Source organism: Rhodovibrio salinarum DSM 9154 (assembly GCF_000515255.1).
GTDB lineage: Bacteria > Pseudomonadota > Alphaproteobacteria > Kiloniellales > Rhodovibrionaceae > Rhodovibrio > Rhodovibrio salinarum.
The window spans coordinates 1,113,429-1,167,775 of sequence record NZ_KI911559.1; the positions used below are offsets into that span (position 1 = coordinate 1,113,429).

The window sequence follows — 54,347 nt, forward strand, 5'->3', positions numbered from 1 at the left end:
TCCGGTCGTCGGTCTCGGACACCGGGATCGGAAACTCGCCGCCCGCCAGGAAGGTCGCCGTTTCCCCGGACATCGCCGTCAGGTTCGGCTCGGCCAGCACGGTGATCAGGCCTTCCTGGCTCAGCACGTCGAGCGTGCCGGTCAGGCTGTCGTTGCCCGAGATGAAGTTGCCCATGGCGCTGTACGGATTGCCCGAGGCGAGGCCGCCCAGGCCGCCGCCCGCAAGACCGATCGCGCCATCGCCGCCGTTGAGCATCGCCTGCCAGTCGACGCCCAGTTCCTTGGTCAGTTCCCGGGCCACTTCGGCGACGCGGACCCGCAGGTTGATCTGCGTCGGGCCGGTCACCTGAAGGCGGTTGATCACGTTCTGCTCGCCCACAAACCGGGCGGCAAGGCGGCGTGCCTGCTCGGCCGCCGACGGGGAGGGCAGGCGGCCCGACAGCAGGATGGCATCGCCGATCGCGCGCACCTTAATCGGCTGGGCCGGTGCAAGGTCGGCAAGGGCCCGCTCCAGGGCGGCCAGGTTGTGCTGCACGACCAGGCGTTCGCTCATCACTACCTGGTCGTTGGCGTCGACGGCGAACATCGTCGTCTCGCCCGGATTCTTGCCGAACACGTACACCAGCCGGGGCGACTTGACCTGCACGTCGGCGATTTCCGGATCGGCGACGAAAACGCTGTTCACCGGCCGCTCCAGGCGCACCAGCACGCCCTGGTCCCGGTTCAATGCCACGCTGTTGTCGCCGGTATCGACGACTTCCGCGGCGCTGGCGGGGTGCGCCGCCGGCAGGGCCAGGGCAAGCGCGAAGCACGCCGCGCGCATCGGGCGGGAGAGGGGGAATACCATCGGCCGCTATTCCTCGATCTCGATGCCGGTCATCTCGCTGCCGCGCACGACTACGACGGTGGGGCCGCGCTTGCTGCGCGGAGCGGACATGACGCGGCTGATTTCGCTGTCGGTGGTGAAGGTCGGTTGGGCGGGCGCTTCCGGGTCGCCCTCCCGGGCGATCGGGCGCAGCGACAGCGACAGGTCACCCAGCTTCTGGGCCAGTGACAGCTTTTCCGCCTCCTTCGGGTCGACCTCCAGGGTGGCGGTCTTGGCGACCACCCGCTCGCCCTCGACGTCGTCGGTGCGCTGGTCGAGCGCGAGCACCCGGATATCGGACAGCACGGTCTCGCTCGCCTTGCGTTCGTTCCGGCTGTCACCGTTCTGCCGGATGCTGTGCGACAGGATCACGTCGACCCGGTCGCCTGGAAAAATCAGGCCGGAGATGCCGCTGGCGGCGTTTACCGGCACCGACAGAGCGCGGTGGCCCTCGCTCAGCATCGCCGCGAGGAAGCCCCGGTCGCCGGGGCGCACGACCCGGGCGTCGGTGACCGGCTCGCCGTTGACCATGCTGGCGCGCACCACCGCGCCCAGCAGGTCGTCGCGTCCGCTCAGCGCCTGATCCTCACTGCCCTGGCCGCGAACGACGTAGGCCTCGAGCAGTCCGTCCTCCGGCCAGGCCTGCCAGCGCAGATGCTCCGATTTCAGGATGGTGCCGGCCTTGAGCGCGCCGTTGGCGACCAGAATCCGGGTCTCCTCCGGGACGTCGACCGGCGCCGGCGCCACGGCAGCCTGGGTCGCCTGACCCTGCTGCTGTTGCAGCCAGTTGTTGGTCATGACCGCGGCTCCGCCGGCAATCGCCAGCGATAGGGCGGTCAGCACGATGACGCGTGGGCGCATGTTGCGGCCTCCTCGGAAAATCGGATCAGGCGGCCGTCAGGCCATAGATGATCCACAAGCCGCCGGCCGCGAGGGCGACGCCGTAGGGGACGCTTTCTCCCATCGCGTCGCGGCCGCCGGTTTGGGGACCGGCCAGGATCGGCCCGTTGAACCAGTGCGCGCGCGGGCTGGTGCGGGTAGCCAGGATCAGAAGGGACAGTCCGGCCCCGGCAACTGCGGTGATCACCACGAAGCCCGCGAGGTCGGCGCTGCCTGCCCACAGGCCCAAAGCCGCCGCCAACTTGACGTCGCCACCCCCAACCGCGCCGCGCGCGAAGCCGATCAGGCCGAGGGCGAACAGAGCGCTTGCGACCGCTGCGCCGGACCACCAGGGGCCGGGCAAGCAGCCGGCCGCCAGAGCGATCGGATAGAGCAAGCCGATCGCGACGACGGCGGTGTTTGGGATGCGCCGGCGCGAAACGTCTGCCCAGGCGCACCAGGACACCAGGGCGGCCAGCGACACCAATAACAACAAGAATATCGGATCGATCATTGGCCTGGACCTGTAAGCGACGAGAGAGAAGCGGGCTCAAGCGCCGGCAGCGCTTGAACCCGCTTGGCTGTCAGCACTACGGCGTGGCGCTGGTCAGCTCGCCGGAGACTGTCGTGAAAAGCCCGCTGATGTCGGTGCCGAGCGTGGTCGCAGCCGTGACAATACCGACGGCGATCAGGGCGGCGATCAGGGCGTATTCGATGGCAGTCGCGCCCGAGTCATTACGGGCAAATTTGGTGATGAACTTCAGCATTGCTGCATCCTCCTAGCTGTGGCTTCTGTCGAACGGCGTGGTGAACTTTGATGCTTGCCCGTAAAAATAAAATTAATGTACAGAATGAATATTTGTGTTGTATTCTAAAATATAATCTAATTGAATTTTATCAGCATCAGGATATTCTGCGCTTATATATACAACCTTATTGTGTACAAGGTGTTCCGTATGCATTTCATCCCAATCGTGCGCGCGCCCAAGGGCATCTCTAGCGACATGCAAAGTCCTGGTGATTGGGGAATACTTAGGTCGAATGCAGGATTTAACAGCCTGTTCACACCGTCGTTCGTAGCGTTGTCCGGCCTTGCGGGCGGCGGTCCCACCGCCGGCATTTCTCCCACGATGGCCGCAGCAGGAGCGTTCCGCAGCCATGACCAGCCAACTGGGCCGCGTCGTCGCGGTCGCTGGCGCCGGCGTTACCGTCAGCTTGACCCGTGACGAACACGGCGCTTCCGCCGCCCAGATCCAGGCGCTCGTGCGCGTGGAGGCGGCGCGGTCCGTCGTCTTCGCCACCGTGCGCGAACTGCGGGTCGACAGTCGCGCTGCCGGCGAGACGCAGATCGCCGAACTGGAGCTGATCGGGGAGCAGGCACGGATGCCGGACGGCGGCCTACACGCCTTCCAGCGTGGTGTGGTGCACTTCCCTGCTCTTGGCGATGCGGTCTGCGAGGCGGCGGCGGAGGATTGGCGGCGGGTTTACATGCCGGATACGGGCGCCAAGCAGATGCGTCTGGGCGATCTGGACCGCGACGGCAACCTGCCGGCGATCGTGTTGTCGGACGAGTTGTTGTCGAAGCATTTCGCCATCCTGGGCACCACCGGCAGCGGCAAATCCTGTTCGGTCGCGGTGCTGCTGCGCCAACTGCTCGATGGCCATCCGAACGGCCACGTCATTCTGCTCGATCCGCACAGCGAGTATCAGGCGGCCTTCGGCGACCGGTGCGTCCTGGTCGATCCGCAGTCGATCTCGTTGCCCTACTGGCTGCTCAATATGGAAGAGATGATCGAGCTTTACTGCAGCCCGGAAGCAGCGCAGCGGGAGCTCGAAGCCGATATCCTGAAGCGCGCGGTGATCGCCGCCAAGCAAGCCTTTCACGGGAGCGAGCAAACCCACATCACCGTCGACACGCCCGTTCCTTTCCGTTTGACGACGGTGCTGCAGCACATCGACCGGGAGATGGGGCAGATCAACAAGGGCAGCGACAGCCTGCCGTTCCTGCGGCTGAAGGCGCGGATCGAGACGCTGCGGTCGGATTCCCGCTTCGCCTTCATGTTCGGCCAGATCTCGGTCCAGGACACGATGGCCGACATCCTGTCCCGCGTGCTTCGGATCCCGGTGGCGGGTAAACCGATCACGATCGTCGATCTATCGGCCGTGCCGGTGGAGATCGTGGACGCGGTCGTGTCGTTGCTGACACGGATGGTCTTCGACTTTGCCGTCTGGGCCGGTCCGAACGCGGAGGTGCCGATCCTGCTGGTCTGCGAGGAAGCGCACCGCTACATCCCGAACGACCCCGACAGTGGCTTCCAACCAACCCTCAAAGCGCTCTCCCGGATCGCCAAGGAAGGTCGGAAGTACGGCATCTCCCTCGGTCTTGTAACCCAGCGGCCGAGCGAGCTGTCGGAGACCATCCTGTCGCAATGCGGCACCCTGTTTGCACTGCGCATGTCGAACGACCGCGACCAAGCGTTCGTGCAGCGCGCGCTGCCGGATGGCGCGCGCGGTCTGTTCGCCGCGCTGCCGGCGCTCAGCAACCGCGAGGCCGTCGTGGTCGGGGAGGCGGCGGCCGTGCCGATGCGCATGCGGTTTGCCGAATTGCCGGCAGAAGCCCGGCCGCGGGCGGGGCAGGCCAACTTCGCCGCCGCCTGGCAGAAGGACGATCCCGGTCGCGAGGTGCTGGATGGCGTGATCACCCGCTGGCGTCGGCAGGACCGCAGCGCTACGGGGCGGATGGCGGCGGAGTAGGGGAAGAGTCCCAGTGTTGTGCAGCCACGCCGCGAAACGTTGTCGTTCGGAACGAGGTCTCAGTCTCAGACTAGAATTAATATAATATATATTATTCATGACGACCCGCATATATACGCTGGGTGATTCTTGTCCATTTATTTGAAGTTTTTTTCATAGTGAGATTTTGTATATCCATCTTGGTAACGAGAGTTGACCGAGGATGGGTGTCAGATATATCGGCCAATTTCCTTCTATTTTTCAGGTAATGGCAGAATGCCCAATCTAGCACTTATTAAATGTCCCAGAGATGCTACCTCTTCAGGTTTAGGGATTTTTCTGGAGGGAGATGATACTTGTATAAATCATAGTGTTAGAAAATAGATATCTGTCGCCCTGGGCGGTGTTAGCTCGTTAGTTTTAACTATAGGCAGCGCAATGGTTGGCGATGCTTGAAGGCGACCTGAAAGCCCTCGTGGATCTGTGGCAGGAAATTCGTGACCCAGATCGAAAAATTCCGAGGCGTTCCGCCTTCGACCCAATGCGCCTGCGCAGCCGATTGGCACAAGTTCATTTGCTTGAGTTCGATGGGCCGGCGTGCCTGATCTACCGTCTATCGGGCACGGCCGAGGTCGCGCGCCTGGGCGAGGATCCGAAGGGTAAAGACTGCTTCACCTTGGTCGATGCCGCGGCGGGGGATTACCTGCGTTGCAACATGCACGCGCTGCTCTTTCATCCCACCGGGGTGCTGGTGACGACCGAGGAGATCTACGCCGACGGCACCCGAACGCCGACACGGTATGTCGCCTTACCATTGCGCGATGAAGCGCGCCAACGCGATCAAGTCATCTCAATCGTTGCCGCGACGGCGGGAAGGCAGCCCACTGGCGTCCTCTCACCGCAACCCTCCGAACGGCCTTGGTACGATTATGTGATGACGGTTGAGCCGGTTGATCTCGGTTGGGGCGTTCCAGCCATTCCGACCTACAGGAGATAGGCAGGCGCCAGTCTCGCGTAGGGCCGGTCTTGTGCGGGGCAGGCGCGTTACCGCAACAGGGCTTGCGTTAGACGAACAGCACCAGCAGCCCCGCCAGGCCGGCAACGCATGGCGCAGCGCGGTGGGTCCAGTGGGCAGGCGCGCCCTTCGCGCCCGTCTGTCGCCCGCCGGCCTGTCGCTGTTGGCTCATCGGTTCGCCGTCGATCGTCGTCCGCGGCGCCAGCGAGTCGATCAGGGAGGCGGCCTTGTGCAACGTGCCCTCGTCGAGTTGCTGGACGGCCAAGCGCGCGCGCAGGGCCAGGACATGCCGGCGCAACTGCTCGCCTTGCGGCTGCGACGCCAGGATCAGAGCGATCCGGGTGTCGAGGAGGCGCAGCAACTGATCCTGCTGACTGGCGGTGGCGGGGCGATCCATTGCAGTTGTCTCCGAACTTCGGCGGTCTCAGAGATGGGGTCAGGATTGTGGGGTAGTGCGTACCACCAGGCAGGCCTGGTCGCGTGCTTTCAGGGCTTGGCAGAGCTGTTTCGGCCGACTGGCATCTGCGAACGGGCCGCTGCGTAGGCGATAATAGGTGCCTTTGTCCGGCACCTCGGTTTTCTGAACGGAGGGGGACAGATCGGCCAACAGGGGGGCGTGCGCGTCCTGCAGGCGCTGCCACTCCTTCTTGGCTGCGGGGCGCGCGCGCAGGGACGCGATCTGCACCCAGTAGCGGGGGGCGTTGGCCGCAATCGCCTGATCGCGCGCAGGGTTGGGCGAGAAACTGGCGGGGACGATGCGGCCTTGCGCCGGCCCGGTCGAATTGGGATCGCTTACGTTTACGTGAGCATCCGTCGTAGGCTGCAGGGGCATTGGCATGGCTTCGGCGACCGGTGCGGCCGGCGTTGCCGTCTGGTCTCTTCCGGTGGTGTCCGTGCCCGAGTGAGCATCCGTGGCGGCCTCGGCCGTCTGGGTCGTGTCTGTTTCAGGTTCGGGCGTTTGCGGGGCGGTGGGCGCAGACGCCGCGACGTCCGTAATCGTCCGGGCGGCGCGCAGTGCACGGTAGTACGCCAAATTACGTTCCACGGCATTGGATCCGAGATCGGCGTCACTGGCCGCCGCGGCGTCATCCATCTCACCGGCCAAACCATAAACCAGAGCGAGGTTTTGGCGGGTCCGGGCGGTCGCTTTGGGATCACGCGCGGCATCCTCCAGCACGCGGATCGCCGGCTTGTGCTGACCGGACAGCGCAAGCGACAGGCCCAGGTTGGTGCGTAGCGCGACGTTCATGGGCGCGAGTTCGAGGCCCTTGCGGTAAACCGTCTGGGCATCAGGGTGCCGGCCCAGCATGTCCAACGCCACCCCTTTTGCGACATAGGGGCGTGTGTCGGCGGCTTCCTGCGTGATCAACCGGTCGAACTGCTCGATTGCCGCCTCTGGCCGGTCCGCCGCCAGCAGCGCTTTCCCCAGGCCGTAGCGCGCGTCAACCGACCCGGGCGCGTAGGTCAGCGCGCGGCGGTAATGCTGCGCGGCTTCCGCAGGGTCGCCGCTGCGGTAGTTGGTACGGCCCAGGCCCAGGTGTCCCGCGGGCGCTTCCGGAAAGCGGGCGGCGATCTTGGCGTAGATGTCGCGCGCGGCGGTGACGTTGCCGCTGGATTCCGTGCGCGCGGCGAGCCGGAGCATGGCTTGCAGCGAGGTTTCCGCTGCGACCTGATCGGCGGCTGTCGTCGCGGTGGACTGTTGCGGGGTGCTGGCGCAACCCGCCAATGCGAGGGATGCCAGCAGGGCCAGGGACGAAGAAAAGCGTGCGCGGCGATCTCTAACCCGGGAGCGTGGTGCTGGGACCATATCGAACTGCTTTCCACTTGTAATCGGAGCCAGGCTGGCGGATGGCGGCGGCGATTGGTACGCAGTCGTCGGACGCACCGGTTTCAGGTCGTGCAGTCTGGCGTGAAAGCGTTAATAAATAGTATTTACTGGTGCATTGCCATGAGATTGCCCAATTAACGATCCATTCAGATCCGTGTATCATTGTATCTCTGAGAATATATCAAATAAAATGTGTTTGCTAGAAATTGAATCTATATACCCAGAGAAAGCGTTTAGATTTCCACACGAATTCCGACTGCCTGCGACGACACGCAACGCCGAACGGCGAACGCGCATTTGCGCGTGGGACGCCAAATTCTAGGCAGGAGTAGACGTCATGCACGTGATCACCTTCGCCTCGCAGAAGGGCGGCTCCGGCAAAACCACGCTCGCTGGCCATATGGCCGTGCAGGCATCGCGTGCTGGTGCGGGCCGGGTTTGTCTGATCGACACGGACCCGCAAGGTAGCCTGTCCGACTGGTGGAATGCCCGCGCCGAGGAGACGCCGGAGTTCGTCCATACTGCGATAGCGAGCCTGGCCGACGACCTGGCTGGGCTGGAAGGCCTGGGTGTGAATCTGGTCGTGATCGACACACCGCCGGCGATCACCGAAACGATCGAGCAGGTGATCGCGCTCTCCGATCTGGTTGTGATCCCAACCCGGCCAAGCCCGCACGACCTGCGCGCCGCCGGCGCCACGGTCGCGCTTGTGGAGGCGGCTGGCAAGCCGCTGGTGTTCGTCGTCAATGCGGCTACCCAGCGGGCCCGGATTACCGGCGAGGCTGCGGTCGCGCTGTCGCAGCACGGCACGGTGGCCCCGACCACCGTGCACCAGCGTACCGATTTCGCCGCCAGCATGATCGACGGCCGCACGGTGATGGAGCTCGCCAAGGCGCAGAAGTCGGCACAGGAGATGAGCGATCTCTGGGGCTATCTCGCCAACCGGATTAGTGGTGACCGGCAGACTTTCCTGGGTGCCCACGCCGCTGCTCGCCCGGCCAAGTCGCCCATGGTGCCGACGCGTGCGGCGGGGGCGGTCGGCTGAACCGTCGGTTAATGACCCTTGAGTCCCTTGTTTGGAGAGCCGTGCCATGACCGTGGCTTCACTCAACGCCCGCCTGCTCGCGCGCAAGGGCGATGCCCGCCCGGCGCCGATCGACAGTGATGAAGACCGTGTACGGCCACCCGTCTGCCGCATGTCGGTGGGCGTAACCGAGTCCCTCTTACATAACGCCTCTCTACCTCACGAGCCCGGAACGGAAAATCCGCACGCGCGCGTCCGGGTCTCGCTGCGTTTGACGGGCGAGCGGCACCGCCGGTTGCGGCTGGCGTCTATCCATCTGAACGCTTCGTTGCAGCAGATCTTGACCCACGCGCTCGACCAGTATCTGGCGCAACTGACCCCTGCGTGCCCTTGTATGGGGGAGGCTGGGGCCGGCAGCGGGACCGACGACTGCCTGGCTGCGACGTCGCAAGCTGGGGCACGCGCGTGAGCCGGCGCGTGCGGCAGGCAGATACGGCACAGAGCCAGCCCGAGTTGCCCCCTGCGGCGTCGTTGCTGAGCGTGCCGATCTTCCGCGCAGCCGCCCGGCAGCAGGTCACCCCCACGAGGGTCGGGACCCCTGCGGAGGCGACAAGCACCGATGCGCCACTGTCTACCGGTGCCCGTGCCGAAACAAGCGCAAGCGACACCGTCGTTGGGGGCATGGAGACGTCCGCTGCGGGGCTTGAGCCGGAGCAGCCAGCATCTGGCTCGAAGCCGGTCGCGACAGGACCGGAATATCGGCGTCTGCTGGACTATTGGCGTGCACTTGCGCGCCAGGGACGGGTATCTGTCGAGAAGCTGGATGGGGACATGATCGCCGCGCGCTGGCCCTATGCGATGCTGTTACGCGTGCCGCCAGGTGGGATCGTTGATATCATCCAGGTGTTTGCACCGGCCTGCGACGCGAATGGAACGGGTGCCGAGACGGGGGTGTGCGCCCAGAACCCCTTCGCCCGGGATCAGGCCTCGCAGATCTCCAGTTGGGTGCTGCAGGTGGCTCAGGATGCCGTCGGCTGTCATCAGCCCAGCCGCCATCAGGAAACCTTTTACCAGGCGGGCCGCGCTCGGTGTTTGCTGGCCGAACTGTTGCCCTGCCACGTGGAAGGCGATCGTGCCGCGTATCTACTGCTGCACCTACAGGACGCGTGAAGACGGGCCGCGGTTTTCAGCGTGCAGCCGGGACGTGCGCGATCGGTCTGGAAAACTGCATTCGCAGCGATGTGGCTTGACGGCGCTTGGCCGGGTCTTTACACGCAAATCTGAATGTAAAAGTTTTAAGACACACGCGGGCACACGCCGATCCGATGAGCTACTCCCTCGAGCAGCGCCGCGTTTACCTCGACATGATCGACCAGGTGGGCCAGCGGTGGCTGCATCTGTTCCGCGGCGATCCTGAGATGTACTCGGCCGCTTACTGGGATCTGTTGACCAGTTTGTGGCGGGCGGGGCAGCCGATGCGCAAGACCGATGCGCTGGCGGCGATGCATGGCATCCGCAGTGCGCACACCGCTGGCAAATACGTCGACGCGGCGATCTCGCGCGGGCTGATCTTGGAAGAGGATAATCCGCGCGACGCCCGTTCCAAGGTCCTGCGGCTCGCGCCGCAGACGCAGGAGCGCCTCGACGCGTTCTTCGAGGAGGCCGTCGGGGATCTGGTGGACGCCGCGCGGCGTGTCGAGGCGCACCAGGATTAGCGCGCCTGCTGGGATTAGCCGAGGTACGGCAGCAGCCCGGTAACGCCGACGAAGATCAGGTAGGCCGCGACGACGTAGTTCAGCAGTCGCGGGCTGATCAGGATCAGGATGCCGGCGATGAGGGCGACCAGCGGTTGGATCGTGTTGAAATCGATATACATGGGCGCAAGACCTCCGGGTCGGATGTGTGCGTTGTCGGGCAGGTGTGGACGCGGCCCCGGGGTGGCACCTACCTGCAGCACCGGGCCCGTATGACTCCGGCTGTGCGCGTAGCAGAGCCGACCCGCCCCTGACTAGAGGCGGTATGCGGGCGTCCCATGATCGGACACACCAAAATCGCGAAGGAGCGCAGTTTGCAGATGGCCAAGGTGAGCGAGGCCGCGAGACTCTACATCAGCGCCGAGCGGGTCTGGGAGACGATCGGCCGCTTCGAGAGCATCGACAGCTGGCATCCGTCAGTGCTGGGCATCGAGATGTCGGGTAGCGAGCATCAGCCGGAACGCCGGCTCGAACTGGGCGACCCGGAAAAGCTGGTGGACCGGCTGGAGAGCCATGACGACGCGGCGATGAGCTATCGCTACAGCTATCGGGGTGGGCCATTGCCGCTGTCGGAGATGACGGCCGAACTGCGTGTCAAACCGGACGACGCGGCCAGTTGCACGATCGAATGGTCCGCTGATCTGTCGCCGGACGGCGACACCGAACAAGACCAGGCCGTTGCCGAGTTGCAGAACTTCTTCCGCCGCGGGCTGGAGCACCTGCGCTTTACGCTGGCGGGTTGAGCATAGCTTTGCCAAGCTGGCTGCATGACCGACAGTGATCCGCCGATCGCGCGCCCCGAAGCCGATCAGCCACGGCTGGCCGACCTGCTGACCTTCTGGTTCGATCCAGCGAGCCGGCCCTATTGGTTCGACAGCACACCGGCGTTCGATGCCCAACTGCGCGAGCGCTTCCTGGATTTGTACGCGGCGGCGGCGGACGGCGGTCTCAGGCAGTGGCGCACATCCGCGCACGGCTGCCTCGGGCTCGTGCTGCTGCTGGATCAGGTGCCACGCAACGTCTTTCGCGGCACGCCGCAGGCATTTGCGACCGACCCCGAGGCGCGCGCCATCACGCTGGAGGCGCTGGATAAGGCGTTCGATCGGGAATTGGACGAGGCGCAGCGGCTGTTCCTCTATCTGCCGTTGGAGCACAGCGAGGATCTGGCCGATCAAGACCGCTCCGTAGCCTTGATCGCCCAATTGACCAGCGAGCCGGCGTGGAAGGACTACGCCGACAAGCATCGCGCCGTGATCGCCCGCTTCGGCCGCTTCCCCCACCGCAACGCCCTCCTGGGGCGGGAGAGCACGGCGGAGGAGCGGGAATTCCTGGAACAGGGTGTCGGCTGGTAGGGCGTTCGGTGTGCGCGCTGACTCTGGCCGCAGGCCCTCGTGCTAGGCTGCCCCGGCGATTGCCCGCAGACCGCCCGGACCGCCAAGCGCGTCGCGGCCGTGCGGGGCGGTCAGGTCCAGAACCGGGCCCTTGGGCACGATCTGGGTCGGGTTCACCATCGTGTGGCTGACGTAGTAGTGCTTCTTGATGTGCTCGAAATTGGTCGTCTCGGCCACGCCCGGAAGCTGATAGATCTCCCGCGTCAGGCCCAGCAGGTTCGGATAGTCGGCGATCCGATACTTGTTGCACTTGAAGTGGCCGACATAGACGGGATCGAAGCGCACCAGCGTGGTGAATAGGCGGATATCCGCTTCCGTCAGCCGGTCGCCGGCGACGTAGCGCCGCTCGGCGAGCAGGCCCTCCAACCAGTCCAACGTCTCGAACAGGGCGTCGAACGCTTCCTCGTAGGCTTCCTGGGTGGTAGCGAAGCCGGCCTTGTACACCCCGTTGTTGACCTGATGGTAGACCCGTTCGTTCACTCGCTCGATTTCCGAGGCGAGATCGTCGGGGTAGAGGTCGAGATCGGGATTGCGGGCGAAGGCGTTGAAGTCCGCGTTGAGGATGCGCACCAGATCCGCCGACTCGTTGTTGGCGATCGTGCCCTGCTTCTTGTCCCATAGCGTCGGCACCGTGACCCGGCCGGTGTAGGTCGGGTCCGCCTTGACATACAGCTCCCGCAGATAGGCTGCGCCGTTCTCGTGGTCGGGACAGTCCTGGGTAAACTCCCAGCCGTTGTCGGCCATGTACCAGTGCACGACCGACACCGGCAGCGCATCCTCCAGGCCCTTCAGCGCGCGCATAATCAACGCGCGATGCGCCCAGGGGCAGGCGTAGGAGACGTAGAGGTGATAGCGGTCCGCTTCGGCCGGGAAGTTGCTGGAGCCGTTGGCGGTGACACGGTTGCGGAACTTCGTCTCCGGGCGGACGAAGCGGCCGCCGTGCTTATCGGTGTCGTACCACTGGGTGTGCCACTCACCATCGATCAGCAGGCCCATGACGGGATCCTTTCGCATGTCCTCATGAACAGGAAGCGGTGTCGGGCGGGGCGGCCGCGCGCCTAGGGCAGGTCGGCCAGCAGCAGCTCGCTCTCCGCCACGGCGGTGATCTCGATCTCGTCCTCTTCGGAGATAACCGCGCCGTCGCGCGCGTCCAGCGTGGTGCCGTTCACGGTCAGTTGCCCCGTCGAGGCCACCAGATACCCCTGTCGCTCGCGCCCGAGGGCGTGACGCACTGTCTGGCCCGCCCGGAGCGTCGCACCGAATAGCGCGGCGTCCTGATGGATCGGCAGGACTTCGTCGTGCCCCGGCCGGCCGGAGGCAAGCGGCACCAGCCGTCCGGCCCGTTCCTGGGAGGGAAAGGCACGCTGGTCCCAGCGGGGCGTCAAACGCTCCTGCGCCGGCTGGATCCAGATCTGGAAGAGTTGGGTGATCTCCGGCTCGCGGTTGTATTCTGCGTGAATCACGCCCTTGCCCGCGGTCATCACCTGCACGTCGCCGGCGGGGGTGCGCCCCTGGTTGCCCAGGTTGTCTTCGTGCGTGATCGCGCCGCGGCGGACGTAGGTGATGATTTCCATGTTGCGATGGCCGTGGGGATCGAAGCCCGTGCCCGGTTGCACCGTGTCGTCGTTCCAGACCCGCAGCGGTCCGACGCCCATGCGTGCTGGGTCGTGGTACTGCCCGAAGCTGAAGTGATAGCGCGCGGACAGCCAGTCCAGTTCGAACGCGCCCAGGCTCTGGAAAGGACGATGCTCGATCATCGCCGGAGTTCCTTTCGCAACAGGAGAGAAGGGTCGGAACGCGCCGCCAGGCCCCTTTTGCCGTGCGGCGAAAAGGGGCCTTTGCGATGGCGGTCGTACCGGCCGAGGTGCGTTGCCTCAGCCGTGCAGCTTCTTGGTGATCTCACTCACGTGGCGGCCTTGCGCGCGGGCGATGGCGAGCTCGTTCTCGCTCGGCTGACGGCTGCCGTCAGCGCCGGCAATCGTAGTGGCGCCGTAAGGCGTACCGCCGGTGATCTCGCTCAGATTGCTGAGTTCCTGCACGGAATAGGGGACGCCCACGATCACCATGCCGTGGTGCAGCAGCGTGGTCTGCATCGAGATCAGCGTCGTCTCCTGGCCACCGTGCTGGCTGCCGGTCGAGGTGAACACGCTGCCGACCTTGCCGATCAGCTTGCCCCCGGCCCACAGGCCGCCAGTCTGGTCCAGGAAGTTGCGCAGTTGACCGGTCATGTTCCCGAAGCGGGTCGGCGAGCCAAGAATGATCGCGTCGTAGTCGCCAAGCGCGTTGGGATCCTCCAGCACCGGCGCGGTCTGGTCGGTCTTGTACCCGGCCTGCTGCTGCACACTCTCCGGTACCAGCTCGGGCACGCGGTAGATGTCGACCTGCGTCCCCTCGACGTCGCGGGCGCCGTCGGCGATTGTCTGCGCCAACGTCTCCACGTGACCCCAGGTCGAATAGTAAAGTACCAGTACCTTCGCCATCGTCGTCGCTCCTTTGCGCGTGTGGTTGGTCGTTTCCCGGGAAGCGGGCCGCAGCGGCCGCAGGCAGGGCCCGAGGCGGCGGGTCCGAAAGCCCGATCTACAAGGTCAGATAGGCGTTTACGCTCGAACGGAAAACATGCGAATCATGCATCGCATTGTTTCCCAGAAGAAACGAGAGCCGCGCATGACCTATGAACACCTGAGCGCCATGGCCGTTTTCGCGCGGGTGGTGGAAGAGGGCAGTTTCTCGCATGCTGCGCGCGGGCTGGGACTGAGCAAGTCTGCGGTGTCCAAGCAGGTCGGCCGGCTTGAGGATCGGTTGGGCGTGCGGCTGTTGAACCGCACCACGCGCCAGCTCTCGCTAACCGAAGCCGGGACGGCCTTCTACGAGCACTGCCGCCAACTGGTCGCCGACGCCGAGGCCGCGGAAAGCGCCGTGACCCATCTGGCCGCCGCCCCGCGCGGCACGCTTCGGGTCAACGCGCCGATGTCGTTCGGGCAACTGCACGTCGCCCCGGCGCTGCCGGAGTTCCTGGCGGCTTATCCGGAGCTTTCGGTCGAGATGCAGCTATCCGACCGGACGGTGGACCTGATCGAAGAGGGGTTCGATCTTGCGATCCGGATCGGCCAACTGCGCGATTCCAGCCTGATCGCCCGGCGGTTGGCGCCGCTGCGCCAGGTTCTCTGCGCCGCGCCGTCCTACCTCGCCGCCCAGGGGCGTCCGGAGCACCCGCATGATCTGAAGGATCACGAATGCCTGATCTACTCCTACCTGTCTTGGGGGCGGGAATGGCGCTTTCAAGGCGTTGACGGGGAGTTGCGAGTTCCGATCCGGGGACGTCTCGAGATCAATAACGGCGATGCCCTGCTGGCTGCCGCGCGTCAGGGCTTCGGGATCGTCATGCTGCCGAGCTTCCTGGGCGCCGACGATCTCAAGGCCGGCCGGCTGGAGCCCCTGCTGCAAGACTGGTGCGAACCGGCGGCGGGCGGCATCCACGCTGTTTTCCCGGCAAGCCGCAATCTGTCCCCCAAGGTTCGCGTGTTCGTCGACTATCTCGCCCGACGCTTCGCCGGGCAGCCCTATTGGGAGGTGGAACAGGCGGAGACGGCGGTGTGAGAGCATGAAAGCGGCTGGCAATGGCCACTTTTCTCGCTGGGCGGGGAAGAAGGCGCGCCTTGGCGGCGTTCCGGGGCTGTGGTAAGCGGACAGTAGTCTGTAGTCCCACGCGTGGGCGAAAGAGGACGTTTCGATGACTGACGGTATGCTGCGCTTTCATATCGGGCCGGAGCGGCCCGACGACGCCGAACGGATCGAGCCGCTGCTCGACCGAACGTTCGGCGACGAGCGCCGTCAGAAAACCGTCTATCGCCTGCGCGCGGGCGTACGTCCGGTGCCCGAACTGTGCTTCGTCGCTACCGACGATTTTGGCAAGATGCTGGCGTCCTTGCGCTTCTGGCCGATCCAGGTGGCCGGACAGGGCGAACCGCCGGCGGACGGGCCGCAGGCGATCCTGTTGGGTCCGCTGTCGGTGGAGCCGAAGTACCAGGGCCGTGGCATCGGTCGCGCACTGGTGCGTCAGGGGCTGGACACCGCGCGGCGCATGCCGGTCGAGCTGTGCGTCGTGGTCGGCGAGCCTGGGTACTATCAGCCTTACGGTTTCATTCCGGCCACGCCGCAGGGATTGATCCTGCCCGGTCCGGTGGAGCCGCGTCGTTTCCAGGTGCTGGAGCTCAAGCCGGGCGCGCTGGAGGGTGTACGCGGTCGCATCCGCGCCGACCTCCGCTACGCCGAGCCGGGTGCGGCCGGGAGGCATCTTCGCCGGGCGTGAGCCGGACGAAGATGGCTGATCACGAGATCGGGAAAATTTAACTGGCGGCGGCGAAGCCCCCGATTGGCGGGGGCTGCCTAATAGTTCAGCCGCAGAATCTCGACGTTCAGGGCCGTGGCGAAGCAGACCCAGGCGAGGTAGGGCAGCATCAGCAGGCCGGCGGCGCGACTGACCTGCCAGAAGGCGGTGGTGGTGGCGAGGATCGCCAGGATCAGGGCAACCACGTCGACCAGCGCCAGGAAAATGTCGCCCGCGCCGAAGAACAGTGCCGACCAGGTGAAGTTGAGCGCCAGTTGAACCAGGAAGCAAGCGAGCGGCCAGCCGAAATCCTCCCGCTGGGCCGCGCGCCAGGCTTGCCAGCCGGCTAGCGCCATCAGGAAGAAGATCGCCGTCCAGACGATCGGGAAGGCGAGGTTGGGCGGTGTGAACGTCGGCTTGGTGAGGTCGGCGTACCAGCCGTCGATCGCGGGCTGCGTGACCGAGACGGTCGCTCCTTCGACCGCGAATACGAGGGCCAGGAAGGCGATCAAGACGAGCGCTTGCTGTGCGAACGAGCGGCGCTTGGGCGGGTCGCTATCGATGGGGGCGGCGGTCATCACGGCTATTTACCCTCCCGGAACCAGGCGGCGATCAGGGTGCCAAGCACCAGGATGAGCGCGAGCACGGCCGGCAGCAAGGGAACTTCCGTCACACCCGCCACGCGGTAGTCGCGGTTGGCGTCCAGTCCGATCCAGCCGCGTCCGGCGCTGTCGCGGTCGGGATCGACCTTGCGCAGGCGCGGAATGCCGTCGGCGATGCGTACGTGTGCTCCGCCGCTCGCCTCGACCAGCGGGTGCAGACGTGCGCGCGTCGACCGGACGTCGCGGTATTCCAGTGGGTTCGGTGGCCCAGCGGCGGCGACGGCGGTACGCGTGCCGTCGCTGAGTTCGTAGGTGCCCAGTTGGTCGACCGGCATCGTCGTACTGGCACGTCCGTCCGGGCCGGGCTCGAGCTGCAGCGTCTGGGTGCTGCCGTCGGGAAGGGTGACCTCGACCGGTGGCAGTTCGGTCTCCAGCGAGCGCCGCTCGACCACCAGGCGGTCGCCCTCGACCCGGGCGCGCAACGCTTCCTCCTCCAGCTCCGGCTCTTTCATCAGCCAGTGCGCGACCCGGCGCATCAACTCTGCCTGCGGGCCGCCGCCCTCGTAGCCGCGCGCCCACAGCCAGGCGTGGTCGCTCATCAGTTGGGCAACCCGTCCTTCGCCGACCCGGTCGAGGATCAGCAGCGGCCGATCGCGCACGCCTTCCATCACGATATCGCCGCTTTGGACGTCGACATTCAGATGCCGGAACCAGCGGCTCCAGTCGGCCTCTGCTTCGGGCCCGTTGGAGCCAGTCAGGCCGCGGGTCACCGGATGGCGGGTGCCAAGCTCGGTCACCTGCGGCTTGAAGCCCTGTTCGTAGATCTCGCCGGTTGGCGCGCCGGGCAGCACGCGGCCCAGCGGCGTGCGGTACAGCGACATCCGGCTGGCGAAGCTGGGGCCGCCGGCTTCCAAGAGCGCGCCGCCGTTGCGCACGTACTCGGCGACGTTGTGCAGATAGAGCGAGGGCAGCACGCCGCGGCGCTGGTAGCGGTCGAAGACGATCAGATCGAACTCGTCGATCTTGACCTCGAACAGTTCGCGGGTCGGGAAGGCGATCAGCGATAGTTCCCGGATCGGCGTGCCGTCCTGCTTTTCCGGCGGCCGCAGGATGGTGAAGTGCACCAGGTCCACTGACGGGTCGGATTTGAGCAGCGAGCGCCAGGCGCGTTCGCCCGCGTGCGGTTGGCCGGAGACGAGTAGGACGCGCAGGCGGTCGCGCACGCCGTTGATCACGATCGCCGCCCGGTTGTTGGCCAGCGTCAGTTCGCGCGGGCCTTCCGCGACCTCCAGCTCCAGCACGTTCTGCCCGCGGTGGGTCAGCTCGACCGTGATCTCGGTTTCCTCGCCGACCGGCACGGTGCGGGTGCGCGTCTCAGTGCCGTCGCGGGTCAGGCGCAATTCGGCGCTCGCCGGGCCGTTTTCGGGTGCGGACAGGTCCTCGACCTTGACGGTGAAACGGATCTCCCGGCCGACAATCCCGTAGCCCGGTACGTCGCCGACGCTCAGGCGGCGGTCGCCCTCGTCTTCCCGGCCGGTCATCAGGTGATGCACTGGCGCGTCGATATCCAGGGCGTCCAGGCTCTCCGGCACATCGTGGATCTGCCCGTCGGACAGTACGACCAACCCGGCGAGGCGCGCGCGCGGGATCTCCGCCAGCGCGCGGGCGACATCGTCGAACAACCGCGTGCCGCCTTCCTGGTTGGGTCCGTCCGCGTCGCCGACCCGGATCACGCGGACCCGCGTATTTTCGAGAGTCGCGAGGTCGTCATCAAGCGCGTCCATCGCGCGCGCGACCTGCGCTTGCCGATCTTCCAGGCGGTTGCTGGCGCTTTCGTCGACCGCGATCAGAACGATGTCGGGTAACTCCTCGCGCTGCTCCCGGATCAACGACGGGTTCGCCAGCACCGCCAGGATCGCCGTCAGCGCCAGCGCGCGCCAGGCCGCCCCGCGGGCCTGGCACCAGGCGGCGACGCCGATTGCCAGCGCGCTCAGAACCGCCAGCGCGATCACCACCGTCCAGGGGACCAGCGGCGCGAAAGCGAGCGTGGTGGCGTTCAGCATGACCGACCCCTTGGCGTGCGCGCCGTCATTGGCCTAGCCGCTCCAGGATCGCCGGGACGTGCACTTGATCGGCCTTGTAGTTGCCGGTCATGGCGTACATCACCAGGTTTACCCCGACCCGATAGGCGATCTCGCGTTGACGTTCCCCGCCGGGCGTGACGGCGAAGCGCGGTTGCCCCGCCTGGTCGATTGCCCAGGCGCCGGCGTAGTCGTTGTAGCCGACCAGGACGCTCGCGACCCCATCGCCGTCCCCGCCACCGGCGCGCGTGTCTTCGACCCATAGCTGGCCGCCGTCGTAGCGGCCCGGGAAGTCGTTCAGAAGGTAGAAGGTCTTGGTCAGCACGTGCTCTGGCGGCACGGGCTGCAGCGGCGGGATATCCAGGTTGCGGGTCAGTTGGCGCAGCGCCTGTGTCGCGCCCGACAGGCCGCCGCCCAGGTTCACGTTCGGCGTCGGATCGCGCAGGTCGAACAGGATCGTCCCGCCATTGGCAAGGTAGGCGTTGACCTTCCGCGTGGCCTTCGGACCGAGCGGGGCCTGCTCGGCCGTTACCGGCCAGTAGAGCAGCGGGAAGAAAGCGAGCGGATGCTCGTTCAAGCGCACCGGCAGCGGCGCTTCCGGCTCGATCGAGGTGCGCGCGCTCAGCGTGCGCGACAGGCCGCGCAGCCCCTGTTCGGCGATCTGGTCGACTCGCGCGTTCCCGGTCACGACGTAGCCCAGGCGCGTGTCCAGCGTGGCCTTCAGCGCGTAGCTCTCCGGGTCGTCGCTGCTGTCGACCTGCGCCTGTGCGCTACCGGGCGCCAGCGTGACGGCGAGCAGGATCGCCGCCGCACCGCCGGCCGCACGCCGTCCCATACCATCGCCCCCGGTCGGGCCGAACAGGCCGCGCAACAGCAGTGCGAGCACGAGATCGACCAGCAGCAGCGCCAGGGCGGCGACCAGCAGCCACGGTCCGATCGGACGTTCCGGTTCGGCCGAGAAGCCGCCGACCGAGATACCGTTTGGCAGGGCGGTGAGCGGCCGCGCGTCCACCACCGCGGGGCCCAGGTTATGCGCCCGGCGTTGACCTTCCAGACCGTACAGGCCCGGTGGATGGGCGGGATCGATCGTATTGGACTCCAGGGCCTCCGGCGACAGGGCCTGCACGCTTGCCGGCGCCGGGCCGAGCGCGCCAAACCCGTCGAGCACGCTGGACGGCGGTAGGGGGCTGCGCTCGGAGGATCGCGCGATCCCTTCGCCGACCGCCACGACACGCCGGAGCATTTGCACGAACAGACCGGACAGCGGCAGGTTCGACCATTGCGCGTTCGCGGTGGTATGCACCAGCACGACCCAGCCGTCGCCGCGCTGATCGGCAGTGACCAGCGGCGTGCCGTCGGCGAGCCGGGCCCAGGTCTTCTCACCCAGGTCCAGGGCGGGTTGGGCCAGTACCTGGCGGTCGATGGTCAGGTCGTCCGGCACCGACAGGCCGGCGAACGGGCTGTTGGCGTCGAACGGCGCCAGCTTGGGCGGGCTGCCCCAACTCATCGTGCCTGATAGTGCGCGCCCGCCGCGGCGCAGGCGTACCGGCAGCAGGGGGTCGCCGCTGCCGTCCCGCGCGTCCGGCCCCGTCAGCTCGCGTGCCAGCCGCGGTCCGGCGAAACGCAGCAAGACGCCGCCGCGCTCGACCCAGCTGCGCACCTGGGTGCGCAGGTCGGTGCGCAGGGCGCCGCGGTCGGACAGCACGATCACCGCCTGGTCCTGGGCCAACAGCGCGCCCAGCCCCCCGCGTGTTACCTCGGCATAGGGGTTGAGCGCGCGTTCCAGGTAGTACACCTCCGACAGCAGCGGCTGCGCGTCGGCTTGCGCGCTCTCGGTCACCAGGCCGACCGGCCGGCGCTGCCAGCGGGAATCCAACAGCGCGACGCTGGCTGCGGTAGTCTCTCCCTCGACGCTGACGCGTGATATCCGGTTGCGCAGTTCCAGCGGCAGGTCGAAGCGCACGGTCGCGTCTCGGCTGCCGTCCTCGAAGCGTGCTTCGGCCGTGGCAACCAGCCGGCCGCGCTCGTCGTTGGCGACCACCGTGCGGGTGGTGGGACCGCGAGTGTCCGGGCGGTGGATCGGCACCGCGAGGTCGGTTCCGTCGCTGGACGGTGGCAGTACGCTGAGCGGCAGGTTGCCCGGCCGCGGGCGCATCACCTCGACCCGGCCCAGGCGTTGCAGCCGGCTGGCGAGCGCGTCCGTGCCCGGCGTTTGCAGCCCGTCGTTCAGCCAGATGACATGTGCGCTGCCGGTGATCTGCAGGTCGGCCACCGCGGCCAACGCGGCGTCGTAGTCGCTTGGCCAGGGACGCGGCTTGAGCGCGCGGACCCGCTCGCGGGCGCGCTCCGGACGCAGCAGGTCGCTTGCCGCGAGCGGCGTATCTGGCCGTTCGGTGGCGGTGGTCAGAAGGTGCACCCGACGCTCTTCCCGCACCGCGCGGTCGAGCGTGACTTCAGCCGCCTGCATCCGTTGCGACCAGTTCTTGGCCGCCGCCCAGCCGTTGTCGATCACCAGCACGAGCGGCCCGCTGCCGGAGAGCTGAGTGGCGGGGTGCAGCACCGGACCGGACAGGCCGACGATCAACAGCGCGGCCGCGGTCAGGCGCAAGAGCAGCAGCCACCAGGGCGTGCGCGCGGGCGTCTCTTCCTTCGGCGCCAGGCCGAGCAGCAGGCGGATCGCGGGGAAGCGCTGCGTCTTCGGCGCTGGCGGGGTGACGCGCAGCAGGAACCATAGGGCCGGCAGCGCCAGAAGCGCGAGCAACAGCCACGGCTGGGCGAAGGCGAGGGGGCCGAGTGCTGCCATACGGGCCTAATCCATCCTCCGTTCTGCGGTGCCTGCTGGGCCCATCGGGCTAGAGAGAGTGAGCTAAGGCGCTGTAAACCGCCAACAGCGCCGTCTGCGGCGACCGGTCCGTGCGGTGCCAGGTGCAGCGCCAGCCGGTGCGCCGGGCGATCTCCCGGATCGCATCGATCTGGGCCGATAGCTGGTCGCGATACTGCGCGCGCACCCCTTCCGCGCGCGACAGCAGCCAGGGGCGCTCCCCCTCGAGCCCTTCGAAGCGCACGCGTCCCGAATAGGGCAGCGTCTCCTCCGCGGGATCGAGCACCTGGACCAGATGGCCGTTCACCCCGCGCTCGGCGAAGCTGCGCAGGCTGCGTTCGATGTCCGCGGGATCGGCTAGAAAGTCGCCGAACAGCAACACCTGCCCGTAACGCGGCAGTGGCTCGGGCGCGGGAAGCTCCCGTGCGTCTTCCGGTTGCTCCCGGCGTAGCAATTCGCTCAGACGCACCAGCGTGCCGCGGTTGGCGGCTGGCGGCAGTCCGGTGCCGAGCAGGCTGACGTGTTCGCCCGCGCGGATCATCAAGGTCATCAGCGCGAGCATCAGCAATTCGGCGCGCTCGCGCTTGGTCGGCAGCTTGTTGGAAGAACGCCAGTCCATCGAGGCGGTGCCGTCGCGCCAGCACCAGACGGACTGCGCGGCTTCCCATTCCATTTGCCGGACGAAGACGCGATCGGCCTTGGCCGTCTGGCGCCAGTCGATCGCTTGCGGCGAATCGCCGGGCTGGTAGTCGCGAAACTGCCAGAACGCCTCGCCCTGGCCGACGCGCCGGCGGCCGTGCACCCCTTGGGCCACGCTGGCGGCGACCCGCTCGGCGTGCAGCAACAGCGGCGGCAGCGTCGCGGACAGCTGTTCCGCGCGCTGGCGCGGGGACAAGGTCGTGGGGCTCATGCGGGTCACGTCCAACGCCGGTGCCGGCTGCCGGTTTCCGAACTGACGGGCACCGTGGCTGTCATCACTGCAGTGGCTGGCACAGCCGGTCGATCAGGGCGTCGAGCACCTGTCCCTCGGCGCGGGCGGCAAAGGTCAGGGCCATGCGGTGGCGCAGGATCGGGTGGGCGAGTTCCAGCACGTCGTCGACCGACGGGGCGAACCGCCCTTCCATCAGCGCCCGCGCGCGCACGGCCAGCATCAACGCCTGGCTGGCGCGCGGGCCGGGACCCCAGGTGACCTGCTCCGGTACCTCAGGGATCGTACTGGTTTCGGGGCGGCCGTTGCGCACGAGCTGCAGAATCGCTTCGACCACGCTTTCGCCCACGGGCACGCGGCGCACCAGCTGCTGGGCGTCCATCAATTCCTGCGCGGTGAGCACGCTTTCGGCCTTGCTGTCTTGCGCTCCGGTGGTGGCGACCAGCATCTGGCGCTCGGCGTCGATATCGGGGTAGCCGACGTCGATCTGTAGCAGGAAGCGATCGAGTTGCGCCTCCGGCAGCGGGTAGGTGCCTTCCTGTTCCAGCGGGTTCTGGGTGGCCAGGACGTGGAACGGCTCGGGCAGCGCATGGCCGTGGCCGGCGACCGTGACCTTGCGCTCCTGCATCGCCTGCAGCAGCGCCGACTGCGTGCGGGGACTGGCGCGGTTGATCTCGTCGGCCATCAGCAACTGCGAAAAGATCGGGCCGGGGATGAAGCGGAAGGCGCGCTTGCCCGCGTCCGTTTCCTCCAGCACCTCGGAGCCCAGAATGTCGCTTGGCATCAGGTCGGGGGTACACTGCACGCGCCGCTCGTCCAGGCCGAACACCGTGCCCAAGCTTTCGACCAAGCGGGTCTTGGCCAGGCCGGGCACGCCGATCAGCAGCGCATGTCCGCCGCACAGCAGCGTAATCAGCGTTTGATCGACCACCTCCTGCTGACCGAAGATGACGGTTCCGACCGATTGCCGTGCCGCCTTGAGGCGGTCGCCCAGTTGTTCGATCTCCTGGGCCAGGCGATGGTCGGATTGCGCTTCCGCAGTGGAAGCGAACGGATCGGTGGTGGTCGTGTTCGCTGACAAGACGACGCCCTCCATCGTCAGAACCGCAGGACCGGATCGCCGGGGAGCACGCGAGGCATGCCGCTGAGACGCGATCGCATAGAGAGAATAGGGCCAAGCGCGCCCCCTGACGAGGGGGGCGGCGGCACAAGCGCCGCGACCGGGGCCGACGACGGCACCCGGATCGGCACGCTGACAGGAATCGAGCCCGGCGACTTCGCGATCACCCGCGACGGCGTCTGGTGGCACGACGGTGCCCCGATCCCTCGGCGCGAACTGGTCAAGTTGTTCGCCACCGTGCTCAAACGCGAGGCCGACGGCGGCTACGCCCTCGTGACGCCGGCAGAGCGGGCGCGCGTGCACGTCGAGGACGTGCCGTTCCTGGCCGAGGAGCTGGAGGTCACACATGCGGACGGGCAGCAGGTGCTGACCTTCCGGACCAATACCGACCGCTGGATCGAGGCGGGGCCAGATCATCCGATCTGGGTCGAACACGTGCCTGACAGCGCGGAACCGGCGCCGTATATTCGGGTCTCGGACGGCTTGGATGCCCGACTCGTCCGTTCCGTATTCTATCAGCTGGCCGAGTTGGCCGAATCGCGGCCCACCGAGGGGCGCATGAATGCCAACGACGCAAGCGACTCGCAGGGACAGGAGGTCCTGGGCGTATGGAGCCGCGGCACGTTTTTCCGGCTGACCGCCGACGCGCCGGCGTGAGCGCGGGGACGCCCAACCTCGACCGTTTGCGGATGCGCATCCAGGCGCAATGCCCGCTGGGCGGCGATCATCCGGTGCGTCGCAATCCCCGCCGACGCGGCGACGACGATCTGAATCCCGGCATGATCGATCCCGCAGGGGCTTTCATCGATGCCGCCGTGCTGGTTGCCCTGGTGGCGCGGCCGGCCGGCCTGCAGGTTCTGTTGACCCGACGGACCGCGCATCTGAGCGCGCACGCCGGGCAGTGCGCCTTCCCGGGCGGCCGGATCGAGGCATGGGATGCCAGCCCGGAGTCCGCTGCGCTGCGCGAGGCGCAGGAGGAAGTCGGCCTGGACCCGGAGGGTGTGGAGATTCTGGGCCAGCTCGACACCTACCTTGTACGCACCGGCTACCGCGTAACGCCGATCGTCGCCCTGATGACGCGCCCGCAGGAACTGAAGCCCGACGGGTACGAGGCCGAGGCGGTGTTCGAGGTGCCGCTGGACTACCTGATGCGCCCGGAGTCCCGGCGTCTGGCTAGTCGCACCGATCTGGGTCAGGAACGCTTCTTCTACATCTTCGACTATGGCGACTACGACATCTGGGGGGCGACGGCGGGGATGCTGGTCAACCTGATCGAGGTGCTCGGCCACGAGCCCTAACCGAATGGCTGGCGCCACGGGCTGGCGACGGCGGCCGGCGCGGCTATATCCCCACCCAGATTTCCGTTCCCAAGCCGCGAGCCCGCAAGCGCACAGATGCAATCGAACAGATGCTGAAGAAGTTCCTCACAGTCGTCCTGCCGATCGCGCTGCCGTTCCTGGTCTACTGGGGCTACGTGATGCTGGCGCGCTGGCGGGCGCGCAAGACTGGTGGGGTTGAACGCGATATTCCCTGGCCCTGGGCGGTGCTGACATTGGTTGCGGTGGTGCTGATGGTGTCCACCCTGGTCGGCTACCGGGTGCTGGACGAGCAAGCAACGCCGGGTCAGCAGATTACGCCGGAGCGCTTGATCGACGGCCAGATCCAGGACAGCGACGTGGTCGACCGCCCCGAGTCGCCGCGCGAGGGCAGAGGGGCGGCAGGCGAGTAGCTGCTGGCGCAAGCCCAACTACCAACCGCGTAGTCAAAAGCAGTCTTTGTCACCTGCCCGCGGGCCGCTTACAACGGCAGCCATGCAGCCCGCCGGACGGATCGACCCGCAGGACTGGATGACCGCGCCGGACACCCGCGCGGTGGTGGCCGCGCTGACCGCGGACGGGCAGGAGGTGCGCTTCGTTGGCGGCTGTGTCCGCGATGCGCTGATCGAGCGGCCGGTCGGCGACATCGACATCGCCACCCCCGACGCGCCCGAGACGGTGATGGCGCTGCTGCGGCGCGCGGGGCTGAAGGCGGTGCCGACCGGGATCGAGCACGGCACGGTGACGGCCGTCAGTGGCCATCGGCCGTTCGAGATCACCACCCTGCGTGAGGATGTCGAGACCTACGGCCGGCACGCCCGCGTCGCCTTTACCGACGACTGGGCGGCCGATGCCGCCCGGCGCGATTTCACCATGAACGCGATGTTCTGCGCGCCCGACGGGACGATTTACGATCCGTTCGGTGGCTGGGCCGACCTGCTGGCGGGGCATGTGCGCTTCGTCGGCGATGCCGAGGCGCGGGTGCGCGAGGATTACCTGCGCCTGCTGCGCTTCTTTCGCTTCTACGCCCGCTACGGCCAGGGGCCGCCGGATGCGGCGGCATTGCAGGCCGCCCAGCGCCACGCGGGTAAGCTGACCACCTTGGCGGCGGAACGGATTTGTCACGAACTGCTGAAATTCCTGGAAGCCGCCAATCCAGGGCCGGCGGCGCGGGTGATCCGCGATTACGGCATCCTGCAACCGGTTTTGCCCGAGGCGCGCTATGCGGAGCGGCTCAGTTGGCTGGCTGCGATCGAGCGCGAACAGGGGGTTGCGATCGATCCGCTGCGGCGGATGGCGGCCTGGCTCGACCTGCGCGAAGCGCATCGCCTGGGGGAACGGTTGCGGCTCTCGAAGAAGGCGGAGCGATACCTGCGCACACTCGCCGCGCCGACGGCAAGCGTGCGTGTCGACCGGGCGACCGCAACGCTCCGTCGGCCGCTGCATCGGTTGGGCCGGGAACTGACCCGCGACCTATACCTGCTCGACGCCGCCGAGCGTGCGGCGGCAGGCGGACGCCTCAACACCAAGGCGTTGGCAGCCGGTCTGGCGGAGATCGAGGCCTGGCAGCCCAAGCGTTTGCCGGTCGATGGGCGCGACGTGACCGCGCTCGGCGTCGCGCCCGGACCGCGGATCAAAGAGCTGTTGGAGGCGCTGGAAGAGTGGTGGGTCGACCAGGACTTCCAGCCCGGCCGCGAGGCCTGTCTTGCGGAACTGAAGCGCCGGGTCGCGGCCCTTCCTGGGGACGGCTAGAGCATCAGACTTTTATTCGTGCACATAGCCTGCGTGGCGGAAGAAATTCCAGCATTCCTCTGGCTGGAACAGGTTGCAGATGTCGCCAGTGCGTCGCCAGAGGGCGTCGTAGGTGCGCGCCTCGGCGGCCCGGAGATGTGCCTTGAGCTTGGAGAACGCCAGTTCGATTGGGTTTAGGTCCGGCGAGTATTTCGGCAGGAACAGGAACCAAGCGCCGCGCTCGGCGAGGAGCGCTCTGGCGTGAGCGCTGTCGTGGGCGGACAGGTTGTCCAGGATGACGACGTCGCCCGGGCGCAGTGTCGGGGCGAGCTGGTGCTCGACGTAGGCTTCGAAGCGTTCGCGGTTGAGCGGCCAGTCGATCACCCAAGGCGCTGTCAGGCCGTCGCAGCGTAGGCCGGCGATAAAGGTTTGGGTCGCCCAGCGCCCGGCCGGCGCCTTGGCGTCGACCCGCGTGCCCCGCGGCGCCCGGCCGCGCAGGCGGGTCAGCTTGGTCGAGGTCGCGGTCTCGTCGACGAACACCAGGCGCCTGGGCTGCGCGCGCATCCGGGCTTGGCGCAGCCCGGTCCAGACGCGCCGCGCGGCGGCCACGTCCGGGCGGCGCTGCTCGGCGGCCGTCAGCGCCTTTTTTTGTAAGTGATGCCGTTGCGGCACAGGAAGCGGGACACAGATGCGGGCGCGACCGACACGCCGCGTTCGCGCGCCAGCTTGTCCGCGAGCTCGGGCATCGTCAGGTCTGGCCGCTCGGCCAGACACGCCCGCAGATAGTCGAACTGGCCGGCCAGCTTGCCACCACCGCCCGGACGTCCTCGCGCATCCGGCGCAATCCGACCAGTCTGCGACCAGCGTTTTACCAGCTTGACCGCCGAACTCGGGCTGATCCGAAAGTGCCGGGCAGCCGCCCGCTTGCTGCCACCCGCCTCGACGTACTGCACCACCCGCTCGCGCAGGTCCTTGGAATGCGCACCGCTCATGATTCACCTCCTACGACGGTGAATCACACAGCAGCGCCGAAGGGAATCCCTGATTCGATGAGCGGGTCCGATGCTCTAGCCGTTCGATTCGGCCGCGAACTGGTCGTAGGCGCGCAGCGCTTCCCCGCCGTAGACCATCGACGGGCCGCCGCCCATGTGGATCGCGGTCGCCACCGCCTCGGCAACTTCCTCGCGGGTCGCGCCGTAGCGCATCGCTGACTTGGTATGCGCGGCGATGCAGCCGTCGCAGCGCAGCGACACCCCGATCGACAGCGCGATCAGCTCCTTCACCTTGGCGCTCAGCGCGCCGTCGGCATAGGTCGCCTTGCCCATCTGCACGAAGCCCTTCATCAGCTCCGGAGCAGCCTGGCGCAGCAGCTGCGCGTTCTCGCTTACGTTCTTCGCGGTCGCCGGATAGTCGGTCGCCATCGTCGGGATTCTCCTGTTGCGGTGCTTCACGCGTTGACGATTACGTCTAGGCGAATGTGTTGTCCAAAAATGAGTGCGGTGCAACAGGGCGCGACGATCTGCACCGGATCAGCCGTTGCACGGTTTACGGCCAGGACGCCATCGGCGGCAGGGACATCAGGATCGCTTCCGGGTTGCCGCCGGTCTTGAGGCCGAACTGGGTGCCGCGGTCGTAGACCAGATTGAACTCCGCGTAGCGACCGCGGTGGATCAATTGCTGGCGGCGGTCGTCGTCGCTCCAGGGTTCGTGCATGCGCCGGCGAACCAGCCGCGGAAAGATGTCCAGAAAGGTCGTGCCGACGTCCTGGGTGAAGGCGAAGTCCGCCTCCCAGTCGCCGGAGTTCAGGTAGTCGTAGAAGATCCCGCCGACGCCGCGCGCCTCGCCACGGTGCTTGTTGAAGAAGTACTCGTCCGCCCAGGCCTTGTAGCGTTCGTGGTCGGCAACCGCATGGCGGTTGCAGCAGTCTTCCAGCGCCTTGTGGAAGTCGCGCGTGTCGTCGTCCTTGACCAGGGCCGGGTTCAGGTCGGCGCCGCCGCCGAACCAGCTTTGGGTCGTGACGATGTGGCGGGTGTTCATGTGCACCGCCGGGGCGTGCGGGTTCCACATGTGCGCCACCAGCGAGATGCCGGCCGCCCAGAAGCGCGGCGCCTCCGACGCGCCTGGGATCTGCGTTGCAAACTCGGGCGAGAAGTTGCCGGAGACGACGGAGATGTTGACCCCGACCTTCTCGAACACCCGGCCATGCATCACCGCCATGGTGCCGCCGCCGGGATCGTCCACGCTATCGTCCGAGCGGGTCCAGGAGGTGCGCTGGAAGCGCCCGGGCGGGATGTCGCCCATGCGCTCGGCCGTTTCGCCGGACAGCTCGTCCTCCAGGGTCTCGAACGCCGCGCAGATGCGGTTGCGCAACTCGGCGAACCATTCGGTGGCACGGTGCTGGCGCTCGGAGACCGCGCCGACGCCCTCCGCGCTGACTTGGCTGGTCGGGCTGTCCTGGCTGCTATCGGCGTCACTCACGGGGGATGGCCTTCTTCGCTGCTCGGTCTTTACGTCTCGCAAGGCGGCACGGCGGCGTCCTGGGCCGCCGGGTAGCCGCCGGTCTGGCGTAGCGCCTCGCCCGCCACCATCGCTGCGGCAAGCGCCACGTTCAAGCTGCGCATGCCGGGCGCCAGCGGAATTCCGACCCGCGCGCCGGCAGCGTCATGCACGGCCTGCGGCACGCCGGCGCTTTCCCGCCCCAGCAGCAGCACGTCGTCGGGTCGGAACTCGAAATCGACATGTCGGGTTGCGGCATGCGTGGTCAGCAGCACGAGCCGCCCGGGCTCCGTCGCCAGGAAACGGTCGAACGAGCCGTGCCGGCGCAGGTCCATATGACGCACGTAATCCATCCCGGCGCGCTTGAGACGCTTGTCGTCGAGCTGGAAACCGAGCGGTTCGATCAGGTCCACGCCCAGCTCTAGGCAGGCGGCGAGGCGCAGGATGGTGCCGGTGTTCTGGGGGATGTCGGGTTCGTAAAGCGCCAGGCGCATGGCCGAGAATCGGTGTCGAGGCGGGCTTTCGGGGCTTTGCGTTTGTCGGGCATTTCCTCTATAGGAGGGCCGCAACTTTGCCTGTATGGGGTGTGGGCTGCGCTAGCATGTCGCATCCATGCGCCCAGGCATAGCCCTAGCTTTCGGCCATACGCGCCGAGTAGTTTGGCCGCTTGCATTTTGACTGCCAAAATCTCGGTGTGCCTTGTGCGGGCCAAGGGCACCCTTAGTGAAGCCAGCAAGGGAACGTTAGTCACTATGGCGAACACGGCGAACACCGGGCAGAAAGGCGGCGGCTCTTCGCGCCGCGATTTTCTGTACCTCGCCACCGGCGCCGTCGGCGCCGTCGGCGTTGGCGCCACGGCTTGGCCGTTTATCGATCAGATGAACCCCAGCGCGGCTGTGCTGGCGCTGGCCACGACCGAGGTCGACCTGAGCCCGATCTCCGAAGGCATGGGCATCACCGCGATGTGGCGGAGCAAGCCCGTGTTTGTACGCAAGCGCACTCAGAGCGAAATCGACGAGGCGCGCTCGGTGGATGTGAACGCGCTGCCTGACCCGCAGACGGACGAGGCGCGCGTGCAGCAGCCGGAGTGGCTGATCGTCGTCGGCATCTGCACGCACCTTGGGTGCATTCCGCTGGGCAACAAGCAGAGCGAACCGCGCGGCGATTACGGTGGTTGGTTCTGCCCGTGCCACGGCTCGCACTACGATACGTCCGGACGGATCCGTAAGGGGCCGGCTCCCGAGAACCTCGCGGTGCCGACCTATAATTTCGTCAACGATTCGACGGTCCAACTCGGGTAGGGAAACGGCCACATGGCTAGTGATTACCAGACGCCATATAAGGGCGTGCTGGGTTGGCTAGACGATCGACTGCCGGTCATCAACTTCGCCGACCAGCATTTGCGCTTCTATCCTACCCCGAAGAACCTGACTTACGCCTGGAACTTCGGGTCGCTCGCCGGCATCGCGCTCGTGATCATGATCGTCACGGGTGTCGTGCTGGCGATGCACTACACACCGCACACCGCCTACGCGTTCGACTCGATCCAAAAGATCATGCGCGACGTCAACTACGGTTGGCTGCTGCGCTACATCCACATGAACGGGGCGTCGTTCTTCTTCATCGTGGTGTACATCCACATCTTCCGCGGCCTTTATTACGGCTCGTACAAGCAGCCGCGCGAGGTCTTGTGGGGGTTGGGCGTGATCATCCTGCTGCTCATGATGGCAACCGCCTTCATGGGCTATACGCTGCCCTGGGGCCAGATGAGCTTCTGGGGCGCCACGGTGATCACCAACCTGTTCTCCGCGGTGCCGGTGTTCGGTGACGAGGTCACGCGCTGGCTGTGGGGCGGTTTCGCTGTCGGCAACCCGACGCTGCAACGCTTCTTCGCGCTGCACTACCTGCTGCCCTTCGTGATCCTGGGCGCGGTGATCCTGCACCTTGTCGCGCTGCACCGGTACGGCTCGAATAACCCGACCGGCATCGAGCCCAAGGGCAAGCAGGACCAGGTGCCGTTTCACCCCTACTACACGGTGAAGGACCTGTTCGGCCTGGGCGTATTCCTGATCGCGTTCTCGCTGTTCGTGTTCTACGCGCCGAACTACATGGGGCACGCGGATAACTACATCCCGGCTGACCCGCTGGTGACGCCGCCGCATATCGTGCCCGAATGGTACTTCCTGCCGTTCTACGCGATCCTGCGGGCGATCCCGAGTAAGCTGGGTGGGGTGCTCGCGATGTTCGCCTCCGTGCTGGTGCTGTTCGTTCTGCCGTGGTTGGACCGCAGCCGGGTGCGCTCGGGCCGCTACCGTCCGATCTTCAAGCAGTTCTTCTGGCTGCTGGTGCTGGATGCCCTGGTGCTCGGCTACGTCGGCGCGATGCCGCCGGAAGGCATCTGGATCCCGATTGGCCAGATCGCGACGGCATACTACTTCGCCTTCTTCCTGGTGATCCTGCCGCTGCTGGGCATTTTCGAGCGACCGAAACCGTTGCCCAACAGCATATCCGATCCCGTCCTGAAGAAAGGTGGCGGACAGCCCGCTGGCGCAACCGCGAAGCCGATGGAGAAAGCGTAACCGCCATGAAGAAGCTGTTTGCCGCAGTGGCGATGGCCGCGACCATGGGGCTGGCCTCCGGGCCGGCCCAGGCCGCCGAGTCCACGTCGCTTCCCGAGCACACCTGGGAATTCGAGGGCGTGTTCGGGACTTTCAACCGTGCCTCCGCGCAGCGGGGCCTGCAGGTCTACAACCAGGTTTGTTCCAGCTGCCACGGCATGAAGTATGTGGCGTTCCGCACGCTGGAGGACCTTGGCTATAACGAAGACCAGGTCGAGGCGATCGCTTCGCAGTACACCGTGACCGATGGTCCGAACGACCAGGGCGAGATGTACGAGCGGCCGGCGGAGGCGAACGACACTTTCCCGTCGCCCTATCCCAACGAAGTGGTGGCGAAAAACGCCAACGGCGGCGCCGCGCCGCCGGATCTCTCGGTGATCACCAGCGCCCGTCCGGGTGGCCCGGAATACGTCCGTGCGCTGATGATCGGCTACGAGGAGGCGCCGGCGGATGCCGAGCTCGCGCCGGGGCAGTACTGGAACGAGTACTTCCCGGGCCACAAGATCGGCATGCCGCAGATGCTGATGGACGGCGCGGTGGAGTACCAGGATGGCACCAAGGCGACCGCCGAGCAGATGGCGCACGACGTGACGACGTTCCTACATTGGGCGGCCAACCCGCACATGGAGGAGCGCAAGCGCATGGGCCTGAAGGTGATCCTCTTCCTGATCGTCCTGACCGGGCTGCTCTATGCCGTGCAGCGCAAGGTCTGGAGCGACGTCAAGAAGTAGCCTTCCCACGGGCCGTCCGTGCCCGCGATGATAAGGGCCGCATCCGCAGGGCGGGTGCGGCCCTTTTTCGTGCCATGGGGGAGATTTGCCGCGGTGCCGTACGCTTGCGTTCGCGCGGGCCACGCGGTTAGGTGACCGCTGGACCCGTCAGCAACCGTAAAGCGGACACGGCATCTCATGAGCGAGCCTGGCACCCCGCCTGTGATCGGCGTCATCGGCGGTAGCGGCGTCTACGACATCGAGGGGCTGGAAAACGCCGAATGGATCACGGTCGACAGTCCGTTCGGGATGCCGTCGGACCAACTGCTGACCGGCGAACTGGATGGGCAGAAGGTGGTGTTTCTGCCGCGCCATGGCCGCGGCCATCCGCTACCGCCCAGCCGGCTGAACTTCCGCGCCAACATCGATGCCCTGAAGCGCGCCGGCGTGACCGAGATTTTATCGGTCTCCGCGGTCGGCTCGCTAAAGGAGGAACTCACGCCTGGCACCTTCGTCCTGTGCGACCAGTTCATCGATCGCACGGTCGAACGCGAACGCTCCTTCTTCGACACCGGTCTGACCGCGCACGTCTCGCTCGCCGATCCGACGTGCACGCGCCTGATGGACGTGCTGCAGGACAGCGCGGCCGCCGAGGGGATTCCGATCCACCGCGGCGGCACCTACCTGTGCATCGAGGGGCCGCAGTTCTCCACCCGGGCGGAGAGCGAGCTGTTCCGCAGCTGGGGCTGTGACGTCATCGGCATGACCAACATGCCCGAGGCCCGGCTCGCGCGTGAGGCCGAGCTCTGCTACACCACCATCGCGATGGTCACCGATTACGACTGCTGGCACGACGACCACGACAACGTCTCGGTGGACGCGGTGATCAAGGTGCTGCTGGCTAATGCCGACAAGGCGCGTGGTCTGGTCCGTCGCGCCGTGCCGGCCCTGGCCGGCCGGCAACAGAGCTGCCCGCGGGGCTGTCAGCACGCCCTGGATAATGCCATTATCACCCAGCCACACGCCCGGGACCCGGCGTTGGTGCGTAAGCTGGACGCCGTCGCCGGGCGGGTGCTGAACGGCTGACTGGACGCCTTCCAACGGGCGCGAAGCGGGGCGCGCGGGGAGACGGGAAGGAGGACGACCATGCAGGTCGACGGCATCGCGTACCGCACGATCTGGCCGGCCGCCGACGGCCGGGCGGTGGAGATCATCGACCAGACTAAGCTGCCGCACAGGTTCGAGACGGTGCGGCTGGAGACGGTGGATGCGGCCGCGCACGCGATTCGCGCCATGCTGGTCCGTGGTGCGCCGCTGATCGGTGCGACGGCGGCCTACGGCCTATGGCTGGCGCTGCGTTCCGATCCGTCCGATGTGGGTCTGGATGCGGCGGCCGAGAAGCTGGTGGCCACCCGGCCGACCGCGATCAATCTGCGTTGGGCGGTCGACGCGGTGGTGCAGGAAGTGCGCCCGCGCGACACCGGCGCGCGTGCCGAGGCCGCTTTCGCCAAGGCGGGCGCGATCTCAGACGAGGATGTAGCGATCAACCGCGCGATCGGCGAACACGGTCTGGAGCTGTTCAAGCGCGCCTACGCCGAGAAGGGCGGGCAGGGGCCGCTCAACGTGCTGACCCACTGCAACGCCGGCTGGCTGGCCACGGTCGATTGGGGCACCGCGTTGGCGCCGATCTATATGGCGCACGACGCGGGCATCCCGGTGCATGTCTGGGTCGACGAGACCCGTCCGCGCAACCAGGGCGCGGCGCTGACGAGTTGGGAGCTCGGTCGCCACGGCGTGCCGCACAAGGTGATCGTCGACAATACCGGCGGCTTGCTGATGCAGCGCGGCCTGGTCGACCTCTGCATCACCGGCACCGACCGCACCAGCGCCAACGGCGACGTCTGCAACAAGATCGGCACCTACCTGAAAGCGCTTGCCGCCCAGGACAACGGCGTGCCGTTCTACGTCGCCTTGCCGGGGCCGACGATCGACTGGACGCTGGACGACGGCACCCGGATTCCGATCGAGGAGCGCGACAGACGCGAGGTCACGCACCTCACCGGCCAAACCGACGATGGCCGGATCGAGACGGTCCGCGTCACCCCACCCGATGCTGAGGCGGCCAACTACGGCTTTGACGTCACGCCGGCGCGTCTGGTCACCGGCCTGATCACCGAACGCGGCGTGGCAGCCGCGAGCCATGCGGGTCTGGCGGGCCTGTATCCGGAGCGCGCCTGCACAGCCGCCGAATAACGGACGAGTCTCCAAGCTGCGATGGACACTCCCGACCTGAGACAGGACATCTGCGACACCGCCCGGCGCGTCAGCGCCCGGGGATTGGACCGGGGTTGGAAACGCCCTCGATCGACGTGCGGTCCGCGCGCGGCCGGGGGCATGTGATGAGCCCGAGGTCCCTGAACGGTCCGCCGCCCGAACGTCCGGTGCGCGGCCTGGACCACTTGTTGATCGTGGCGCACGATCTGGAAGCTGCCCGGTCGACCTACGAACGTCTGGGGTTCCGCACCGCGCCGCGCGGCCGGCATATCGGTTGGGGCACGGCCAACTACTGCCTGATGCTGGAGCAGGGCTATCTGGAGCTGCTGGGTATCGTCGACCACAGCCAGTTCCTGAACGGTCTGGACGAGACGTTGGCGACGCGGGGAGAGGGGCTGTCGGCGGCCGCCTTCGCCGGTGACGACCTGGACCGTTCGGCCGGGCTGTTGCGCGAGACAGACGTTAATGTCGGCGCGCCGCAGGACCTGCAGCGCACGATCGAGGCGGACTCGGGCGATCTGTTGCCGCGCTTCCAGCTATTGCACCTGCCGCGCACGGCCACACCGGGTCTACCGGCCTTCATCTGCAAGCACCTGACCCCGGAGCTGGTCTGGCAGCCCGGCTGGACCGACCAGCCGAACGGCGCGCGACGGATCGCCGGTTTGACCGTGATGGTCGAGGATCCGGGCGCGGTCGCGGTGCCGTATGCCGACATCTTCGGCTTCCGGTCGGTGACCAACACCGACAATCTGGTCACGGTGGATTGTGGCGGGTGCTATCTGCGCTTTACCGACGCCGATGGCTTGCTGGCGTTGCATCCCCAGGCCCGCGCCTTTACCTCGCCGCCGCCGCAAGGCCCTGTTGCCATGCGGGTCGAGGTCGCGGATAAGGCGCACACCGCGAGCGTCCTGCAGGCCAACGGCGTTAGCTTCGAGCGGGACCGCGATGGTCCGCTGCACGTGCCAGCCGCCGAGGCGGCTGGCGTGATGCTCGATTTCGTCTAGGCCGGCACTGCGCCCGGGTCTCTCATTCACATCCGAGTCTGGAGTTCCATTCGCCGTGGCCGCCCCGATCACCGTCCGCTTCGCGCCCAGCCCGACCGGCTACCTGCAGCTCGGCAACGCGCGCGCGGCGCTCGTCAACTGGCTGTTCGCCCGTCAGCAGGGTGGAGAGTTCATCCTGCGTCTGGACGATACCGACCAGGCGCGCAGCGAGTCCGCCTATGCCGAGGCGATTCGGGAAGACCTGACCTGGCTCGGTCTCGGGTGGGACCGGGAGTTCCATCAGAGCGAGCGGCTGGACCGCTACCAGGAGGCGCTGCGCGACCTGGAAGCCGCCGGACACATCTACCCCTGCTACGAGACCGAGGCAGAGCTGGAGGCCAAGCGCAAGGCGCAGGCCGCGCGTCGGCAGGCGCCGGTCTACGACCGCGGCGCGCTCAACCTGACGGACGCAGACAAGCGCGCCTACGAGGCCGAGGGGCGCCAGCCGCACTGGCGCTTCAAACTCGCGGGTGGGCAGGTAACCTGGGACGATCGGGTGCGCGGCCGGCAGAGCGTCCAGGCGGGTGCGGTGTCCGACCCGGTGCTGATCCGGGCCGACGGCCGGCCGCTCTACACGCTGACCAGTGTCGTCGACGATCTGGACTCCGGCGTTAGCCACGTGATCCGTGGGGAGGATCACGTCACCAATACCGCGGCCCAGATCCAGTTGTTTGAGGCATTGGGCGGCACGGCGCCGGCGTTCGCCCACCTGCCGCTGCTGCTGGACGCGCACGGCGAGAAGCTGTCCAAGCGCACCCAGGGCCTTTCCCTGCGGGAATTGCGTGCGGACGAGGTCGAGGCGATGGCGCTCAACAGCTATCTCGCCAAGCTTGGCACGCCGGACCCGATTGAGGAGCGGCAGAGCTTGAACGCCCTGATCGAGGAGTTCGACTTAACGCGCATGGGGCGGGGGGCGCCCAGGTACGACGGCGATGAGCTGATGCGCCTCAACGCGCGCCTGCTGCACGTCACCGACTACGCCACCGTGCGTTCGCGTTTGGAAGCGCTCGGCCTGGCGGACGCCGACCAGGACTTCTGGGAGACGGTGCGTCCGAACCTGACCCGCTTGTCGGAGGCCAGGCAGTGGTACCAGATCTGCCGCGGTACCATTCAGCCGATCGTGGAGGAGCCGGACTACCTCGCCACCGCCGCCGAGCTATTGCCGCAGGAGCCTTGGGGCGAGACCACCTGGCAGCAGTGGACGAGCGCGGTGAAGGAGCGGACGGGGCGTAAGGGTAAAGGCCTGTTCCTGCCGTTGCGCAAGGCGCTGACCGGCATGGAGAAGGGGCCCGAACTCGCCCACTTCCTGCCCCTGATCGGCCGCGAGAAGGCGCTCAAGCGCCTGAACGGGGAAACGGCCTAAGCGGCCCTTGGTCGAGAATTTGCAGGGTACCGCAGCGGGTCATCGTCCTTATGACCCGCGTGCCCGCTCGAACCCGGCAAGGAAGCTTTGCAGGTTGGCGCCCAGGGCGTCCTGCAGATAGCCGCCTTCCTGAACCAGCACGGTCGGCAGATCGAGGCCGGCGATCGCCGCTGCGATCTCGGCGAAGCCGTCGGTGGTGACGGCAAGCCCCTTCAGCGGGTCGCCCTCATGCGCGTCGAGGCCGAGCGCCAGCACCAGTGCGTCCGGCTGGAAGGCGCGGATGCGCTTGAAGCCGGCCTCTAGCGCAGCCAAAACCCCTTGTGTGTCGGTCCCGCGTGCGAGCGGCAGGTTCAAGTTGCAGCCCAGCCCGTCGCCTTCCCCGCGCTCGTGTGCATGGCCCCAGAAGAAGGGGTAGAAGCGTACCGGATCGGCGTGGACCGAGACGGTCAGGACGTCGCCGCGGGTCCAGAAGATGCCCTGGGTGCCGTTGCCGTGATGGACGTCGACGTCGAGGATCGCGACCCGCGCGTGGTCATGGTCGCGTAGCCATTGCGCGGCGATCGCGCAGTTGTTCAGGAAGCAGAAGCCGCCGGCCATGTCGGTGTAGGCATGGTGCCCCGGCGGCCGGCACAGCGCGTAGGCGTGGCGCGCACCCTCGGCGACCAGTTGGGCGGCTGTGACCGCGATCTCCGCGCTTGCCACCGCGGCTTCCCAGGTGCCCTCGGAGATCGGGCAGGCGGTGTCGGCCTGGTGGTAGCCGGCCTGGCCAACGGCGCTCGCGGGATAGCTGGCGGGCCAGCGGCCTTGCGGGTGGACGTTCGGGATCACCTCCGCGCTCGCGCCCTCGATCCGCTGCCAGCGCGGCACGATGTGCTCCAGGAACTGCAGGTACTCCGGCGAGTGCACGGCGGCGATCGGCCCGCGGCCGTGGTCTGCCGGGGCCATCAGTTGGTGGCCGTCGTCGCGCGCGGCCTGCGCCAGGCGTCGGGCGCGCTCCGGCACCTCCGGGCTGTCCTGGACCGCGCCGTTCACCAGGAAATGCTTGGGATGGTGGCTTGCGTGGGCGTCGGACTGCACGACCCGCATGGTCCTCGTTCCTCCTCCGTCGTGATTTCGGTCAGAAGGCGACCTGATCGACGCCCTTGAGTTGCAGCATTTCCCGCGCCTCGGTTGGCGTGGCGGGTTCGAGCGACAGCTCCTCCAGGATGCGGCGGATCTTGGCCACCTGCTGTGCGTTCGACTGCGCCATCTCGCCCTTCGCGATGAACAGGCTGTCCTCCAGCCCGACGCGTACGTGACCGCCCAGCGCCGCGCCCATGGTAACCAGCCGCAGCTGATGCCGTCCGGCCGCGAGTACGGAGAAGTGGTAGGCGTCGCCCAGGACGGCATCGGCGGTGCGCTTCATGTGCAGCAGGTTGTCCGCCGTCGGCCCGATCCCGCCCAGCACGCCCAGGACGAACTGGACGAACAGCGGTGGCTTGACCAAGCCGCGCTCCAGGAAGTGCCCCAGGGTGTGGATGTGGCCGACGTCGTAGCACTCGAACTCGAAGCGGGTGCCGTTCGCCTCGCCCAGGTCGTGCAGGATCGTCTCGATGTCGGCGAAGGTGTTCTTGAAGATGAAGTCGCGGGTATCTTCCAGGTACTTGGGTTCCCAGGCGTGCTTCCAATCCGAGAAGCGTTCCGCGGCCGGGAATAGGCCGAAGTTCATCGAGCCCATGTTGAGCGAGCACATCTCCGGCGCGAGTTGCCGTCCGGCGGCCGTGCGTTCTGCCACGCTCATGTTGTGCCCGCCGCCGGTGGTGACGTTGACCACCGCATCGGTGGCGTCCTTGATCCGGGGTAGGAACTGGCGGAACACCTCGGGCTCGGGGGTGGGGCGGCCGTCGGCGGGATCGCGCGCGTGCAGGTGCAGGATCGCCGCCCCCGCTTCCGCCGCGCCCACCGCCTGTTCGGCGATCTGCTCCGGCGTCACCGGCAGCGCCGCGCTCATGGTCGGCGTGTGGATCGACCCGGTCACCGCGCAGGTGATGATGACCTTCTCGCTTGGCACGGCGGGACCTTCTCCCCAGTCTTTTTGTTGTGTCTGGCGCTGCTGCAGCGGGTGTTTCTGTCCGGCGGACCCGCTTACCCGCCCGGCAGCCCGGCTTCGCGCGCGAAGGCGGCGAGCGCGGCGGCGAGCATGCCGACCAACTCATCGAGTTGCGCTTCGGTCACGATCATCGGTGGGCAGACCATGATGTGGTCGCCCTCCATACCGCCCCGGGTCCGTCGGGAGTAGACGATCAGCCCACGCTCGTAAGCGAGTTCCACGACGCGGGCGTGGGCGTTCAGGGACGGTGGCAGCACCGCCATCGTCTCCCGGTCCGCGACCAGCTCGATCGCGGTCAGCAGGCCCTTGCCACGGACGTCGCCGATGAAGGGAAAGCGTTCCTTCAGCTCGGCCAGGCGCTGCAGCAGGCTGGTGCCCCGGATGGCCGCATTGTCGATCAGGTGCTTGCGGTCGATCTCCTCCAGCACCGCCAGCCCGGCAGCGCAGGCAAGCGGGTTGCCGGCGTAGGTGTAGCCGTGCAGGAACCCGCCGGCGTCCAGAACCGGTTCGACCAGCCGACCGGGCGCCGCCATCGCGCCCAGCGGCGCGTAGCCGGCGGCGAAGCCCTTGGACAGCACCATGATGTCGGGCGTGATGCCCCAGTGCTCCGCGGCGACGAAGGCGCCGGTGCGTCCGGCCCCGCTCATCACCTCGTCGTAGATCAGGAGCACGCCGTAGTGCCGGCAGATCTCGGCCACTCGGGTGTAGTAGCTGTCGGGCGCGACGAGCGCCCCGGTGGAGGCCCCGCCGACCGGCTCCATGATGAACGCGAGCACGCTGTCCGGGCCTTGGCGCTCGATCTCGTCGGCCAGCAGGTCGGCGTAGCGACGGCCGCGTTCCTCCATCGACAGCGCGTCGCGGTCCAGATAGGCGGTCGGTGCGGGGATCGCCGGCATCTCCCGCATCATCGGGCGGAAGGGGGCGTTTAGCGGTTCGTAGCCGGTGATCGCGAGCGCGCCGAGGGTGGAGCCGTGGTAGGACGGCTGCCGGGTGATCACCTTCCAGCGGCTGTCCTGGTCGGTCGCCACTGCCCATTGCCGGGCCAGCTTGATCGCGGACTCCACCGCTTCCGACCCGCCGGAGACGAAGAACACCCGGTCCAGATCGCCCGGCAGGCGGTCGGCCACCCTGGCGGCCAGTTCCTCCGCCGGGGCATTTTCGAAATGCAGCCGGTAGGCGAAGGTGGCGCGCGCCATCTGCGCCTGCATCGCTTGCAGCACGTGTGGGTTGGAATGGCCGATGTTCGAGACCATCGCGCCGGACGAGCCGTCCAGGTAGCAGCGGCCGTGGACGTCCCAGATGTAGAGGCCGTCCGCCCGGTCGATCAGCGGCCGGCGCTGGCGGCCTTGATAGAACAGGTGGGACGGTGGATGGGCCTCGTGACGCGTTCTTTGCGGGGCGGCGTTCTGTGCGTTGGTCATGGCGCGACTATTCCGCGGCGGCCTTGGCCGCTGTGTTCTCGTCGGCGTCGAGCAGCACCACGTCTTGGGCGCGGATGCGCAGCTTGACCGGCTGGCCTTCATGGAAGGGATGGCGGTCGATCGGGTTGATCGCCTGCAGGCTGAGCGGTCCCGCCTGGAGGAAGTAGCGCGCGGCCTGCCCCTGGTAGTCGACGGCCGTTACCTTGCCGTCCAGCACGACCGAGTCCGGGTCGGGCTCCGGGGCGGCCTCGGACAGGAAGATCTTCTCCGCGCGCACCGCAAGGCGCACCCGTTCGCCCTGTCGTGCGGCGCGGCCGTCGCGGGGGTGGCCCAGCAGCTCACTGCCTGCGTCGAGCGTGAGGCGGGCGGTGGTGCCGGACAGCTCCGCCACCCGCCCGGAGAAGATGTTGGAGATACCGAGGAAGTTGGCGACGAATTCGCTCGCCGGCTCGTTGTAGACCTGCTCCGGCGTGCCTTCCTGCTCAATCCATCCCTCGCTCATCACCACCACCTTGTCGGACATCGCCAGCGCCTCCGACTGGTCGTGGGTGACGAAGATGGTGGAAATGCCAAGCTCGCGCTGGATGCGCTTGAGCTCGACGCGCATCTCCTCGCGCAGATTGGCGTCGAGCGCGCTCAACGGCTCGTCGAGCAGCAGCACGTCCGGCTCGATCACGATCGCCCGGGCGAGCGCGATGCGCTGCTGCTGGCCGCCGGAGAGCTGCTTGGGCACCCGGTCCTCGACGTGCGGCAACTGCACGAGCTGCAGCGCCTCGCGCACCTTCTGGCGGGCGGTTTCCTTGTCGACGTCGCGGTACTTCAGGCCGAAGGCGACGTTCTCGTAGATCGTCTTGTGCGGGAACAGCGCGTAGTTCTGGAACACGATGCCCAGGTTGCGCTTGTGGATCGGCACGTCGTTGACGCGCTGGCCCTTGATCCGGATGTCGCCTTCGCTGGCGTTCTCCAGCCCGGCGATCATGCGCAGCGTGGTCGTCTTGCCGCAGCCGGACGGGCCCACGAAGGTGACGAACGAGCCGCGCTCGACATTCAGGTCCATGCGGTGGACGGCCGTGAAGACGCCGAACCGCTTGACGACGTTGCGCAGTTCCACCGCGTGTTGGGGGTCGGCCAAGGCGGGCTCCCGCGGGGTTGGAACGCACGGCTGGCGCAGGCTGCGCGCGGCCGAGGTCGGTGAAGGGGTGGGCGCGGGAGAACGGCGGATGGTTCGACATTGTGTCGTGAACCGCCGTCTCCCGCGCCCGGTTCGGACGGGGCTAGGCGCGCCCGTTTAGTAGCCGCGCTGGATCCGGCCGAAGGTCTTGGACCAGTCGGCTTCGTTGCTGTTCCAGTAGTCGGGCTTGTAGAAGTTCAGGCCGTCCAGTTTGCCGGTCGGGTCGTAGGCCGGCAGGTTCTTGATCTTCTCGGTCAGTTCGACCTTGTTCGGGTCGAGCGCCGGGGGATAGTTCTGCCCCTCGGCGACCGCGATCGCGACTTCCGGCTCCAGCATGAAGTTGAGCAGCTGTTCGCAGGCTTCCATCGGCGAGCCCTTGAGCACGAACAGGCACTCCTGCCAGCCCAACCCACCCGGCGGGTCGTAGTAGCCGATATTGTGGCCCTGCGCCTGCAGCGCCGCGATCCGGCCGGACCAGCCCTCGGTTGCGTAGATTTCGCCGTTCGCCAGCAGACTCATCAATTCCGCGCCCGACTGCCAGTATTTCAGCGACAGATCGCGGTGGGTGCGCAGCGCCTCCCAGACGGCATCCATGTCCTCGATGCCGTTCGGGTCCTGGCCGGTCTGGAGCGCGCCGTACCAGATCCGGGTCTTCCACTCGCCCCAACCGCCGATCTTACCTTTATAGGCCTCGTCGAGCAGGATGTTCGGGCCCTTCTCCTTGATCTCCGCGTCGGAGATGACGTCGCGGTTATAGGCTAGGCCCGTGGTGCCGTAGTCGTACGGCGCCGCCGACAGGCGGCCGTCCGAAACCTCGCGGAAGGGCTTCTGAAGCGCCTTGATGGTCAGGTCGAGGTTGGGGATGTTGCTTTCGTCTAGCTGCGTCGAGAAGCCGAGGTTGTGGTAGCGGACATAGTCGAACACGCCCGACAGGTGGGCGATGTTGAACTCGCCCGGCTGGGCCGAGCGCACCCGTGCCAGATACTCGTCGGCGCCGCCGAAGGTGCCGTCGATCACCTCGATCCCGGTCTCTTCCTCGTATGGCTGGAAGGCGTACTCCCGGAAGGCTTCCGAGACCATGCCGCCCCAGCCGTCGAAGCGCACGCTCTCCGGCTTGGCGGCCAAGGCGGCCTTGCGCAGGCCCGCCACTGGCGCGCCGACGACACCGGCGGTGACGGTGGCCGCGCCCAGCAGGCTGAGGAAGGTACGGCGGTCGAGGTCGCCGTTGCGGTAGCGCGCCAATAGGCGCTCGTAGCGTTTTTGATCGTCCATCTTGTCTCAGGCCTCCCTGTTTGTGGCATTGGCGTTTTGGACGATTGGGATGCGGCCCCGGCGGTTGTTCCGCTCTTGGGTTAGCCGCCGCGTCGGCTGGCCAGCCATCGGGCCAGCCCGGCGCCGGTCAGCGGCAGGGCCACGGTGATCAGGATCATGACGGTGCCGAGCGCGTTGATCTCCGGGCTGATCGAGTTGCGCAGCATGGCGAAGATCTGGGTCGGCACCGTCTCCACCCCCGGCGGCTTCCAGAACAGCGTGCCGGTGATGTCGTCGAACGAGATCGTGAAGGCGAACAGCATGCCCGCCGCGACCGCCGGCATCAGCAGCGGCAGCGTTACCTGAAAGAAGGTCTGCAGCGGGTTCGCGCCCAGCGACAGCGCGGCTTCCTCGTATTCCTTGCGGATGCCGACCAGCCGGGCCTGCACCACCAGCACCACGAACGGTAGGGTGAAGATCACGTGGCCCAGCAGTAGCAGCACGAAGTTTTTGGGCATCGACAGGAACTGCAGGAACAACAGCAGCGAGACCGCGAGCACCACCTCCGGCACCAGGATCGGCGCGATCAGGGCGGTGTTCAGCAGGTTCTTGCCCGGGAAGTCGTAGCGCACCATCGCCAGCGACGCACACACCCCGATCGTGGTTGAGATGACTGCCGTCAGCGCGCCCAGTAGCAGCGAGGTCTTGAACGCCCGGATGATCGCGTCGTTCTGCGCCAGCTCGACGAACCAGCGGAAGCTCAGGCCGGTCATCGGGAAGGAGCCGAACTGACTGGCGTTGAACGCCAGCAGCATGACTACCGCGACCGGGGCGAACATGAAGACGTAGGTCAGGACCGTCGCGATCTTGATGAAGGTCCAGCCGGTCGGCGCGCGCACGGCCATCAGCCCAACCCCTTCGAGATCTGGCCCAGGCTGAGGTAGCGGTTGTACAGCAGCACGACCGCGCCCAGAACGATCAGCAGCACGATCGACAGCGCCGAGCCGAGCGGCCAGTTCAACTGGGTGATGATGGCGTCGTAGATCAGATTGGCGAACATGCCGTCACCGGGCCCGCCCAGCACCAGCGGCGTGATGTAGGTGCCCGATCCCAGCACGAAGCACAGCAGGCTACCGGCGGCTAGGCCGGGCAGGGACAGCGGCAGCGTCACCTCCCGGAACGCCTGGAACGGCGTCGAGCCGAGCGAGCGGGCCGCGGCGGTCAGGTTGGGGTCGATCCCCTCCAGGCTGACGTAGATGTTGAGCACCATGAACGGCAGCAGGAAGTGGATCAGGCCCAGGATCACCGTGGCCTCGTTGTAGAGCATTTGCAGCGGCTCGGAGACGATGCCGAGCGACTGCAGCACGTAGTTCACCGCACCCGAGACGCCCAGGATGTTGATCCACGACATCGTGCGGATGATGTAGCTGATCCAGAACGGCAGCATCAGCAGCAGCAACAGGAAGGCCTTGTTGCGCATCTTCGAGAACGCGATGAAATAGGCCGCCGGATAGCCCATCAGGGCGCAGCAGATCGTCGTGATCACGCCAATCTTCAGCGTGTAGAGCAGGACGTCTCGGTAGAAGGGGTCGGTCAGCACCTCGATCCAGTTGTCGAGGTAGAAGCCGACCTGCTCGTCCCCCGCCGCGGTGCGCAGCCAGAACGAATAGACCACGACGAAGCAGGTCGGGATCGCGAGCAGCAGCGTGATCGCCGTCAACGCCGGGGACAACAGCGCCCAGGGGCGCATGTCGCGCGTTTCCGCGTCGCTCATGGCCATGCCGTCTCCCAATGGCTCCCTGTACGTCTTGCCCGGATCGATCCCGGGCGACCGGTCTTAACCGCCGGCCTCTTGCATGGATTTGGACCCAGCAGGGCGGTATAACGCAAATAGATAAAGCGAATGGTTTACATAGATATCGATAATGTCGCCGATCCGTGGGCGTCTGGCGGCAGGAGGTGCGGATGGACGACGCCAAACTGGAGCGCATTCCCCGGCAGCTCGACTGGAACCTGCTGCGCACCTTCATGGTGATCGTGCAGGAAGGCAGCATCACCCGCGCGGCCAACCGTCTGCTGTTGAAACAGCCGACCGTTTCGAGCGCGCTCAAGCGCCTGGAGGTGCAGCTTGACCGGCAGTTGATCGAGCGCGGCGGCGGGGCGTTCCGCGTCACCGAGGCAGGCGAGCTCCTGTACCGGGAGTGCGTCGATATCTACGGCAACATCTCCCGCCTGTCGGTGTTGTTGCGCGACGTGCGCGAGGAGATCACCGGTCACGTCAAGATCGCGTCCGCCAGCCACGTCGTCTGTCCGTTCTACGACGAGACGCTGGCCGACGTGCACGCCCGCCACCCCGGCATCACCTACTCGATCGAGGTCGACACCAGTGCCGAGGTGCAGCGCGCGGTGCTGCAGAAGACCGCCAGCCTCGGTCTCGGCCTGGTGCACGAGCGCCACCCGCAACTCTCCTACGACCTGATGTTCCGGGAGCACTTCGGCTTCTTCTGCGGCCCGCGCCATCGCCTGTTTCGCCGGCGCGGGCTGCAGCTCGCCGACCTCAGGAGCGAGAGCTTCGTCTCCTTCAAGACCGACCAGATCTCCGATGCCCTGCGACCGGTCGCCTTGCTGCGTGCGCAGGAAAATCTCGCGGACCGGATTATCGCGACCTCCAGTCACCTGGAAGAAGTGCGGCGGATGATCGTCGCCGGCATCGGCATCGGCGTGCTGCCGATCCACGCGGTCGAACGCGACGTGCGCGACGGCCTGCTGTGGCGCCTGCCGCCCTACGAGGCACCGCCGGCAATCGACATCTATCTGATCGCCAATCCGGCGACGCCGTTCAACCGCGCGGAACAGACCGTGCTGGACGCGCTGCGCCGCCGCTTGGCGGAGATCCCGGAAAGCCAGCGGACCTATGCGTGAGACGGGCCGGGCCTCAGCGCCGCGCCGCCAGGGTTGCTAGACCGGCGTCCTCCACCCGGCGCACACTTTCCCCCGGCGCGCTCAGGCCGAGCGCGCGGTAGGCCGCGTCGGCGCCGGGATTACCGTCCGCGACGTTTAGCTCCAGCCGGCCCCAGCCGCGGTTCAGCGCGGTCTGCGCGGCGGCAACGAGCAGACGCTTGCCGATCCCGCTGCCGCGTGTCTCGGGCACGACGTAAACGTTCTCGACCAGCATCACCGGCCCCGGACGGAACAGCGAGAAGGCGCGGTAGAAGGCGAGATAGCCGAGCGCCGCCCCATCGCGTTCGGCCAGCAGCACCTCGATCATCGGCGTCTCGCCGGACAGCCACTGCGCGAGCTGCCCAGCCGTCGGGCCGGCGTTGGTCTTGCCCTCGTCCGCCATCAGGCCGGCCACCAGCCCGGCTAGAGGCGCGGCGTCGTCAGGGGTGGCGGGGCGGATGGTCGGGATGCTGGTCATCCGATGGGTTCCTTGCCGGCGAGGCTGGCAGCACGGCCGCGCCCATTGGACGCTTGACGTAAAGCTGCTACATCGCGGGCCGATTGGCGTCCACCCGTCAAGCCATCCGTCCGAGATAGAGAGCCCGCACGCGCCGTGACGAACATCCAGATCACCAATACCTTCGCCCGCGAGAAGCAGGTCTTCCAGCCGATCGACCCGTCGAACGTCCGGCTGTACGTCTGCGGGCCGACCGTCTACGACCGCGCGCACATCGGCAACGCCCGGCCGGTGGTGGTGTTCGACACGCTGTTCCGCCTGCTCCGCCACGTCTACGGGGCGGAGCACGTTACCTACGCGCGCAACATCACCGACGTCGACGACAAGATCATTGCCGCCGCGCGTGAGAACGGCGAGACGATCGACGCGCTGACCCGCCGGACGACCGAGGCGTTCCACGCCGACATGGGCGCGCTCAATGCCCTCAAGCCGAGCGTCGAGCCCTGCGCGACCCAGCACATCGACGACATGGTCGCGTTGATCCAGCGGCTGGTCGACAGCGACCATGCCTACGCCGCCGAGGGACACGTGCTGTTCTCCGTGCCGAGCGATCCGGAGTACGGACAGCTCTCGCGGCGCGACCGGGAGGAGATGGTCGCCGGCGCGCGGGTCGAGGTCGCGCCCTACAAACGCGATCCGGCCGACTTTGTGCTCTGGAAGCCGGCGCAGGACGGCGAGCCCGGCTGGGACAGCCCCTGGGGCCGTGGCCGGCCGGGCTGGCACATCGAATGCTCGGCGATGAGCGCGAAGCACCTGGGGACCAGCTTCGACATCCACGGCGGCGGGCAGGACCTGATCTTCCCGCACCACGAGAACGAGATCGCGCAGTCGCATTGCGGCACCGACGGACAGTTCGCCCGCTACTGGATGCACAATGGCTATCTGGTGGTGAACGGCGAGAAGATGTCCAAGTCGCTCGGCAACTTCTTCACCGTCAAGGAGCTGTTGGACGAGGGCTGGGCCGGCGAGGCGATCCGGCTGGTGCTGCTCTCCGCGCAGTACCGCCAGCCGCTCGACTTCAACCGCGACAAGCTGGCGGACGCGACGGCGAACCTGAACCGTCTCTACACCGCCCTGCGCAGCGCCGCAGAGGTCACGCCGGCGCCCGATGTCGGGGCACCGGAGGCTTTGGCCACGGCGCTGGCCGACGATCTGAACACGCCGGAAGCGCTGGCCCAACTCTACGAGGCCGGCCATGCCCTTAACAAGGCGGAGAACGCGGCGGAGACGGCGCGGGCGAAAGCGACGTTGCTTGCTGGCGCGCGGCTGCTCGGCCTGCTCGAACAGGACCCTGAGGCCTGGTTCAAGGGCGGCGCGGACGACGCGGAAGCCGATGAGATCGAACGCCTAATCGCCGAGCGCAATCAAGCCCGTAAGACCAAGGACTTCGCCACCGCCGACCGGATCCGCGACGAGCTGAAGGCGCGCGGCATCGTGCTGGAAGATGGGCCCGGAGGGACCAGCTGGAAGCGCGAGCGGTAAGAGTACCGGCCCGCACATCGGTAGCAAATTCCAAGCGCCTCCGCCGCCTCCGCCTGTCGAGGCCAGGTGGCGGCGGCCGCGCTAGACGCCGAGACCGGGCAGCGGCAGGCCGACGGTGCCGAGCAGCAACACGCTGTTCAGAGCGAGCACGATCCCGGCCCCGATGATCGCCGCCAGATGGGTCCAGCGGCCGTTGACGTGTCTGCCCATGACAGCGCGGCGCCCGGTTAGGTGCACCAGGGCGATCATCGGGATCGGCAGGGCGAAGCTCAGCACCACCTGACTCAGCACCAGGGCGTCGGTCACGTTGGCGCCCAGCGCGACGACGACGAACGACGGGGCCATGGTCAGCAGTCGCCGCACCCAGATCGGGATGCGGAAGCCGACGAAGCCCTGCATGATCAGCTGTCCGGCCATGGTCCCGACCACCGAACTGGACACGCCCGAGGCAATCACCGAGACCAGGAACACGGAGGCCGCAGCGCTGCCCAGCAGCGGGGTGAGCATGTGGTAGGCGGTATCGATCTCGCCCACTTCGCTGTGGCCGGCGTGAAAGGCGGCTGCGGCCATCACCACCATCGCCATGTTGACCAGCCCCGCGATGGCAAGCGCCAGGACGACTTCGCGGTTGGAGAAGCGTACCAGCGTCGCCCGTTCAGACTCTGTGGTGACCGGAACCCGCGCCTGGGTCAGGCCGGAGTGCAGGAACACGGCGTGCGGCATGACGGTTGCCCCGACGATGCCGACCACGATGACGAGCGCGCCGAAGTCCGGGAGCTGCGGGATCGCCACGCCAGTTCCCACACCGGCCCAGTCGACGTTGGCAAAGAACAGTTCCGCGACGTAGCTCAACCCGATGATCAGCACGAGCGCGCCGATCACCAATTCCATCAACCGGAAGCCACGGCCCTCGAAGAGCAGGATGGCGTAGGTCACGACGGCCGTGACCAGCATGCCGGCCAGCAACGGCATGCCGAACAGCAGGGCCAGTCCGATCGCGCCGCCCAGGAACTCGGCGAGGTCGGTGGCCATCGCCGCGATCTCGCTGACGCCCCACATCGCCCAGATTAGCTTGCGCGGATAGTGCATGCGGCACAGTTCCGCGAGGTTGTGCCCCGTCACGATGCCGAGCTTGGCGGAAAGCCCCTGGAACAGCATCGCAATCAGGTTGGCGCCCAGCACCACCCAGAGCAACGAATAGCCGTAGCCCGCGCCCGCCTGGATATTGGTGGCGAAGTTGCCGGGGTCCATGTAGGCGACCGACGCGACCACCGCCGGCCCGAGAAACGGTAGGAATGCCCGCGCCCCCGTGCGGCGGCCCGCCAAGACCTCGCGAATGGCATCCGATGTGCGCTCGGTGAGCCTGCCGACGCTGGCGCCGGTCGACATCTCCGCGTTCTCCCTGTGTGTGGCCGTCTGAGGTTGAGGTGTTAGCCGAGGCTAATTTATTTGGCGAGCTCTAACACATCAAGGCGGATCGGGTATGCAGGGAGAGCAGGTCGCGGCTGTCCTGCGACAGGTGCTTCTTGTCGGCGGTTAGGGCGGCTACCGCTCGATCAGCGCCAGCCGCACCGCCAGGCCGCCCAGCAGCGTACCGGAGACGAGGTTCATTGCCCGCTGAAGGCGGGTCGAGCGTTGGATGCGCTGGGCGCCCAGGCCGACCAGGCTGGCGACCGTGCTGTTGATCGCGATGCCGCCAACGTTGAGCAGGCTGCCCAGTACCAGCATCTGCGCCCAAACCGGCCCGCGTGTCGGATCGACGAACTGCGGCAGGAAGGCCAGCATGAAGATCGCGACCTTCGGGTTCAGCACGTTGACCAGCGTGGCTTCCCAGAAGACCCGGGCATGGCCGCGTGCCGGCAGGTCGGCGCCGCCGGTCGTCGGCTTCGCCAGCAGCAGTTTGAACGCGAGATACAGCAGGTAGGCCGCGCCGATCCACTTCACCGCCTGGAAGGCGGCCGGGTGCGCCTGCAACAGCGCCGCCAGGCCGGCCGCGGCGGCCACGGTGTGCACGAAGCAGCCCAGCCCGATGCCCATCGCGCTGGCATAGCCCGCCACACGACCCTGCGCCGCGGAGCGGGCGATCGTGTAGGTCATGTCCGCGCCGGGCGTCAGGTTGAGCGCCAGGGTTGCCAGCAGGAACGGGGCGAGGCTGGCCCAGCCGGGCAGGATATCGGGCAGCATGACGGGTGCCTCCCACCGATGAAACAACCGGAGCGGGAATCAAGCGGAGATGGCGGTGCGCTGTCAACCGTACCGAGGTTGGTGCGGCGCGCTACTGGGCCGGCATCATCGGTTGCATGCTGTTGTAGGGACTAAGCCCGCCCGCGCCGCCCGGACGGTGGTCGGTGTTGAAGTGCTCCGCGAGGTAGTCGAGCACATCGGATTCCGTGTCGGGGGCCAGCCGGGGCATGCCCTGCTGGTCCACCATCCAGTCGAGCGTCTCGTCCCATTTGGCCCGGGTCATGCCCTGCTGCATCACCAGCTTGACCGAGTGACAGCCGCTGCAGATGGCGAACACCAGCACGCGGTTCGGCCCTTCAGGCAGGCCGCCGTATTCATTCTGCTGGGCGGTCGCGGGACCGGACCCGGTGGCGAGAACGCCGCCGAGTCCGGTCAGGAATCCGGCCGCCAAGACGGATCCGCGAAGGAACATGGCGGCCTACACCTTCACCCGTACGGCGATCCGGTGCATGGCGTTGTTCAGGTAACCCTTCGGGTTCCAGGCGACAGTGAAGGGTTGCATCCGGCCCTTGTTGTCGGTCGCCCGCGCCCAGATCTCGTAGTAGCCCTTGGCCGGGAAACGCAGATGCGCGCGCCAACGCTGCCAGCTGTAGCGGTTGGGCGGACTCTCCAGCTCCGCCTTCTGCCAGGTCGCGCCGAAGTCGGTGGTGACGTGCATCTCCGTCACGTGTTCGTCGCCGGCCCAGGCATGACCGCGGACCTCCAGGCTGCGGTGGTCCACCGGCAGCGTGTGCCCGCTTCTGGGATAGGTGATCAGCGACTTTACGGGCATGGACTCGATGATCTGCATCGCCTCGTGCGGCACCTTCTCCCCCGGGGCGACCGGATAGCGCGGCGTGCGGTAGCTGGTCGGACCCATCTTCTGTCCGTCGTGGACGACATCGCGCAGCTGGATGCGGGTCAGCCACTTCTGCGAGGTGGAGCCTGGCCAGCCGGGCGCCACGATACGCAGCGGCGCGCCGTTCATGCGGTGGATCGGTTGGCCGTTCTGCTCGAAGGCGATCAGCGTGTGCGGGTCCATCGCTTTCCACATCGGCATGCCGCGCGACACCGCGTCCTTCGCCGGATCGCCGGAGAGGTGCTGGTCGGCGCCGTAGTGCGCGGTGTAGATCACCTCCGGCCTGACCCCTGCGGCGTTCAGCACGTCGCGCAGCCGCACGCCGGTCCACTCCGAATTGGCGATGGCGCCGACCGTCCACTGGTTGCCGCTGGCCGGCGGATTGAAGGCGGCGCGGCCGTTGCCGCCGCATTCCAGCTGCAGGGCGTAGCGCACCACCTCGAAGCGCTCGCGCAGATCGGCGATCGACAGCTCCATCGGCTGATTGACCAGTCCGTCGATCTTGAGCGTCCAGCCGTCGGCGTCGATCTTGGTAGGCGCAATGCCGTTGTTGCGCACGAAATGGCGCGCGGTCGGCGTGATGTCGTCGTCCAGCAGGTACGCCGGCGTTTCCGCGTTCAAAGGGCGGTCGTTCAGCACCCGCAGACCGTCCTTGCCGGCGATCGTGAAGCCGGCGGTGTCTTCCGCCAGTGCGGCCGGGATCAGGCCGGCCGGCATGTTGCGATGAAACGGGATCGATGCCCCGACGACCGCTCCCATCGCGGCCAGCCCCGCCCCGCGCAGAAAGCCACGCCGGTCGGCATGCGCCTTGCGACCGAAGATCAACTCGTCGGCGCCTTCCGGATCCTGCTGATAGAGTTCACACAGTCCACGTTCGCGTGTTTGACGCCGCATGGCATGCCTCCCCGGATGACCGAAGCCTTCGAGGGCTTCGGATATTCAATTAATTGAATTGATCAGCGTGCGGCGATCAACCGGTCGCGTCAATAGACCGGTCTCGCGCTGCAGCACGGCGGAGGTTATCCAAACGGGGCCACGACGCGCCCGATTTGTTTGGGTGGATCGATAGTCCAGCGGGCGCTTCTAAACCCGTCGGCCGGGCACGCGTCTCGGAGCGTGCCTGACGGGCCGCTGCCGCGGTGCGGCACACGTCACGTCACGCTGCTCGCCTCCTCGGGGTCCGGATGGCGGCGGTGCTTGGTCGGCTTGGCGAAGCGGAATTTCAGGCGCTTGCGGACCTGGGCGAAGTTGCGCAGCAGCTCCTGCTGGTTGGACGCGCCCATGAAGACGTCGGCGAGCTCGTAGGAGTAGGCGTCCTGGTCCTTCAGGTCGGAGAGCACCGTGCCCGGCTTGACCCGTACGTCGATCTCGCAGCCGGGGAAGTCGGCTTCGAGCTGCCGGATCGTGTCGGCGTCCGGCACACTGGTGACGCGGGCATCGCTGAACCGGCGGATGAAGAACTTGGCGGCGCAGTTGGCCTCGCCCTCGCGGCCGGTCCAGTGCGGCGCGCGGCCGATCGCCAGGTCGGTCATGATCTGGAAGTGCGGCACGCCGTGGACCTTCTCGAACAGGTCGGCGTGAGATTGCGACAGCCGCGGGTTGATCTCCAGCATGGAGAGCTTCTTGCGCTTCGGGTCCCAGAAGAACTCCATGTTGAAGGTCGCGTTGTCGTAGCCGATGTGGCTCATGATCCGCTTGGCGACCGCCTCCATCCAGCGCTGCACCCGCCGGGGCAGGCGGGAAGGGTACTGGTAGCGCTGGAAGGAGGAGCGGTTGGGCAGGCGGATCGAGTCCACCGTGCCGTAGATCTGCACGTCGCCCTCGTGGACGTAGCCTTCCAGCGTGCACTGCCGGCCACCGATGATCTCCTCGGCGATGCAGAAGTGGCCGCCGACAGCCGCGACTTCCTCGGGCAGCTCGACCTTGTTGAGCAGCGCGTCGAACGGGTCGCCCAGCCGCCCGATCTCCTGCCGGATGATCTCGATCGCATGGTCGAAGTCCGCCTCCGAGTTGATCCGGAAGCCGAGCTGACTGGCGAAGCCCTTCACCGGTTTGATCCAGAAGGGATAGTCCAGGGTGAGTTGGCTTTTCGGATCGTCGTGGAAGGGGTCGACCGCGCAGAAGTTCGGGATGTAGTCCGGGATCGCCTCGCGCTGGGCCAAGCGCGACCAGTATTTGTGCTCGCACTTCAACACGCTTTCCAGGCTCGGCCCCGGGAGGCCGAAGCGCTGGCAGATTTGCGGCACCAGCGAGGTGGTGGGGAAATCCCACCAGCCGATCACGCCGTCGCGCGGATCGGTCCTGTCCTGCAATCGCTGGCAGGCGGTTTCGAGCAGATCGTTGAAGTTGATCGTGTCCTGGCCCTTGACCTCCTCGTAGGCCATCAAAGGATGTACGCGCAGCCCTTCCGGCATGTCGATGCGCTGTAGCTTACTGCCGTTGAAATCGTCGAGGCCGACAACGTGGATGTGCTTGGTCATGGCCGTGCGCGGGCGTCCTTGTTCGGGAAGGGGGCGGACGGTTGCCGGGGAGAAGGCGCTGGGTCAACCGCGCTGGTGCGACAGCGCCCGATTTTACCCTTCAGATCCCGTGTGAAACGGCCATCGACACGCTATAGCGCAGCATCGGTGATATCTGCGACCTGTGCCATCCCGATGCGTGCCGAAACGCCTCCACCATACGGGGTCTGGGAATGACCAGCTGGCAGATGGTCTAGAGGCGCTTGTCTCAGCGCACGCAAGAGAACGGGACGGTTCCCAGGTTGGGAGCCGCCCCGTTTTTCGTGATTGCCCGGACTTGGGCATGCGCGCTCAGTTCGGGGTGAGCGGCTTGACGAAGGTGAAGGCGCCGCGTAGCTCGCCCAGCGCGAAGCCGGTGGCCGCGTCGGCTGGATAGCGCGCGTGGATCGCCTGCTGAACCTCCGGCGCCACATCGCTGCCGTGACAGGCGAGGCAGAGGTCCTGGGTGGGGATCGCCTTCATATAGTGCAGGTAGCGCCGGTTGCCTTCCTCGATGATGGCGGCACTTTCCATGTTCTTGAAGTCTTCGCCGGCGGCGTGGCGTTGCTGGAAGTCCATCAGCACCGCGCGTTCGCGCACGCTGGGGCTGTTGCGTGGGTTGCGCACCTTGAGTGCCGTGCGGCCGATGGCCCAGCCGCCCTGATCGGAGACGCTGCCCGCGATCGCCGGCGCAACCGCGCCACACACCCCGATCGCATGCGCCGGGCCGCCATCCTCGATCCCGTTCTGAAGCTCGCCCATCAGCCTGGTCGCGAAAGCTTTCATCAGGCCGCGGGCCTCTTGGAGTTCGGCCGCCGGCACGTCGCCGGTTGCCGCCGGCGCCTCATCGGCGCGGGCGCTTCCGGTCGGCAAGCCCGCAAGCGTAGCCATGGCCAGGGCTAGCGAAGCCGTGGTCAGCAGACGCTTCATCATATGACCCTCCCGAAGGGTTTGCGTATCAGAGTTTCGATGTTCTT

The 54,347-nt window shown here is 67.0% G+C and carries 56 protein-coding genes (1 of these 56 only partly in view); 23 read left to right on the forward strand and 33 right to left on the reverse strand.

The genetic code is table 11. From position 1 onward, the window contains the following. From RHOSA_RS20645 to RHOSA_RS24640, 4 genes are all read right to left on the reverse strand, one after another. Positions 1-847: the 5' portion of a type II and III secretion system protein family protein gene (locus RHOSA_RS20645; RefSeq protein WP_081728488.1), read on the reverse strand. It extends 536 nt beyond the left edge of the window; only the first 847 of its 1,383 coding nucleotides appear in the window; its start codon is at positions 845-847; the stop codon falls past the left edge of the window. A 6-nt stretch (positions 848-853) separates the two neighbouring features. Continuing rightward, positions 854-1,726, reverse strand: coding sequence for a Flp pilus assembly protein CpaB (gene cpaB / locus RHOSA_RS20650; RefSeq protein ID WP_051431827.1), 873 nt, complete (start codon positions 1,724-1,726; stop codon positions 854-856). 25 nt (positions 1,727-1,751) lie between these two features. After that, positions 1,752-2,258: an A24 family peptidase gene (locus tag RHOSA_RS24025; protein WP_051431828.1), complete on the reverse strand. Its 507-nt coding sequence runs from the start codon at positions 2,256-2,258 to the stop codon at positions 1,752-1,754. Between the two features lie 76 nt (positions 2,259-2,334). Continuing rightward, the gene (locus tag RHOSA_RS24640; protein WP_081728489.1) at positions 2,335-2,511 is read right to left on the reverse strand and encodes a Flp family type IVb pilin; all 177 of its coding nucleotides are present in this window, start codon (positions 2,509-2,511) and stop codon (positions 2,335-2,337) included. A gap of 391 nt (positions 2,512-2,902) precedes the next feature. Between RHOSA_RS24640 and RHOSA_RS0105195 the strand changes: the two genes are divergently transcribed. Together RHOSA_RS0105195 and RHOSA_RS0105200 are read left to right on the forward strand one after the other, a co-directional pair. Further along, positions 2,903-4,498: an ATP-binding protein gene (locus tag RHOSA_RS0105195; RefSeq protein ID WP_027287833.1), complete on the forward strand. Its 1,596-nt coding sequence runs from the start codon at positions 2,903-2,905 to the stop codon at positions 4,496-4,498. A gap of 427 nt (positions 4,499-4,925) precedes the next feature. Next, positions 4,926-5,474 (forward strand): PAS domain-containing protein, encoded by a 549-nt coding sequence (locus RHOSA_RS0105200; RefSeq protein WP_027287834.1) that lies wholly within the window; start codon positions 4,926-4,928, stop codon positions 5,472-5,474. A gap of 67 nt (positions 5,475-5,541) precedes the next feature. Here the strand turns inward: RHOSA_RS0105200 and RHOSA_RS0105205 are convergent, their stop codons facing one another. Together RHOSA_RS0105205 and RHOSA_RS24030 are read right to left on the reverse strand one after the other, a co-directional pair. Further along, a complete protein-coding gene (locus tag RHOSA_RS0105205) occupies positions 5,542-5,889 on the reverse strand; it encodes a hypothetical protein (RefSeq protein WP_027287835.1) in 348 nt (115 codons plus the stop codon). 39 nt (positions 5,890-5,928) lie between these two features. After that, positions 5,929-7,134, reverse strand: a complete 1,206-nt coding sequence (locus RHOSA_RS24030; RefSeq protein WP_169816598.1) for an SPOR domain-containing protein — start codon at positions 7,132-7,134, stop codon at positions 5,929-5,931. A 523-nt stretch (positions 7,135-7,657) separates the two neighbouring features. Between RHOSA_RS24030 and RHOSA_RS0105215 the strand changes: the two genes are divergently transcribed. The 4 genes from RHOSA_RS0105215 to RHOSA_RS0105230 all read left to right on the forward strand — a co-directional run bounded on the left by RHOSA_RS0105215 (position 7,658) and on the right by RHOSA_RS0105230 (position 10,059). Next, positions 7,658-8,365 (forward strand): AAA family ATPase, encoded by a 708-nt coding sequence (locus RHOSA_RS0105215; protein WP_027287836.1) that lies wholly within the window; start codon positions 7,658-7,660, stop codon positions 8,363-8,365. Between the two features lie 46 nt (positions 8,366-8,411). Further along, positions 8,412-8,813: a hypothetical protein gene (locus RHOSA_RS0105220; protein ID WP_027287837.1), complete on the forward strand. Its 402-nt coding sequence runs from the start codon at positions 8,412-8,414 to the stop codon at positions 8,811-8,813. Beyond that, positions 8,810-9,514, forward strand: a complete 705-nt coding sequence (locus tag RHOSA_RS0105225; protein WP_156092562.1) for a hypothetical protein — start codon at positions 8,810-8,812, stop codon at positions 9,512-9,514. Before RHOSA_RS0105220 ends, RHOSA_RS0105225 begins: the two co-directional genes overlap by 4 nt. A gap of 155 nt (positions 9,515-9,669) precedes the next feature. Further along, complete coding sequence (locus RHOSA_RS0105230; protein ID WP_027287839.1) at positions 9,670-10,059, forward strand: winged helix DNA-binding protein; 390 nt, start codon at positions 9,670-9,672, stop codon at positions 10,057-10,059. Positions 10,060-10,073: 14 nt separating this feature from the next. On the opposite strand, the gene RHOSA_RS24645 is transcribed toward RHOSA_RS0105230, so the two are convergent. After that, positions 10,074-10,220, reverse strand: a complete 147-nt coding sequence (locus RHOSA_RS24645; RefSeq protein WP_081728491.1) for a DUF3096 domain-containing protein — start codon at positions 10,218-10,220, stop codon at positions 10,074-10,076. Positions 10,221-10,376: 156 nt separating this feature from the next. Here RHOSA_RS24645 and RHOSA_RS0105240 point away from each other — a divergent pair, with 156 nt between their 5' ends. Together RHOSA_RS0105240 and RHOSA_RS0105245 are read left to right on the forward strand one after the other, a co-directional pair. Continuing rightward, positions 10,377-10,841, forward strand: coding sequence for an SRPBCC family protein (locus RHOSA_RS0105240; RefSeq protein ID WP_027287840.1), 465 nt, complete (start codon positions 10,377-10,379; stop codon positions 10,839-10,841). A gap of 24 nt (positions 10,842-10,865) precedes the next feature. Further along, positions 10,866-11,450, forward strand: a complete 585-nt coding sequence (locus RHOSA_RS0105245; RefSeq protein ID WP_051431830.1) for a DUF924 family protein — start codon at positions 10,866-10,868, stop codon at positions 11,448-11,450. Between the two features lie 42 nt (positions 11,451-11,492). Here the strand turns inward: RHOSA_RS0105245 and RHOSA_RS0105250 are convergent, their stop codons facing one another. From RHOSA_RS0105250 to wrbA, 3 genes are all read right to left on the reverse strand, one after another. Then, positions 11,493-12,485, reverse strand: coding sequence for a glutathione S-transferase family protein (locus RHOSA_RS0105250; protein ID WP_027287842.1), 993 nt, complete (start codon positions 12,483-12,485; stop codon positions 11,493-11,495). A gap of 62 nt (positions 12,486-12,547) precedes the next feature. Next, positions 12,548-13,246 (reverse strand): pirin family protein, encoded by a 699-nt coding sequence (locus RHOSA_RS0105255; protein ID WP_027287843.1) that lies wholly within the window; start codon positions 13,244-13,246, stop codon positions 12,548-12,550. A 117-nt stretch (positions 13,247-13,363) separates the two neighbouring features. Continuing rightward, positions 13,364-13,969, reverse strand: coding sequence for an NAD(P)H:quinone oxidoreductase (gene wrbA, locus RHOSA_RS0105260; protein WP_027287844.1), 606 nt, complete (start codon positions 13,967-13,969; stop codon positions 13,364-13,366). Positions 13,970-14,153: 184 nt separating this feature from the next. On the opposite strand from wrbA, the gene RHOSA_RS0105265 reads away from it, so the two are divergent. Both RHOSA_RS0105265 and RHOSA_RS20670 read left to right on the forward strand, forming a co-directional pair. Next, positions 14,154-15,086, forward strand: a complete 933-nt coding sequence (locus RHOSA_RS0105265; RefSeq protein ID WP_027287845.1) for a LysR family transcriptional regulator — start codon at positions 14,154-14,156, stop codon at positions 15,084-15,086. A gap of 133 nt (positions 15,087-15,219) precedes the next feature. Beyond that, positions 15,220-15,798, forward strand: a complete 579-nt coding sequence (locus RHOSA_RS20670; RefSeq protein ID WP_215904989.1) for a GNAT family N-acetyltransferase — start codon at positions 15,220-15,222, stop codon at positions 15,796-15,798. Between the two features lie 77 nt (positions 15,799-15,875). Here RHOSA_RS20670 and RHOSA_RS0105275 read toward each other — a convergent pair whose 3' ends face one another. From RHOSA_RS0105275 to RHOSA_RS0105295, 5 genes are all read right to left on the reverse strand, one after another. Then, positions 15,876-16,394, reverse strand: coding sequence for a TspO/MBR family protein (locus RHOSA_RS0105275; protein ID WP_027287846.1), 519 nt, complete (start codon positions 16,392-16,394; stop codon positions 15,876-15,878). A gap of 5 nt (positions 16,395-16,399) precedes the next feature. After that, positions 16,400-18,481, reverse strand: a complete 2,082-nt coding sequence (locus RHOSA_RS0105280; RefSeq protein ID WP_037255740.1) for a membrane protein — start codon at positions 18,479-18,481, stop codon at positions 16,400-16,402. Positions 18,482-18,506: 25 nt separating this feature from the next. Beyond that, positions 18,507-21,302: a DUF4159 domain-containing protein gene (locus RHOSA_RS0105285; RefSeq protein ID WP_027287848.1), complete on the reverse strand. Its 2,796-nt coding sequence runs from the start codon at positions 21,300-21,302 to the stop codon at positions 18,507-18,509. A 49-nt stretch (positions 21,303-21,351) separates the two neighbouring features. Further along, entirely contained in the window at positions 21,352-22,230 is an 879-nt protein-coding gene (locus tag RHOSA_RS0105290; protein ID WP_027287849.1) for a DUF58 domain-containing protein, read from the reverse strand. A gap of 64 nt (positions 22,231-22,294) precedes the next feature. Next, positions 22,295-23,344, reverse strand: a complete 1,050-nt coding sequence (locus RHOSA_RS0105295; protein WP_051431832.1) for an AAA family ATPase — start codon at positions 23,342-23,344, stop codon at positions 22,295-22,297. A 42-nt stretch (positions 23,345-23,386) separates the two neighbouring features. On the opposite strand from RHOSA_RS0105295, the gene RHOSA_RS20675 reads away from it, so the two are divergent. From RHOSA_RS20675 to RHOSA_RS0105315, 4 genes are all read left to right on the forward strand, one after another. After that, positions 23,387-24,025 carry a DUF1285 domain-containing protein gene (locus tag RHOSA_RS20675; RefSeq protein WP_081728494.1) on the forward strand — a complete coding sequence of 213 codons (639 nt, stop codon included), beginning with the start codon at positions 23,387-23,389 and terminating at the stop codon, positions 24,023-24,025. Continuing rightward, entirely contained in the window at positions 23,977-24,666 is a 690-nt protein-coding gene (locus tag RHOSA_RS20680; RefSeq protein ID WP_081728495.1) for an NUDIX hydrolase, read from the forward strand. Before RHOSA_RS20675 ends, RHOSA_RS20680 begins: the two co-directional genes overlap by 49 nt. Positions 24,667-24,776: 110 nt before the next feature. After that, entirely contained in the window at positions 24,777-25,097 is a 321-nt protein-coding gene (locus RHOSA_RS0105310; RefSeq protein WP_027287851.1) for a hypothetical protein, read from the forward strand. 82 nt (positions 25,098-25,179) lie between these two features. Further along, positions 25,180-26,436, forward strand: coding sequence for a CCA tRNA nucleotidyltransferase (locus RHOSA_RS0105315; RefSeq protein WP_027287852.1), 1,257 nt, complete (start codon positions 25,180-25,182; stop codon positions 26,434-26,436). Between the two features lie 12 nt (positions 26,437-26,448). Here the strand turns inward: RHOSA_RS0105315 and RHOSA_RS24655 are convergent. From RHOSA_RS24655 to RHOSA_RS0105340, 4 genes are all read right to left on the reverse strand, one after another. Next, positions 26,449-27,407 (reverse strand): IS630 family transposase gene (locus RHOSA_RS24655; protein WP_156092564.1). Its coding sequence is split into 2 segments (ribosomal slippage): positions 26,449-27,063 and positions 27,066-27,407, totalling 957 coding nucleotides; the frame shifts between segments, so codons are not numbered across the junction. 75 nt (positions 27,408-27,482) lie between these two features. Further along, complete coding sequence (locus RHOSA_RS0105330) at positions 27,483-27,836, reverse strand: carboxymuconolactone decarboxylase family protein (protein ID WP_027287855.1); 354 nt, start codon at positions 27,834-27,836, stop codon at positions 27,483-27,485. Positions 27,837-27,960: 124 nt separating this feature from the next. Next, a complete protein-coding gene (hemF, locus tag RHOSA_RS0105335; RefSeq protein WP_027287856.1) occupies positions 27,961-28,893 on the reverse strand; it encodes an oxygen-dependent coproporphyrinogen oxidase in 933 nt (310 codons plus the stop codon). 29 nt (positions 28,894-28,922) lie between these two features. After that, the gene (locus RHOSA_RS0105340) at positions 28,923-29,405 is read right to left on the reverse strand and encodes a tRNA (cytidine(34)-2'-O)-methyltransferase (RefSeq protein WP_027287857.1); all 483 of its coding nucleotides are present in this window, start codon (positions 29,403-29,405) and stop codon (positions 28,923-28,925) included. 258 nt (positions 29,406-29,663) lie between these two features. On the opposite strand from RHOSA_RS0105340, the gene petA reads away from it, so the two are divergent. The 7 genes from petA (at position 29,664) to gltX (ending at position 36,919) form a co-directional block, all read left to right on the forward strand. Continuing rightward, the gene (gene petA / locus RHOSA_RS0105345) at positions 29,664-30,212 is read left to right on the forward strand and encodes a ubiquinol-cytochrome c reductase iron-sulfur subunit (RefSeq protein ID WP_027287858.1); all 549 of its coding nucleotides are present in this window, start codon (positions 29,664-29,666) and stop codon (positions 30,210-30,212) included. Positions 30,213-30,224: 12 nt separating this feature from the next. Next, a complete protein-coding gene (locus RHOSA_RS0105350; RefSeq protein WP_027287859.1) occupies positions 30,225-31,490 on the forward strand; it encodes a cytochrome b in 1,266 nt (421 codons plus the stop codon). 5 nt (positions 31,491-31,495) lie between these two features. Then, a complete protein-coding gene (locus RHOSA_RS0105355) occupies positions 31,496-32,260 on the forward strand; it encodes a cytochrome c1 (RefSeq protein WP_027287860.1) in 765 nt (254 codons plus the stop codon). Positions 32,261-32,437: 177 nt separating this feature from the next. After that, entirely contained in the window at positions 32,438-33,325 is an 888-nt protein-coding gene (locus RHOSA_RS0105360) for an S-methyl-5'-thioadenosine phosphorylase (protein WP_027287861.1), read from the forward strand. A 60-nt stretch (positions 33,326-33,385) separates the two neighbouring features. After that, a complete protein-coding gene (mtnA, locus tag RHOSA_RS0105365) occupies positions 33,386-34,492 on the forward strand; it encodes an S-methyl-5-thioribose-1-phosphate isomerase (RefSeq protein ID WP_027287862.1) in 1,107 nt (368 codons plus the stop codon). 146 nt (positions 34,493-34,638) lie between these two features. Continuing rightward, entirely contained in the window at positions 34,639-35,517 is an 879-nt protein-coding gene (locus RHOSA_RS0105370; protein WP_156092566.1) for a VOC family protein, read from the forward strand. A 55-nt stretch (positions 35,518-35,572) separates the two neighbouring features. Beyond that, positions 35,573-36,919: a glutamate--tRNA ligase gene (gene gltX / locus RHOSA_RS0105375; protein WP_027287864.1), complete on the forward strand. Its 1,347-nt coding sequence runs from the start codon at positions 35,573-35,575 to the stop codon at positions 36,917-36,919. Between the two features lie 48 nt (positions 36,920-36,967). Here gltX and RHOSA_RS0105380 read toward each other — a convergent pair whose 3' ends face one another. The 7 genes from RHOSA_RS0105380 to RHOSA_RS0105410 all read right to left on the reverse strand — a co-directional run bounded on the left by RHOSA_RS0105380 (position 36,968) and on the right by RHOSA_RS0105410 (position 44,625). Continuing rightward, a complete protein-coding gene (locus tag RHOSA_RS0105380; protein WP_027287865.1) occupies positions 36,968-38,005 on the reverse strand; it encodes a histone deacetylase family protein in 1,038 nt (345 codons plus the stop codon). Between the two features lie 31 nt (positions 38,006-38,036). Next, a complete protein-coding gene (gene kce / locus RHOSA_RS0105385; RefSeq protein WP_027287866.1) occupies positions 38,037-38,969 on the reverse strand; it encodes a 3,5-dioxohexanoate:acetyl-CoA acetone transferase in 933 nt (310 codons plus the stop codon). Positions 38,970-39,043: 74 nt separating this feature from the next. Continuing rightward, positions 39,044-40,429, reverse strand: coding sequence for an aminotransferase family protein (locus RHOSA_RS0105390; RefSeq protein WP_051431833.1), 1,386 nt, complete (start codon positions 40,427-40,429; stop codon positions 39,044-39,046). Positions 40,430-40,436: 7 nt separating this feature from the next. Continuing rightward, positions 40,437-41,561 (reverse strand): ABC transporter ATP-binding protein, encoded by a 1,125-nt coding sequence (locus tag RHOSA_RS0105395; RefSeq protein ID WP_027287868.1) that lies wholly within the window; start codon positions 41,559-41,561, stop codon positions 40,437-40,439. Between the two features lie 156 nt (positions 41,562-41,717). Next, entirely contained in the window at positions 41,718-42,872 is a 1,155-nt protein-coding gene (locus RHOSA_RS0105400) for an ABC transporter substrate-binding protein (RefSeq protein ID WP_027287869.1), read from the reverse strand. An 80-nt stretch (positions 42,873-42,952) separates the two neighbouring features. Further along, positions 42,953-43,756, reverse strand: a complete 804-nt coding sequence (locus RHOSA_RS0105405) for an ABC transporter permease (protein WP_037255744.1) — start codon at positions 43,754-43,756, stop codon at positions 42,953-42,955. Next, the gene (locus RHOSA_RS0105410; protein ID WP_027287871.1) at positions 43,756-44,625 is read right to left on the reverse strand and encodes an ABC transporter permease; all 870 of its coding nucleotides are present in this window, start codon (positions 44,623-44,625) and stop codon (positions 43,756-43,758) included. The genes RHOSA_RS0105405 and RHOSA_RS0105410 overlap by 1 nt, the downstream gene beginning before the upstream one ends. Positions 44,626-44,816: 191 nt before the next feature. Between RHOSA_RS0105410 and RHOSA_RS0105415 the strand changes: the two genes are divergently transcribed. Further along, a complete protein-coding gene (locus tag RHOSA_RS0105415) occupies positions 44,817-45,773 on the forward strand; it encodes a LysR family transcriptional regulator (protein ID WP_027287872.1) in 957 nt (318 codons plus the stop codon). A 13-nt stretch (positions 45,774-45,786) separates the two neighbouring features. On the opposite strand, the gene RHOSA_RS0105420 is transcribed toward RHOSA_RS0105415, so the two are convergent. Further along, the gene (locus RHOSA_RS0105420) at positions 45,787-46,269 is read right to left on the reverse strand and encodes a GNAT family N-acetyltransferase (protein WP_027287873.1); all 483 of its coding nucleotides are present in this window, start codon (positions 46,267-46,269) and stop codon (positions 45,787-45,789) included. Between the two features lie 135 nt (positions 46,270-46,404). Between RHOSA_RS0105420 and cysS the strand changes: the two genes are divergently transcribed. After that, positions 46,405-47,790 (forward strand): cysteine--tRNA ligase, encoded by a 1,386-nt coding sequence (gene cysS, locus RHOSA_RS0105425; protein ID WP_027287874.1) that lies wholly within the window; start codon positions 46,405-46,407, stop codon positions 47,788-47,790. An 81-nt stretch (positions 47,791-47,871) separates the two neighbouring features. Here cysS and RHOSA_RS0105430 read toward each other — a convergent pair whose 3' ends face one another. The 6 genes from RHOSA_RS0105430 to RHOSA_RS20695 form a co-directional block, all read right to left on the reverse strand. Further along, the gene (locus RHOSA_RS0105430; protein ID WP_027287875.1) at positions 47,872-49,179 is read right to left on the reverse strand and encodes an Nramp family divalent metal transporter; all 1,308 of its coding nucleotides are present in this window, start codon (positions 49,177-49,179) and stop codon (positions 47,872-47,874) included. Positions 49,180-49,335: 156 nt separating this feature from the next. Then, complete coding sequence (locus RHOSA_RS0105435) at positions 49,336-49,974, reverse strand: LysE family translocator (protein WP_027287876.1); 639 nt, start codon at positions 49,972-49,974, stop codon at positions 49,336-49,338. Positions 49,975-50,065: 91 nt separating this feature from the next. Next, positions 50,066-50,446, reverse strand: a complete 381-nt coding sequence (locus tag RHOSA_RS24035) for a hypothetical protein (RefSeq protein WP_051431834.1) — start codon at positions 50,444-50,446, stop codon at positions 50,066-50,068. Between the two features lie 6 nt (positions 50,447-50,452). Continuing rightward, positions 50,453-51,766 carry a sulfite oxidase gene (locus RHOSA_RS0105445; RefSeq protein ID WP_027287877.1) on the reverse strand — a complete coding sequence of 438 codons (1,314 nt, stop codon included), beginning with the start codon at positions 51,764-51,766 and terminating at the stop codon, positions 50,453-50,455. Positions 51,767-52,023: 257 nt separating this feature from the next. Further along, the gene (locus tag RHOSA_RS20690) at positions 52,024-53,352 is read right to left on the reverse strand and encodes an ATP-grasp domain-containing protein (RefSeq protein ID WP_081728497.1); all 1,329 of its coding nucleotides are present in this window, start codon (positions 53,350-53,352) and stop codon (positions 52,024-52,026) included. Positions 53,353-53,682: 330 nt separating this feature from the next. Next, the gene (locus tag RHOSA_RS20695; RefSeq protein WP_051431835.1) at positions 53,683-54,303 is read right to left on the reverse strand and encodes a Tll0287-like domain-containing protein; all 621 of its coding nucleotides are present in this window, start codon (positions 54,301-54,303) and stop codon (positions 53,683-53,685) included. Between the last annotated feature and the right edge of the window lie 44 nt (positions 54,304-54,347).

Bases quoted from the DNA above. Each gene is read 5' to 3' on its own strand.
- cpaB (WP_051431827.1), bottom strand. From the start codon at position 1,726: ATGCGCCCACGCGTCATCGTGCTGACCGCCCTATCGCTGGCGATTGCC.
- RHOSA_RS24025 (WP_051431828.1), bottom strand. From the start codon at position 2,258: ATGATCGATCCGATATTCTTGTTGTTATTGGTGTCGCTGGCCGCCCTG.
- RHOSA_RS24640 (WP_081728489.1), bottom strand. From the start codon at position 2,511: ATGCTGAAGTTCATCACCAAATTTGCCCGTAATGACTCGGGCGCGACT.
- RHOSA_RS0105195 (WP_027287833.1), top strand. From the start codon at position 2,903: ATGACCAGCCAACTGGGCCGCGTCGTCGCGGTCGCTGGCGCCGGCGTT.
- RHOSA_RS0105200 (WP_027287834.1), top strand. From the start codon at position 4,926: ATGCTTGAAGGCGACCTGAAAGCCCTCGTGGATCTGTGGCAGGAAATT.
- RHOSA_RS0105205 (WP_027287835.1), bottom strand. From the start codon at position 5,889: ATGGATCGCCCCGCCACCGCCAGTCAGCAGGATCAGTTGCTGCGCCTC.
- RHOSA_RS24030 (WP_169816598.1), bottom strand. From the start codon at position 7,134: ATGCTCCGGCTCGCCGCGCGCACGGAATCCAGCGGCAACGTCACCGCC.
- RHOSA_RS0105215 (WP_027287836.1), top strand. From the start codon at position 7,658: ATGCACGTGATCACCTTCGCCTCGCAGAAGGGCGGCTCCGGCAAAACC.
- RHOSA_RS0105220 (WP_027287837.1), top strand. From the start codon at position 8,412: ATGACCGTGGCTTCACTCAACGCCCGCCTGCTCGCGCGCAAGGGCGAT.
- RHOSA_RS0105230 (WP_027287839.1), top strand. From the start codon at position 9,670: ATGAGCTACTCCCTCGAGCAGCGCCGCGTTTACCTCGACATGATCGAC.
- RHOSA_RS24645 (WP_081728491.1), bottom strand. From the start codon at position 10,220: ATGTATATCGATTTCAACACGATCCAACCGCTGGTCGCCCTCATCGCC.
- RHOSA_RS0105240 (WP_027287840.1), top strand. From the start codon at position 10,377: ATGATCGGACACACCAAAATCGCGAAGGAGCGCAGTTTGCAGATGGCC.
- RHOSA_RS0105245 (WP_051431830.1), top strand. From the start codon at position 10,866: ATGACCGACAGTGATCCGCCGATCGCGCGCCCCGAAGCCGATCAGCCA.
- RHOSA_RS0105250 (WP_027287842.1), bottom strand. From the start codon at position 12,485: ATGGGCCTGCTGATCGATGGTGAGTGGCACACCCAGTGGTACGACACC.
- RHOSA_RS0105255 (WP_027287843.1), bottom strand. From the start codon at position 13,246: ATGATCGAGCATCGTCCTTTCCAGAGCCTGGGCGCGTTCGAACTGGAC.
- wrbA (WP_027287844.1), bottom strand. From the start codon at position 13,969: ATGGCGAAGGTACTGGTACTTTACTATTCGACCTGGGGTCACGTGGAG.
- RHOSA_RS0105265 (WP_027287845.1), top strand. From the start codon at position 14,154: ATGACCTATGAACACCTGAGCGCCATGGCCGTTTTCGCGCGGGTGGTG.
- RHOSA_RS20670 (WP_215904989.1), top strand. From the start codon at position 15,220: ATGACTGACGGTATGCTGCGCTTTCATATCGGGCCGGAGCGGCCCGAC.
- RHOSA_RS0105275 (WP_027287846.1), bottom strand. From the start codon at position 16,394: ATGACCGCCGCCCCCATCGATAGCGACCCGCCCAAGCGCCGCTCGTTC.
- RHOSA_RS0105280 (WP_037255740.1), bottom strand. From the start codon at position 18,481: ATGCTGAACGCCACCACGCTCGCTTTCGCGCCGCTGGTCCCCTGGACG.
- RHOSA_RS0105285 (WP_027287848.1), bottom strand. From the start codon at position 21,302: ATGGCAGCACTCGGCCCCCTCGCCTTCGCCCAGCCGTGGCTGTTGCTC.
- RHOSA_RS0105290 (WP_027287849.1), bottom strand. From the start codon at position 22,230: ATGAGCCCCACGACCTTGTCCCCGCGCCAGCGCGCGGAACAGCTGTCC.
- RHOSA_RS0105295 (WP_051431832.1), bottom strand. From the start codon at position 23,344: ATGGAGGGCGTCGTCTTGTCAGCGAACACGACCACCACCGATCCGTTC.
- RHOSA_RS20675 (WP_081728494.1), top strand. From the start codon at position 23,387: ATGCCGCTGAGACGCGATCGCATAGAGAGAATAGGGCCAAGCGCGCCC.
- RHOSA_RS20680 (WP_081728495.1), top strand. From the start codon at position 23,977: ATGGAGCCGCGGCACGTTTTTCCGGCTGACCGCCGACGCGCCGGCGTG.
- RHOSA_RS0105310 (WP_027287851.1), top strand. From the start codon at position 24,777: ATGCTGAAGAAGTTCCTCACAGTCGTCCTGCCGATCGCGCTGCCGTTC.
- RHOSA_RS0105315 (WP_027287852.1), top strand. From the start codon at position 25,180: ATGCAGCCCGCCGGACGGATCGACCCGCAGGACTGGATGACCGCGCCG.
- RHOSA_RS0105330 (WP_027287855.1), bottom strand. From the start codon at position 27,836: ATGGCGACCGACTATCCGGCGACCGCGAAGAACGTAAGCGAGAACGCG.
- RHOSA_RS0105340 (WP_027287857.1), bottom strand. From the start codon at position 29,405: ATGCGCCTGGCGCTTTACGAACCCGACATCCCCCAGAACACCGGCACC.
- petA (WP_027287858.1), top strand. From the start codon at position 29,664: ATGGCGAACACGGCGAACACCGGGCAGAAAGGCGGCGGCTCTTCGCGC.
- RHOSA_RS0105350 (WP_027287859.1), top strand. From the start codon at position 30,225: ATGGCTAGTGATTACCAGACGCCATATAAGGGCGTGCTGGGTTGGCTA.
- RHOSA_RS0105355 (WP_027287860.1), top strand. From the start codon at position 31,496: ATGAAGAAGCTGTTTGCCGCAGTGGCGATGGCCGCGACCATGGGGCTG.
- RHOSA_RS0105360 (WP_027287861.1), top strand. From the start codon at position 32,438: ATGAGCGAGCCTGGCACCCCGCCTGTGATCGGCGTCATCGGCGGTAGC.
- mtnA (WP_027287862.1), top strand. From the start codon at position 33,386: ATGCAGGTCGACGGCATCGCGTACCGCACGATCTGGCCGGCCGCCGAC.
- RHOSA_RS0105370 (WP_156092566.1), top strand. From the start codon at position 34,639: ATGAGCCCGAGGTCCCTGAACGGTCCGCCGCCCGAACGTCCGGTGCGC.
- RHOSA_RS0105380 (WP_027287865.1), bottom strand. From the start codon at position 38,005: ATGCGGGTCGTGCAGTCCGACGCCCACGCAAGCCACCATCCCAAGCAT.
- RHOSA_RS0105390 (WP_051431833.1), bottom strand. From the start codon at position 40,429: ATGACCAACGCACAGAACGCCGCCCCGCAAAGAACGCGTCACGAGGCC.
- RHOSA_RS0105400 (WP_027287869.1), bottom strand. From the start codon at position 42,872: ATGGACGATCAAAAACGCTACGAGCGCCTATTGGCGCGCTACCGCAAC.
- RHOSA_RS0105405 (WP_037255744.1), bottom strand. From the start codon at position 43,756: ATGGCCGTGCGCGCGCCGACCGGCTGGACCTTCATCAAGATCGCGACG.
- RHOSA_RS0105410 (WP_027287871.1), bottom strand. From the start codon at position 44,625: ATGAGCGACGCGGAAACGCGCGACATGCGCCCCTGGGCGCTGTTGTCC.
- RHOSA_RS0105415 (WP_027287872.1), top strand. From the start codon at position 44,817: ATGGACGACGCCAAACTGGAGCGCATTCCCCGGCAGCTCGACTGGAAC.
- RHOSA_RS0105420 (WP_027287873.1), bottom strand. From the start codon at position 46,269: ATGACCAGCATCCCGACCATCCGCCCCGCCACCCCTGACGACGCCGCG.
- RHOSA_RS0105430 (WP_027287875.1), bottom strand. From the start codon at position 49,179: ATGTCGACCGGCGCCAGCGTCGGCAGGCTCACCGAGCGCACATCGGAT.
- RHOSA_RS0105435 (WP_027287876.1), bottom strand. From the start codon at position 49,974: ATGCTGCCCGATATCCTGCCCGGCTGGGCCAGCCTCGCCCCGTTCCTG.
- RHOSA_RS24035 (WP_051431834.1), bottom strand. From the start codon at position 50,446: ATGTTCCTTCGCGGATCCGTCTTGGCGGCCGGATTCCTGACCGGACTC.
- RHOSA_RS0105445 (WP_027287877.1), bottom strand. From the start codon at position 51,766: ATGCGGCGTCAAACACGCGAACGTGGACTGTGTGAACTCTATCAGCAG.
- RHOSA_RS20690 (WP_081728497.1), bottom strand. From the start codon at position 53,352: ATGACCAAGCACATCCACGTTGTCGGCCTCGACGATTTCAACGGCAGT.
- RHOSA_RS20695 (WP_051431835.1), bottom strand. From the start codon at position 54,303: ATGATGAAGCGTCTGCTGACCACGGCTTCGCTAGCCCTGGCCATGGCT.